We start from the raw sequence: 57,406 nt of genomic DNA, 5'->3' as shown, positions 1-57,406 counted from the left end.
GATCGGCCAGCCCCGCCAGCAGGTCGGTGACCATCAGCCGGTTCTGGAACACCCCGCCCCCGAGGCACACCGTGCGGACGCCGGTGCTGCGCGCGGCCCGCTCCACCATCGCCAGCGTCGCCTCGGCGACGGCGCGGTGGAATCGGGCGGCGACCGGGCCGACCGGGCTGTCCTGGGCGGAGGTCAACAAGGCCCGCAGCGTGGGCGCGGTGTCGAAGACGGTGAGCCCGTCGCGTTCAGCGAGTCGCCAGGGCAGGGCGGCGAGGCCGTGGTGGGGACGGGCCGCGGCCTCCAGCAGGACCGCGGCCTCGCCTTCGTAGCTGGCGTCGTCGCACAGCCCGAGGAACGCGGCCGCGGCGTCGAAAAGCCTGCCCACGCTGGAGGCACGTGGACAGTTCAGCCCGACCTTGACCATGCGGCGGATCACGGCGACCTCGTGCGCGGGCATCCGTTCCAGCAGAGGGCCCGCGAGCGCGGTGTCGATGCCGCCACCCGCGCCGAGGGTCTCCGCCCCGAACAGGTACCCCAGCGCGGTGCGGGCGGGGCGCCGGATCGCTGATGCCCCACCCGGTAGCGGCGCCAGCGCGATCCGCCCCAACCGCGAAAAGCCCTGGTAGTCCGCCAGCAGCAGCTCACCGCCCCAGAACGTGCCGTCCTCGCCCATGCCGAGCCCGTCGTAGGCCAGTCCCAGGAAGGGCTCGTCCACACCGTGCTCGGCGGCGGTCGCCGCGACGTGCGCGTGGTGGTGCTGCACGGCCATCCTGGCGCGCTCCGGAAACCGCATGGCGTACTGGCTGGACAGGTAACCCGGATGCAGGTCGTACGCGTAGAGCGCCGGTTCGACGTCGGCCCAACGGCACAGCTGCCCGATGGTGTCCTCGAACGCGGTCAGGGTGTCGTGGTCGGAGAGGTCACCGGTGTGCGGTCCGATGACGGCGTGCCCGCCGACGGCCAAGGTCGTGGTGTGCTTGAGCTGTGCGCCGACCGCGAGCACCGGCAGGGGCGCCGCGTGCGGCAGCGGCAGCGGGGCCGGCGCGTACCCCCTGGCGCGGCGGATCGTCGTCGAGCGGCCCGCGACGACCCGCAACACCGAGTCGTCGTAGCGGGACCGGATCGGGCGGTCGTGCGCCAGCAGGCCGTCCGTGAGGGGGCCGAGCACGCGCAGGGCCGTGGCGTCGTCGATGATGATCGGCTCGCCCGCGCGGTTGCCGCTGGTGACCACGAGCGGGCGGTCCAGCTCGGCGAGCAGCAGGTGGTGCAGTGGGCTGTAGGGCAGGAACAGGCCCAGCTCGGCGACCTCCGGGGCGACTCCGGGCGCCAGGACGCCCGCGTCGGTCCGGCCGAGCAGCACGATCGGTCCCGCGGCCGAGGTCAGCAGGCGTTCCGCCGCATCGCCCACATCGTCCACATCGGACAGAGAACGCGCCGCGCCCAGGTCGTTGACCATCACCGCTAGCGGCTTGCTCGGCCGGTGCTTGCCCACCCGCACCCGCCGCACGGCGTCCTCGACCGTGGCGTCGCAGATCAGCTGGTAGCCACCGATGCCCTTGACCGCGACGACTCCGCCGTCCGCGATGGTCAGCACCGCTTGCCGAAGCGCGTCCTCGGCCACCGCGGTGGCGTGTGGAGATCCACGCGCGTGCCAGCTCAGGCGCGGACCGCAGACCGGACAGGCGATCGGTTCGGCGTGGAAGCGACGGTTCGCCGGGTCGAGGTACTCCGCCCGGCACTCCGGGCACAGCGGGAACCTGCGCATCACCGTGCGCTCGCGGTCATACGGGAGGTCCTCGACGATCGTGGCGCGGGGGCCGCACGCGGTGCAGTTGAGGAACGGGTACCTGTACCGGCGATCCTCAGGATCGAACAGCTCGCGCACGCAAGCGGGGCAGGTGGCGAGATCCGGCGGGAGCTCCCGGGGAGCGTGCTGACCGCTCTCCGAGGTGCTTCGGGTGACGGTGAAGCCGGTGCTCACCCCGACAGGGCCAGTCGGTTCGGTCACCACGATCCGCTCGATCCGGGCGTGCGGCGGAGCGTGCTCGGCCAGGTGCCGCAGGAAGTCCTGCACGGTGTTCTTGCGACTCTGGGCGTGGATCACCACGTGCCCGCCGACGTTGCTGACGTCTCCGCGTACGCCGAGCGCGGTGGCCAGCCGGTACACGAACGGCCGGAACCCGACGCCCTGCACGGTGCCGTGGACCTCGATGCGGGCCGTGTGCTGCTCTGTCGCCGGTGCCATCGCGAGAACCCCCCTGCTCGAATCGGGTCGTGTCCAGGGGCACGCCTGGGATCAGTGTCTCCGGAGTCGGCGGAGGTCCCCAGGGACGAAGTTCAGCTCGGGACCGGGACTTTCGGCGGTGCCCGGGGGCAGCCGCACCGGCGGGGGAGGGCAGGACAGCCTCGATATGAAGGACCTCATTCCCTGGCAGGGCTCACAACCGACCGCGACGCTCGGGGCAGGCACCGCCGGTCGCCGGTGTCGCCGGCAGGAGGTTGTCGTGACAGTGAGCGGAACCGTGGAGAGCGCCGATCCCCGGGGACCCGTGGCAACCCTGTTGAGAGACCTGCGCTCCGGCGCGGAGGGCCTGTCCGTCAGGGAGGCGCAGCGGCGGCTGCACGTGCACGGTCCGAACGAGCTGCCGCGGCGCGGCACCCGGCGTTGGTGGAAAGAGCTGGTCCGCCAGTTCACCCACCCGTTGGCGTTGTTGCTGTGGGCCGCCGCCGTGCTCGCGGTGGTCTCCGGTGCCACGCCGCTCTCCATCGCGATCCTGGTGGTGATCGTGCTCAACGCCGTACTGGCCTTCGTGCAGGAACGGCACGCCGAGCACGCGGTCGAGGCGCTCGGGCAGTACCTGCCGCAACGGGCATGGGTGATCCGCGGCGGCCACCGGCACCAGGTCCCGGCCAGGGAGCTGGTCCGCGGCGACGTGCTGCTGATCGACGAAGGGGATCGGATCTCGGCCGACGCGCGACTGCTGAGCGGGAGCATCGAGGTCGACATGTCCGCGCTGACGGGCGAGTCCGTGTCGGTCCCGCGCGGCGCTGACTTCGTGGACGACGCCAGCCGTGCGCTCGACTCGCCCGTGCTGGTGTTCAGCGGCACGGTGTGCACAGCCGGGTCGGCGCGGGCGGTTGTGCACTCCACGGGAGCGCGCACGGAGATCGGGCGCATCGCGGCACTTTCCGAGCGGGTCCACGTCGACGAGAGTCCGCTGGAACGCCAGGTCCGCCGGGTCGCATGGCTGATCGCGGCGGTGGCTGTGGCCGCAGGTGTTGCGTTCCTGCCGCTGGGACTGGTCGCCGGGCTCACACTCTCCACGGCGTTCGTGTTCGCCATCGGTCTGCTGGTGGCCAACGTGCCCGAGGGGCTGCTGCCCACGATCACCCTCGCGCTCGCCGTCGGGGTCCGCTCGATGGCCAAGCGCGGCGCGGTGGTCAAACGCCTGTCGGCGGTGGAGACCCTCGGAGCGACAACGGTGATCTGCACGGACAAGACCGGCACGCTGACGGCGAACTCCATGCGCGTCGTGACCGTCCGGTCCGGTCTGGGGCTGTGCAGTACCGAGTCCCCGGCAGAGCATGCGTTGGTCGCCGCGGTGGTGCGGTGCAGCACCGCGGACCTCGCCGGGGAGGCTGTGGGGGACCCGACCGAGCTGGCGCTGCTCGCCCACGCGCGAAACGCCGGAACCGACCTCGACACCGAGACGCGGGACCGGGAACGCCTTGCGCTCTACCGCTTCGACCCCCGGCTGAAAAGGATGTCCACAGTGGACTCCGTGGGTGGAGTGGTCCGCGTGCACGTCAAGGGCGCGCCCGAGGAGGTGCTGCCCAGGTGCGTGACCACCCTGGACGAGGCGGGCACCGAAGTGCCTCTGAGCGAGCACGAGCGTGCCTCGGCGGAGCGCGTGGTCGAGGAGATGACCGCGCGCGGGCTCCGCGTGCTGGCGGTTGCCCACCGGGTGTGGACCCGCGGCACCCCGCAGGACCGGGAGCAGGCGGAACGCGACTTGTGCCTGCTCGGTGTGGTCGGCCTGCTCGATCCGCCACGCCCCGAGGTGGCGGCCGCGGTCAAGGCGTGCCACGAGGCCGGTGTCACGGTGCACGTGGTGACCGGCGACAACGGGCGCACGGCCGCGGAGATCGCGAGGCAGGTGGGCATTCGCGTCGCCCGGGTGATCGACGGCGAGGAGCTGGACGCGCTGCCGGACCGGGAGCTCGACCGGTTGCTGGGCGGGGACGCGGAGATCGTGTTCTCGCGGGCCGCCCCGGAAGCCAAGCTGCGCATCGCGGACGCCTTGCGCCACAACGGTGAAGTCGTGGCGATGACCGGAGACGGGGTCAACGACGCCCCGGCGCTGAGACGAGCCGACATCGGTGTCGCCATGGGCGTCAGCGGCACGGACGTCGCAAGGGAAGCGGCAACGGTGGTGCTCACCGACGACAACTTCGCCACCATCGTCGCCGGGGTGCGGGAAGGCCGCCGGGTCTTCGACAACGTGCGCAAGTTCGTGCTCTACATCTTCGCCCACGCTGTGCCCGAGGTCGTTCCGTTCCTGCTGTTCGCGCTGTCCGGCGGTGTGATCCCGTTGCCGCTGACCGTGTTGCAGATCCTGGCCATCGACCTGGGGACCGAGACCCTGCCCGCCCTCGCACTGGGCAGAGAGCCGGCCGAGCCGGGACTGATGACACGGTCACCGCGCTCGCGAACCGAAGGGGTGATCACCAAAAGACTGCTGTGGCGGGCCTGGGCCGTGATGGGCGGGGTCTCGGCCCTGCTCGTGCTGGTGCCCTTCTTCGCGGTGCTGCTGAACGCGGGATGGCGGCCCGGCGCGCCGGTGGGGGAGGGCAGCGAGCTGCACCACGCCTACCTGCAAGCCACCACCGCCACGTTCGTGGGCATCGTGGTCTGCCAGCTGGGCACCGCCTTCGCCGCGCGCACCGAACGCGCTTCGCTCTGGTCGGTGGGTCTGACAAGCAACCGGCTGCTGCTGGCCGGGATCGCGTTCGAAGTGGCGTTCACCGCCGCACTCGTCTACCTCCCGCCCCTGCAGCAGGTGTTCGGGACCGCGGCGCTCCCGTTGTGGGTCCTGCTCCTCATGGTGCCCTTCCCCCTCATCGTGTGGGGCGTGGACGAACTGTCGAGATGGCGGTTGCGCCACAAGAGGAACGCCGGACCCTCCTAGCGGCCTGCCCCGCCGCCCCTCGACCCTCGCCTCTCGCCCCGCCCCCTCACCCCGCCCCCTCACCCCGCCCCCTCACCCCGCCCCGAGCTCCGTACCCCCTCACCCCTCACCCCGCCCCCAGCTCCGTACCCCGTACGCGCGTGGGCGCGTGTGCGCGTGGCCTGGCTTGGCGTGGTCGGGGTTTTCGCGTTTTTCCACCTTGATGCGCAAAAGAGCGCTCTCATTTCGCATTTAGGTGGAAAAACGCGAACTGGGGGGCACGCGGGTGAAGGCGTCAGGAGGTGGTGAGGTGGTGGGGTGGTGTTGTCACGTGCGGGACACGGCCTAGCGGCGCGGTGGGTCGCTGGCTGCGGCGCCTTCGCTGAAGCCGGGCGCGGCGGCGTTGAACGTGTGGAAGGCGCGCTCGATCGCTGCCTCGTCGAGGCCGCACGCCCGCAGCTGTGCGGTCAGCGCGGGGATGTTGGGGGTGGCCATGGGGCCGAAGCAGCCGAAGCAGCCACGGTGGTAGGCCGGGCACAGCGCACCGCACCCGGCGTGCGTGACCGGTCCCAGGCACGGGATGCCGTCAGCGACCATCACGCAGGTCAGACCGCGACGTTTGCACTCGGTGCAGACGCTGGTGTCCGGCAGGTCCGGCTTGCGGCCGACGAGGAACGCGGAGAGCACCTCCAGCAGCTGGCGCCGGTCGATCGGGCAGCCCCGCAGCTCGTAGTCCACGGGCACGTGCGCGGAGATCGGTGTCGACGTGGCCAGGGACTCGACGTGCCCCGGGCTCGCGTAGACCAGCGAGCGGAACTCCGCCACATCGGCGAAGTTGCGCAGCGCCTGGATGCCCCCGGCCGTGGCGCAGGCGCCGATGACGACCAGGACACGCGACTGCTCGCGGATCCATCGGATGCGGTGTTCCTCCTCGGCGGTGGTGATCGAGCCCTCCACGAGGGACACGTCGTACGGTCCGGGCAGGGTGCGGCTGGAGGCCTCCAGGAAGTGCGCGATCCGGACCTGACCCGCCAGCGCGAGCAGCTCGTCCTCGCAGTCCAGCAGCGTCAGCTGGCATCCGTCGCAGGAGGTGAACTTCCAGACCGCCAGGGTTGGTGGGCGCATCACAACTCCCGGGTGGTGAGCAGGTCGGCTGCGGTCGCGTAGTCGACGATCGGTCCGTCGCGGCAGACCAGCAGCGGCCCGAGCTGACAGTGCCCGCACAGGCCGATGCCGCATTTCATGGTGCGTTCCAGGGATATCCGGATGTGCGCGGCGGGAAGTCCTTGCCGCAGAAGGACGTTCGCGGAGAACCGCATCATCGGTTCGGGGCCGCACAGGAACGCGGTGGTGCGCCGCGGGTCGAGCCGCAGCCCCGCGAGGGGTTCGGTGACGAACCCGACGCGGCCCGTCCAGCCCTCGGCCGGCTGGTCCACGGTGAGCTCGACCTCCAGGTCGTCCCGCGCGCGCCAGGCGCGGAGCTGGTCGCTGAACAGGAACTCCCGCGGAGCGCGGGCACCGGCGACCAGGGTGACCCTCCCGTACCGTCGCCGATGGGCCACTGCTTCCAACAGCACCGGCCGCAGTGGTGCCAGCCCGATGCCGCCGGCGACGACCAGCAGGTCGTGTCCGGCCGAGGACTCCAGGTCCCACGTGGTGCCGAACGGGCCGCGGACCCCGAGCACCGTGCCGGGCCGTGCGTCGTGCAGCGCCCGGCTGACCGCGCCGACATCGCGGATGGTCTGCGTCAGCGAGCCGGTCGCGGAGGAGGGATCGCCGCTGATGGAGATCGGCACCTCCCCGACGCCGTGCGCGTAGAGCATGGTGAACTGGCCAGGGCGGAACCGAGGGAGCGGCTCGCGCACCGCCTCCAGCCGCAGGGACACCGAGTCGTGTGTCTCCACCCGCCGGTCGGCGACCCGGTACGGGGTCGGCAGCATGGGCTCGCGGTCAGGACTCACGGGCGCTCCGGTACAGGTCGAGCAGCCGGGCGCGGGTCGTCTGCAACCGATCCAGCAGGCCCCCGAACAGCCGCAGCGCCAGCGGGTAGCCGAAAGCGGGATCGTTCTCGGCCAGCGCCCGAAGGCGGTCGGTGTCCAGGGCGATCGCCGACGTCGGCGCGGTCGCCGTCGCGCCGAAGTACCAGCGGTACGGCGGAACCAGCCAGGACCAGCCGAGCACGTCGCCCGCCCCAAGGGTCTGCACGAGCACCTCTCCTCTGCCGGGAAAGGTGACATCGAGCGCCACGCACCCGTCCAGCACCAGCCAACACCCGCGCGCGGGCTGCCCCTCCTCGAACAGGCGGTCCCCCGGGGCGAAGTCCACCTCGCTCGCGGTGGTGGCCAGCAGCGCCACCTGAGCCGGGGACATCCCCGACAGCATCGGAAAGTCAGCCAGCCGCGCGGGGAGGGACATCGCCCCTGCTCCCTTCGGCGTCCTCGGCGAGCCGGGCGGCCTCCTCGGTGATGTCGATACCGACCGGACACCAGGCGATGCAGCGGCCACAGCCGACGCAGCCGGAGGTGCCGAACTGGTCGTACCAGGTGCTGAGCTTGTGGCTCATCCACTGCCGGTACCTGCCGGCCCCGGTTCCGCGCACGCTTCCACCGTGGAGCTGGGAGAAGTCCAGCTCGAAGCACGAGGACCAGCGCTGCCACCGCTCGGCGTGCTCGCCGGTGAGGTCGGTGACGTCCTCAGTGGTGGTGCAGAAGCAGGTGGGGCACACCATGGTGCAGTTGGCACAGGTCAGACAGCGACTGGCGACCTCCTCCCAGCGCGGGGACTCGCGGGAGCGCCGCAGCAGGTCTCGGAGGTCGACCTCCGGCATCTGCCGTCCCATGCGCCCCGCGGCCGACTCGACCTCCGCCCGGGCCGCGTCGACCTCCTCCCCGGTGGCCTCACGCCGCTGGACCCGGCTCAGAACGCGCGCCCCCTCCTCGGAGCCGACCTCGACCAGGAAGCGGTGCCCGTCTGGGCCGAGCTGCTCGGTGAGGGCGAGGTCGTAACCCGCTCCGACGGACGGTCCGGTCCCCATGGAGGCGCAGAAGCAGACACCGCCGGGCTCAGTGCAGTTGACAGCCACGACGAACGCGCCACCACGGCGACGGGCGTAGGACGGATCGGGGTGCGCGCCGCCGGTCAGCACGGTGTCGAGGACTCCGATGGCGGCCAGGTCGCAGCCTCGTACGCCCAGGAACGCGTAGCGGGGCCGGGCATCGGCCTCCGCCGAGTACGTGCCGTCCGGCCGGGTCGACCACAGCCGCTGCCGGGACGGGTGCAGGAACTGCTTCCACGACTGGGGGCCGGCGGAATGGGAGAACACCGCGCCGTCCGCACGCGGGCGCAGCCGGTAGCGGCCCGGTGCCACGTCCACACCCCACCCGGCCGGGAGCTGGCCCGGAGAGTCGAGCTCGGCGAGCACGATCGCACTGTCGCGCACGGTCGGGCCCACGACCAGGTAGCCATCGGAGATCAGCGCCCGGACCAAGGAGTCGAGTCCGTCACGTTCGATCACCACGGATGTTCCGGTCATCCCGCACCTCACCCCCGGTCAGTCCGGGAAGTGGCCGAGGACGTCGTCGACGGCTCTGCGGTGGGTGGCGGGAACCGGCTTGTTGCCCACCGGTGCCCACCCGACCCGCAGCACCAGCTGAGGGAACGCGGCGCCGTCCAGAAGCCGGTCGCGGAGGAAGTCCCTGGTACTGCTGACCTCCAGCGGCTGGCTGAGCGGGCACGTCGCGAGCCGGATCTCGGTCGCCGCCAGCAACACCGCGCTGACCGCTTCCCCCGCGCGCAGCCGCGACATCCGATCGTCGGAGGACGTCGCCAGGACCAGCAGCTCGCTGGCGTCCTTCTCCCAGCCCCGTGGTGGCTGCGCGAGCGCTCCCGGGGGGAAGGCGCGCATCGCGATGTCATCGTGCCAGGCTTGCTGGGCGGGGATGTTCCCCGTGGGCACGCCTTCCTCGGAGCTGGAGTCGCGACCGGCCCATGCCGCCAACTCGCTGACATACGCGGGGACGGCGTGCTGCTGCTGCGCCGCCTCGATGATCGCCGAGGTCAGCCGGTACCTGTCGTCCGGGTCGGTGGCCGGGATGAGGATGGCGCCCTGCTCGGCGGCGCGCGCGGCCAAGGCGCACAGCAGGTCGTCCGGCACCTGCCACGAGCTGAACCGCCTGCGGTCGGTGCGGCGGTGCGGAATGGCCGCCGCCAAGGCGATGTCCTCGGGCGTCGCCGCGCGGGGACGGCACTCCACCGCGGCGAGGTGGTTCGCTTCGGCGGGGTTGGGCAACCGGTGCACGTCGGTGGCCCACCCGGCGGCGGCGAAGGCGACGCGCAGGTGGTGCAGTGCGGCACCGCAGCTGACCACCAGGTCGCGGCCATCGGGATCGGTGGCGGGCAGAAGGCGACCGGGGTCGGCGAACAGGTGCACCGAACTGTCGCCGGTCACCCACCGCCAAGGCTGTGAGTTGTGGATCGACGGGGCGCGAACCGCCAGCGCGACCGCGGCGCGGACGGTCTCCTCGTCGGGGAGGCTGTGTCGCATTCCCATCATCTCCTGGTGCCGAGCACGGCCAGCCGACTCCGGTACTCCTCGTTGTCGATCTCACCTCGGGCCAACCGGTCGGCGAGGATCCGCTCCGCGTCGCGTTGCCAGGGCGGAGCGAACCGCGGATGACGCAGCACCAGCAGGACGACGGTGATCAAACCGCCCCAGAACACCACCATCGACACGATCACGAGCAGGAAGTCGACCCAGTTCCACCCGGAGCCGTCCCCGCCGGGTCCGTACCACCAAGGCATCACGGCGCACCTCCACGCATCCCTCGTCGGCGTCTCCCTCCTTCCACCGTCGCGCCGTCTCGATCGGACGCGGAGAGCCGAAAGGCCCTTCCACGGCTGCCAAAGTCCCACTTCTGGCGGTGTGAACCCGCCGGTTGGCCTGATCTTCGTTGGTGGGCAACAGGTTCAGGCGACGGCGAAGGGGGTGAGCGCGACCGGGCAACCGACATGCCCGATGAGCCGTTCTGCCAAGGGCTCGACACCGCGACATGGCGCGGAGCGGTGGACCCGGCCGAGGACGAGTGCCTTCGCTCCCACGCTCGCGCGGGCCAGTGCCTGGCTCGGCGAGCCGTGGAAGACCGCGCGGCGAACCGGGACTGCGGGGTTGGTGTGCTCCCAGTGCTCCAGGACGTGCTTGAGGTCGCCGTATTCCGGCGGGAAGGGCGTGAGCCGCACCTCCAGGGTCCGTTCGTCGATGTAGGAGTCAGGTTCGGCGTTGGCGACGGCGTGCACCGCGGCCACTGGCGACTCGTGCGCCCGGGCCTCGTCGAAACCGAGCCGGAGCACGGCGGTGGTGGCCCGGGACGGGGCGATGCCCAGTACCACGTGTCCGGGAAACGGCCCGTCGCCCGGCGGGGCGGGCGGTGGAACCACCACGACCGTGCTCTCGGCCTGGTTGAGCACCCGGCTGGTTGTCGAGCCCAGCCAGCGCGCGGTGAGGCGGTTCCTGCTGCGGACACCCACCACGAGCATGTCGTCGGGGCCGACGCACTCGGACAGGGCCGCGCCCGGCGGTCCCTCCAGGAGCTCCGCGCGCACCCGGTGGTCCGGCGGCAGCGAATCGGTCGCCCGCCGCAGAGCCGAGGCGGTCACCTGCTCGGCCGCCGCCGACGGCCTCGCGCCGAGGGACACGATCGGCATCACGGTCCCCGACGGCGCTGTCGCCTCGCGCGGAGCCTGCCAGCAGTGCCGGATGTCGAGCACCGCGTTGTGCGTTCGCGCTTCCTCCACGGCAACCGCCAGCGCGCGCCAACCCGAGGGCTGACCGTCCACTCCGACCACCACACGACCGACCACCGCGCCCTCCCATCAGCGAGTGCCCCCACGGTGGTGTCCGCGAGAGCACGACGGAAGCGTCCGGGGACCCGTCGGGACAGGGACTTTCGGCTCGGCGACGGGAGAACTCGGGCTCTCGTGGTCCAAGCCTGATCGGGGTGTCCTTGAAAGGACCCAGCCGTGACTTGAGCGAGGGACAGGGGCTTGATGAGGGCGAACGTGCTCACCAAGTTCTTCACCTGCCGTGGTGAGGGCTTGTGGACCGGGCGGACGGGCCTGTTGAGCACGGGGCTGGATCCCGGTGCGCACACCGTCGAGACGGCAGCGCGAGGAAGACGATGAGCGATCGGCAGCGCCCCGCGCCTCGTCGTGGTCATCCATTGTGGACGGACGAGGTCTCCGTCGTCGGTGTGGGTTCGCCTGCTGGCGTTTCTCACCACCCTTTTCGCGGCCCTGCTCACCCCGGGCCCGCCCTCGGCATGTGGCCGTACGCCGTTCCCGTGCTCGTTCTGCTGCTCGTCACCCTGTGGCGGTCAGCCGAGAAGGAGGAGCCATGAGAGCCCGCGACATCATGACCAGTCCCGTGATCTGCGTGCGGCCGGAGACGCCGGTGCGGGAGGCCGCGTCGGTGCTGACCAAGAACCGTTTCGCGGCCCTGCCGGTTGTCGACGAGGACTCTCGGCTGGTGGGCATCGTCGCCGAGGCCGACCTGATCCGGGACCGCATTCCCACCGATCCCCGAGCGCACATCTGGCGGGCCGATGGCGACAACGTCGAGAAGGAGGCGCCGCCGGGAACGGTCGGTGAGGTGATGACGAAGACGGTGACGGTGATGACGCCGAGCGCCGACGTGGCCGACATCGCCGAGCGCATGGTGGAGCGCCACGTCCGCAGCGTGCCGATCGTCGACGGCCCCCGGCTGGTGGGCATCGTCAGCAGACAGGACGTGCTCCGGACGATGGTGCGCACCAACGACGCGGTGGCTGCCGACGTCCGCCAGCGGTTGTGCGCCTACGCCGGCAGCTGGCGGTCGTGGGAGGTGGAAGCTGCCGACGGTGTGGTGACCGTCCGCGGTGAGCTGCCCGACGACGACGCCAAGCGCGTGGTGGTCGCCTTGGCCCAGTCTGTGCCCGGTGTCAACAGGGTCCACATCCAGGAGAGACCGTGACAGCGACACGGGCGCTGCTGACCGACGGCAGGACCGTGCTGCTGCGCGCGGTGCGCGAAGCCGACCTCCCCGCGATCCGCGCGCTGCACGAGAACCTGCCGGAGCAGGACAGGTACTTCAGGTTCTTCTCGATGGCGCACACGGTCATCGAGCACTACGTGCGGCGCCTCGCCCACGAGGCGGACGCGCGGTTCGGCGCTCTGGGGGCCTGGCTGGACGAGGAGGTCATCGGGGTGGCCAGCTACCAGACGCTCGCCGATCCCGAGCACGCCGACATCGCGGTGGTCGTCGCGCACTCCGAGCAGGCGCACGGCGTCGGGACACTGCTGCTGGAGCACCTGGGCTCGCTGGCCAGGCGGCGCGGTGTGCGCTATCTGCACGCCGATCTGCTCACGGTGAACGCCCGGATGGTGCGCGTGCTCACCGACTGCGGGCTGCCGGCGGAGATGGTGCGGGACGGGAGCACGATGACGGTGACCCTGCGCCTGGCTCCGGACGAGTCCTACCAGGAGGCGGTGCGCGTCCGCGAGATGGTCGCTGACCGGGCGAGCCTGCGCTCGGTGCTGGAGCCGACGTCGGTGGCGGTCGTCGGCGCGGGTCGCTCACCGGGCTCGGTCGGACACGCGGTTCTGCGCAACCTGGTCGAAGGCGGGTTCCGTGGCACGGTGTGGCCGGTCAACCCCAAGGCGGACACCGTCGCCGGTCTGCGGTGTTACCCGGACGTCGGGGTGTTGCCGGAGGTTCCGGAGCTGGCGGTGGTCTGCGTGCCCGCCGCGGCGGTCCCGGCCGTCGCCGAGGAGTGCGGGCGTCGCGGGGTCAGGGCGCTGGTCGTGGTGACCGCGGGCATCACCGAGCAGCCGGAGCTGGCCGATGCCCTCCGCACGGCGGTGGTGCGGCACGGTATGCGGCTGGTCGGTCCGAACTGCCTCGGCGTGGTCAACACCGACCCCGCCGTCGGGTTGCACGCCGGGTTCGCCCGGCCGCCGGACCCGGCCGGCGACATCGGTGTGGTGACCCAGTCCGGTGGAGTCGGGATCGCGCTGCTGGACCGCCTGCGACAGCTGGGGCTCGGGGTGTCGACGATGGTCTCCACCGGCGACAAGTACGACATCAGCGGCAACGACATGCTGATGTGGTGGGGACAGGACGAGCGCACCCGGCTCGCCGTGCTCTACCTGGAGTCCTTCGGCAACCCCCGCAAGTTCTCCCGGCTGGCCCGGCACCTCGCCGCGACCAGACCGGTGCTGGCCGTGCGCGCGGGCACCTCGGAGACCGCCCGCAGGGCCGCCGCGTCGCACACCGCCGCCGCGGCCACCCCCGCCGTGACCCGGGACGCGGTCTTCGCCCAGGCCGGAGTGGTCGCCGTGGACGACCTCGACGAGCTCGTCGAGGTCATGGCGCTGCTCCACGCGCAGCCGGTGCCGTCGGGGCGCGAGGTGGCCGTGGTGAGCAACGCCGGGGGCGTCGGAGTCCTCGCCGCCGACGCCTGCGCCCGGGAGTCCCTCGTCCTGCCGGAGCTGTCCGAGGCCACGACGGCCGGCCTGCGCGCCCTGTTGCCCGCCCACGCGGGGCTGGGCAACCCCGTCGACACCACGGCTGCCCCCGATGCCGCGACGTTCGCCGAGTCCGTTCGCCTCGTGCTGACCGATCCGGCGGTGCACGCGATGGTCGCGATCAGCGTGCCCACCGCGCTCGGTGACACGGGGCAGCGGGTCGGCGACCTGGCGGAGCTGGCAGCCGAACTGGCGAAGCCGCTGGTCCTGGTGCGCCCCGAGCAGCAGGCGCGGGTGGAGCTGGTCACGGTGGGAACCCGCAGGCTGCCCAGCTACTCGGACCCCTCCGCCGCCGCGCGGGCGCTGAGCGCCGCCCTGAGCCACAGGCGGTCGAGCTCCCGCGACGCCGGTGTGGTTCCGGACCTGCCGGGGATCGATGTGGAGGCGGCACGAGCGGTCCTCGCCGCCTACCCGGACGGTGGCTGGCTGACGCCGGAGCACCTCCGCGCGGTTCTGGAGGCGTTCGGGGTGCCGCTCGTGCCCTCGGTGCTCGCCACGACGGCAGAGCAGGTCGTAGCGGCACAACGGTCTTTCGACCAGCCAGTGGCGCTGAAGGCGGTCGCGGAGGGGGTCCTGCACAAGAGCGAGGCCGGGGGTGTGCTCCTGAACGTCTCGCCGTCGGAAGCCCGAGCCTGTGCCGAGCAGCTGTGGCGGCGGTTCGGCGACGCTCTCCGCGCTGTCGAGGTGCAGCCCATGGCCGAACCCGGGACCGAGCTGCTGATCGGTGTGACCTCCGACGAGCGGTTCGGTCCGCTCGTGGCCTGCGGCCTCGGGGGTGTTGTCACGGAAGTGTTGGCGGATAGGGCATTCCGGCTCGTCCCACTGTCCACAACGGACGCGGTGGAGATGGTGGAGTCGCTGCGGGCGGCTCCGCTGCTGCACGGGTACCGGGGAACCCCGCCCGCGGACGTGGCCGCCGTGCACGACGTGCTGCTGCGGGTGGCCCGGCTCGCCGAACTGCTGCCGGAGGTCGCCGAGCTGGACCTCAACCCCGTTCTGGCGGGCCCCAAGGGGTGCGTGGCGGTGGACGCGCGCATCCGGGTGGTGCCCCGGCAGGAAGCCGACCCGTGGCTGCGCCGGTTGCGGCTGTGACTTCCCGCGTCGAGCGGACCCCGCGCACATCACCGGCTGGACCCGGAACGGCCGCAACGGAGAGGAGAGGCCATGAGCCGCAATGAGGTCGTCGTCGGGGTCGACGAGAGCGAGTCGGGCCACAACGCCCTCGTCTGGGCGCTGGAGGAAGCCGTCCTCCGCGGCTCCACGGTGCTGGCGGTCAACGTCTGGAGCCACGAGCCGATGTCGGACTTCGCCTTCACCTCACTCGGCGCGGTCCGCCAGGCCTCGGAGATGCTGCTCGACAAGGCCCTTGCCCGTGCGCGCGAGCAGGTTCCGACCGCGGTCGGCGTGCGGACCTGGAGCGTCTCCGGCTCGCCGTCCACGCGGTTGCTCGAAGCGGCCGAGGACGCGGCGCTGCTGGTGGTCGGCTCGCACCGGGGCGGGCTGCTGCGCGAGATGGTGCTCGGTTCGTGCAGCGCGGCCTGTGTGCGGCACGCGACCGTGCCCGTGGTGGTCATCCCACCGCCCAACCGCGTCCGGCGACACCACTCCGTGGGCTAGCGACCGATCACCCCCACCTACTGAAAGGACCTCGTGATGAGTTCCTGGTCCTACGACGAGACCAAAACCCTGATCCGCGCGGTTCAGCTCGCCCCGTCGGTGCACAACTCGCAACCGTGGTCGCTGGAGCTCAGCAAGCACGACGCCCTGCTGTTCGAACGCCGCGACATCACGTTGCCCTACCACGACCCGACCGGCCGCGACCGGCTGCTCTCCTGCGGCACGGCACTGGCGAACCTGGAGCTCGCCGTGCGGGAGCTCGGTTGGCGGGCGGAGACCTCGCTGTCGGGCGACTCCTCGTTGTCGGACTGGGTCGGCACCGTGACCGCATCCACCCCGCAACCGGCCACCGCTACAGAGCACGCCTGGTACGAGGCGATCCCGCGCCGCAGGTCCTACCGACTGCCTTTCAACCGCGACGGCTTGTCCGCCGACGAGATCAAGGTAGTGATCGCGGCGGCGGAGGTGGACGGTGTCAGCACCCAGTTGGTAGCGGGACAGGACGAGATCCACGCGCTCGCCGGGCTTGTCGAGTACGCCACGAACGTGTACCGACACGACCACGCCTACCAACGGGAACTGGCGGGCTGGATCACCCGCCGCCACAACAGGCGAGTGCGCACCGGCATCCCGCAGGAGCGCCTCGGCCCCGGGCTGCGCTTCGGCGGCCTGGTCCGACCGAACAACCCGGCGCCCGACGCCGAGGTCATCGCGGAGAGCATCTCGCGGGAAACCGTGCTCGTGTTCCTCAGCGAGCGCGACAGCAGACGGGAGCACGTGCTCGCGGGCGCGGCGTTGCAACGCGCCTGGTTGTCGGCGACCGCCTTGGGACTGGCCGCCTCCGTGGTGACCCAGCCGCTGCACCTGTCCGAGGTGCGCGGTCGGCTCGCGGACGCGCTGGAGCTGCCGGGCCGCCCGCACGCCCTGCTCCGCGTCGGCAGGCCCACCTGGCCGATCCCCGCCGCTCCGCGCAGATCCGCCCAGGAGATCGCCGAACCCCGTTACCTGGAGGGACTCTCGTGACCAAGCCGATCATCGTGGGGGTCGACGGATCGACCTCCGCGACCAACGCCGTCCGCTGGGCCGCCCGCGAGGCCACCTCCCGCCGAGTCCCGCTCTGGCTGGTGCACTCCTACCTCCAGATCAGCACCGACGCCCAGGCCTTCCTGCCCCGTTCCGTCGACGAGGCACTGCGGGAACAGGGCCAGGACTACCTCGACACGGCCGCCGCGGTGGCCCGGGAGGCCGCTCCCGGCACCGCGGTCAGCACCCAGTTCGTCGTCGGTGCTGCCGCCCAGGCCCTGACCGCGTTGTCCGAGCGCGCCTGCCTGGTCGTGGTCGGCTCGCGCGGCCTCGGCGGATTCACCTCGCTGATCGTCGGTTCGGTTGCCATCACGCTGGCCGCGCACGGGCACTGCCCCGTCGTGGCGGTTCGCGGGGCCACTGTGGACGCCGAGCCGCCCGCAGCCGGACCGGTCGTGACCGGTGTCAACGGATCGGTGGCCGACGAAGCGGTTCTGGAGTTCGCCTTCGACCAGGCGTCCCGGTCCCGCACCTCGCTGGTGGTCGTGCACGCGTGGAACGACCACATCGCCGAGAGCGTGTGGGCGAAGGTGCCGTTCGTGATGCTGGGCTGGGCAGCCATCGAGAGGGATGCGCGTCTGTTGCTCGCCGAGAGCATCGCTGGCTGGCAGGAGAAGTACCCCGAGGTGACCGTGCAGCGCGTGGTCGTGAAGGGTTCCGCGCCGCGTGCCCTGCTCGCACAGGCACCGAACGCCCGGCTGCTTGTTGTCGGCTCACGGGGCAGGGGTGCCCTGCGGGGCGCGGTGCTCGGCTCAACCAGCCAGGCGCTGCTGCACCACGCGCCCTGCCCGGTCGCGGTTGTCCGCCCCACCACCGGTTCCTGACTCCCGGCGACCCGAGCCCCCGTCGTCGGCCGACGGTCATCGCAGGGCCGCCCGGAGCACCAGCCGTCGTTCGGCGGAACCGATGATCATCCGTGCGTGCCGCACGACGTCCGGGTTCACCGACACCGAGGTGATCCCGGCGCGCACCAGGTGCTCGGCGAACTCCGGCCGGTTGGACGGGGCCTGGCCGCACAGCGACGAGGTGATCCCGGCGTCGTCGCAGGCGTGAACGATCCGGGCGATGATGTCGAGCACGGCCGGGTCGGACTCGTCGAACAGCTCCGCGCACGCCGTCGAGTCCCGGTCAACGCCCAGGACCAGCTGGGTGAGGTCGTTGCTGCCGATGGACACACCGTCGATTCCCATGGCCGCGTACTCCGGGATCCGGTACACCACAGACGGAACCTCGGCCATCACCCACCGCAGCAGTCCGCGCTGCCTGCCGAGCGGGCTGGTGTCGATCATCTCCAGGCAGGCGGACAGCTCCCAGCGGGTCCGCACGAACGGGATCATCAGGTGCAGGTTCGGCGTCTGCTCCCTGACCCGGGCCAGCGCCTGGAGCTCCAAGGCGAACAGCTCCGGTTCCCGGACGTACCGGAAGCAGCCGCGGTAGCCGATCATCGGGTTGTTCTCGACCAGCTCGAAGTCCTCGCCCCCGATCAGGCCGCGGAACTCGTTGCTGCGGAAATCCGTGGCCCGGTAGATCACCGGCCGTGGCGCGAACGGACGGGTGATCCGCAGCAGCGAGGCGGTCATCGCCGCCACGAACCGCTCCGGTCCTTCCTGCGCCAGGAAACGACGCGGGTGCGTACCGGAGAGGGCGTCGGTGAGCATGAACTCCGCGCGCAGCAGCCCGACTCCGTCCACCGGCAGCGCGGCGGCGGCTTCGGCGTGTTCTGGCATGGCCAGGTTGACGTAGAGCTTGGTGGCCAACGGCTCGAAGGCGGGCATCGGCTGCGCGACGGGCTCGGTCCGCACCGCGTGGACGGATCCGGAGGACACAGTCCCCTGGTCACCGTCCACAGTGACCTGCTGGCCTTCGCGGAGCGTGCTGGTCGCGGTCCTGGTGCCCACCACGCAGGGGACGCCGAGCTCGCGCGCCACGATCGCCGCGTGGCAGGTCATGCCGCCCTCGTCGGTGACGACCGCACTCGCCCGTCGCATGCTGGGCACCCAGTCCGGGTTGGTCATGCTCGCGACGAGAACGTCCCCGTCACGAAGGCAGTCCCCTTCGTCCGGCGAGGCCAGCACCCGCACCTGCCCGCTGGCAGTGCCCGGTGCGGCTGCCAGACCGGTCAGCAGCACGCCCTTGTCCTGATCGAGGGTGGTGATCGGCCGCGCCTGTACCAGCCACGTGTGCCCATCGGCGATCGCCCACTCGATGTCCTGCGGCACGCCGTAGTGCGCCTCGACACGGGCCCCCAGCCTGGCGAGCGCCACGACCTCGTCATCGGCCAGCACGCGCCGGGTGGACTCCGCGGCGTCGAGTGGGACCTTGACGTCACCACCGTCAGGGCCACGGGCGATCTTGTACTTCTTGTTCCCGACCCGCGAGCTCAGCACCGTGAAGTCCTTTGTGGACACCACATGGGTGTCCGGCTCCACCGCGCCGCTGACGACGACCTCGCCCAGACCGAACGCGGCCTCCACGACGACACGGTCCCGTTCCCCGGTCGACGGATCGGCGGTGAACAACACCCCGGAGCGCTCGGAGGGCACCATCGTCTGCACCACCACGGCGATCGCGGGCTCCTCTAACAGCCGGTGCTCGGCGCGGTAGGCGAGTGAGCGCTGTCCGAACAACGACGCCCAGCAGTCGACGACGCGCTCAAGGACGGCCTCGGTGCCGATGACGTTGGTGAACGTCTCGTTCATCCCGGCGAAAGACGCCCCGGCGGTGTCCTCGGACGTCGCCGAGGACCGCACCGCCACGGCTTCCGCGTCGCCGAGCAGCTCATACGCCTCGCTCACGGCGGCGCGGACCTCCGTGGTCACGCCGGCTTGCCGGACCAGACCCCGAAGCCGCTCGCTGGCGCTGGCGAGTGCGGCGGGATCGTCGGTGCGGGCCAGCTCGGTGTGCACGATCTTGTCGATCTCCGCGCGGACACCCCCCGCTGCCATCGAGGACAGATAGGACTCGGCGGCGACGACGAACCCCGGCGGCACGGGCAGCCCCGCCGAGACGAGCTCGCCGAGGTTGGCGCCCTTGCCACCGGCCAGGGCGGTGTCGCCCTTGCCGAGCTCGTCGAAGCTGAGCACGTACGCGGTCATCTCATCACCCTCGCTCACTGTCGTGGTCCAAGCGGTTCGGTGATCTCGGATGCGGCCCGCCGAGGACTCGCGGGCAACGGTTCGGCAGTGACGTGCGCCCAGCCCACCCGCAGCACCAACTGCGGGAACAAGGCGCCACCAAGTACCCGTTGCTGGACCAGGGCTCGGGTGCGCGGGGTTTCCAGCGGCTGCGAGAGCAGGCAACTCGCAAGCTGGAAACTGGTGGCACGCAACAACACCGCGCTCGCGGCCTCACCGGCTCGCAACCGAGCGGTCATGTCATCCTTCGCCGTACCGATGACGAGTAGGACACCTTTGTCAGGATCGGCGTACGCACCCTCCGGTTCGCCGAGAGTCGGATCGGCGAACTGGCGCAACCGCACGTCCCCGGGCCGTGGGTGGACGGTCGTGCTCACCTCGGACAGAACTCCGTCGCGCGAGCCGGAGCGGCGCCCGCTCCACTGCGCGAGCTCGTCGCGGTACCGGGGATCGTCCCGTTGCTCCCGGTCGGCGTCGGCGATCGCGGTGAGCAGGTCCTCCCGCGGCACGGGATCGGCAACAACGCGGAGAGCGCAACCCTGCGCGGCGGCGAACCTCGCAAGCTTGTCCAGCAACTGCTCCGGTACAGGCCAGGAGCTGTATAGCCGACGGTCGCTACGACGCGCGGGAATCGTGGACAGAAGTGCGATGTCGTCCGCTCTCGGCCGCCTTGCGAACAACCGGACGGACGCCAGGTGTTTCGGATCGTCGGGGTCGGGCAAGCGACGGACGGTACCGCCCCACCCGAGAGCGGCCAACGCCACGCGGAGGTGGTGCAGCGCTGCCCCGCAGCTGACCACGAGATCCCGGCCGTCCCTGTCGGTCACGGGAACATGGCGGCTCCAGTCAGCGTAGAGGTGCAACGCGGTTTCGCCGACCCGCCACCGCCACGGTTGTGAGTTGTGCACGGACGGAGCCCGGCCAGCCAGCGTGATCGCTTCCAGCACCGTGTCGTCGTCGAGGAGACCGATTCGCACAGAGCACCTCCAGGCCCGACTGCCGTACCGGGACAACGCTTGCACGGTTGCCCGGTGCTCCGCTGGAGACGGAAGTCCCTGCTGCGCGGCCGATTGGCCTTGATTGGCGGGAACTCCGTACCTGGTTCCCGGTGCGTGATCGGAGCGCCGTTCACGCACGCTTGCGCCGTGTCACCGCCCTGCGGGGCGTGGACGGGTTCGCTGTGCAGGCGCCGGTAGCCGGTGAGACACGTCCTTATGGACGTTCGGGAGAAGCCTGCGGCGTCATGTGCGGCCGGTGGCGTTGAGGCTGTGGTGGCGTTTACGGCCGGGCTGCCGCCCCGACTCCGTCGGGTTGCCCCCGGATAATTCTCCGGGACTCCGGCGCGCATTTCCTTGACCACCCACCACCGCTAGCCCGCTCACCTCTAGTGGTGGCGGGCTAGCCGGGGCCGGGTTTTAAAACGGGGGAGCAGGATCCGCTATCGGCTCAGGTTCCCGCACATACGTTCGTCCCATCGGCGTCGTCCAGATATGGATACCGCCGGGCAGCTGGGTTCGTTTCCACCGCGTGTGGTGTTTCATCACATGATGTCGTCGGCACTTCGCACCCAGATCATCCGCGACCGTGTTCGTGCCATCGAAGGGTTCGCAATGATCCAGATCGCACCGGTGCGCGGGTTGCCGACAGCCAATGGCCACACAGGTGACATCCCTGGCCCGGACCAGGTCGGCGAGGGCGGCTGACGGCCGGTAGTTCGTCCGCCCCACATCCATCGCCACCCCGGTCACCGGGTCGGTGAGAATCCGCTTCCACGTACCCCCGGCGGCGATGTCCCTCGCCACATCTGCCGGGATCGGCCCGTACCCGGCCAGCATCCCGGGCTCCTGGTCCATGCCCATCAACGTCGTCGCGGGAAGGGTGACCAGGACTTTCACCTCCCCCTGCGGGGCACCCGTCTCCTTACCCATCAGCAGGTCAAACGCGACATCCGCCCGCCGCTGGTCCATGGTGCGCTCATCATCGCCCAACCCTCGGGCGATGCGGTCGATCCGATCCCACACCAGGGCCCCTTGGACGGCGGTGAACTGGAACCGCAACGCACACATCGCGTCATCGAGGTTGAGCTTCTCCACCTGCCGGGTCCGCTTCTTCTCCTCATGCCGCCGCGCCGCCGCCTCCGGATCCACCTTCGCGATCAGGCGCTGGGCATGCTGCCGGATCCGGCTGTAGTGATGGGTACGGGCGTACTCGATCAACACCGCTTCCACGATCTCCGCCTGCACAGCCGTCAACGGCTCCAACTGATCCACGATCAACAGGGCCTTGCCCTGATCGATCCGCCCCTCCTCCAGAGCCGCGAGAACGGCCGGGCGGGAGGCGAGGTTCTCGGCGTGACAGATCAGCGTGCTGGCCTTGCGCGAGGAAATCGACAACAGAGCGCCGACCTCATCCCCGAGATACGGGTATTCGGCGAAATCCGTACTGACCACCAAATCGGCGAGACAGCGCGCCAGGACCGCGTGCGCGCGATTCACCGCACGGTAGGCGTCCTCGATGGCATCGAGGGTCTCGTCCGGGGTCATATTCCTATTCTATCTCGCCAAAAATGGTGATCATGGCTCTGTGGGGTGAAATGGCGTGCTGATTCTTTCGCTGTCGGCGAACGTGGCAATTTCGCCAGAAGTCGGGCGCCCAAGGCGTGTCTCGCGGGGAACAGGGTGTGTGGCGGGGGATCGCGGTGGCCGGGGTTTCCGGCGCGAGGTGGTTGTTGAGGGGGCCACGGAAACCCTGGCCATCGGGGCGGGGAGGCCAGGGCGTGCCCGGTCGGGTTCGGTCCGGAACACCCCTCTTGTCGCACGGACGGCCGCCGCCCGGGGCTGGTCGACCAACCCCTGCGAGCCGAGGTCACCCAGGCCGAGCGGTGAACCACCGGTGCGCGGTGGGCATCGCGACCCCGAACGACGGCGGGCACCCACTGGTCACCACGAACACGACCGCCGCCCATAGCTCGTCGGGCACAAGCCTTCGCGGCTCATCAACGCCCGAAGAGCACGCCCGAGGACCACCACGTCACGCTCCTAACGAGATGTGCACTTAACGCGCAAAAGAGCGCTCCCAAATCGCATTAAGGTGACAAAACGCGAAAACCCCGACCACGCCAGCCAGCCGACGCGCACACCGGGGCACGGGGGCTGCGCGAGGTCGTCGCCCCGTTTCGCAGGGACGACGCCTCCTCGGGTGCGGACGGACAGCGGTTCGGGCCCCACCGGTCAGTCATGGCTCTCGTCGTGGGTCAACGGGTGAGGGTGAGGGCGTAGAGCTCCACGCGCGGGTCGTTGGGCAGAGTCAGCGAACGGACCGTCTTCGACGCGGTGAGGGAGTGGTCGGTGGCGAACAGCTTCACTGGGGGGCCGTCCACTCCGGAGCCCGCCTTGATGCGGTGGGGCATCGACAGGGCCACCGTGGCCCCGGACGGCGTGGAACCCGCCCAGTCGCCCACCGTGACCGGGACCTCGGCGCTGCTGCCGTCCGTGTAGTGCACCGTGAGCGCAGTCGACACCGGGCCGTTGTGCGCCGCCGCCACCACGTGGAGTCGGCCGTAGCCGCCCGTGGGCAGCAGGAGCGCCTGGCCGCGGGCTTCCACGAAGTTGGCGGCCGTGCCGGTGGCGTCAGGCGCCGCGTAGGTCACGCCGTTCCACGTCACCGGGCCCGCTTTCGGGAGCAGGTCGCCGTCGTAGGTCCAGCCGCCGCCGTCGAAGTTCCCCTGCGCCGACTGGGCTGCCGTTGCCGTGCCGTCGTGGTTGCGGTCACGGCTCAGGTCCACCGCACAGTCCACTGTGGACAGGCAGGTCGGGGCCGGGCGGAGATCGATCGTCGCCGTGCGGGTCACCGTGTTCGCGCCGGGGGCGGAGACCTTGACCTGCAAGGGATAAGTGCCCTCCTTCGCTCCTTGGGGCACGGTCACCCGCAGGGGCAGCGTCTGCTGGGTGGGCAGGGAGAAGGAGCGGATGATCAGCGGGGGCTGCGTGGCGACCTTCCAGCCCGCCGGAACCGTTGGCTGGACGAACACCGGGAGCACGGCCGGGGCCTGGCCGAGGACGTCCAGGTTGATGGTGATGTCCGTCGAACCGGTCGGCGCGACGACCGCGCTCTGGCGCAGCGACGCGTCGATGTGCCAGCGGGAGTCCCGCTGAGCGCGGTTCACCGATGGCGGCTCAGCGCTCGGATCGGTGCCCCATGAGGACGGCTTGGTGTCCAGCGTGTGCGCCAGATTCCCGCCGTGTGCGACAGCGTCCCAGTCCAGCCAGGTCTGCCGGACGTCACGGCCGTTGAGCGAGACGCTGCGCACGTAGCGCTTCGTGTCGCTCGCGCCCGGGGCGGTGATGGTCAGCGTTCCGCCTTGGCGCTGGCCGAACTGTCCGATTCGGACGGTTGCGGACTCGAACTGCGGACTGGACATCGCCAGGAAGTTCGCGCCGTTCATCGTCGGGTACAGGCCGAGCGAGGAGAACACGTACCACGCCGACATCGTGCCCAGGTCGTCGTTTCCGGTCATACCGTCCGGACCCGTGGTGAACAACGTCATCGCCGCGCGCACCACGGTCGCGGTCTTCGCCGGTGCGCCCGCCCACAGGTACATGTAGGGCGCGTGCAGGTCGGGCTCGTTGTTCGGGTTGTAGGTCGGCTTGCCGTAGTAGTCGTAGGGCTGGGTGATCCAGTCCTTGCGCACCGTGCCAGCAGGATCGGCCAGCAGCTTGTCGTAGGCGAAGAACCCGTCGAGCCGCTTCTCCGTGGCCTTGCGCCCGCCCATCAGGTCCACCAGCCCGGCCGGGTCCTGCGGTACGAGCCACTGGTACTGGTGCGCACCGCCCTCGTGGAACTGGTGTCCCGCGTCCACCGGGTTGTACGGCGTGACCCACGTTCCGTCCACCGTGCGCGGGCGGAACTGGCTGATCGAGGAGTCCCACAGGTTGCGGTACCACTGGCCGCGCTCGGCGAACATGCGCGCGTCAGCGCGGTGTCCGAGCTTCTCCGCCATCAGCGCGAGCGAAGCGTCCGCCGCCGCGTACTCCATGGTCGCCGACGCCGGGTGCACGCAGTCGTTGTCGCCGCCCTTGTGCGCGCAGTCCGTGCCCAGCTTCAGACCGGACGGGATGTAGCCGCGCTGCTTGTAGTACTCGACGCCCGAGCGCCCGTTGTACTGCGAGTCCGCGGGCGGTGTGCTGGTGGCGTTGGTCTTCATCAGTGAGTACGCCTCGGCCTCGTGCCCGGCCAGCAGTCCCTTTGACCACGCCTCCACCAAGAACGGAACCACCGGGTCGCCGGTCATGATGTTGGTCTCGCTGCCCGCGAGCGCCCACCGCGGCAGCCAGCCGCCGTCGCGGCCGATCGCGAGAACGGACAGCGCGACGTCGCGTGCCACTTGAGGTTCGATCATCTGCAGCAACTGGTTCTGCGGCCTATAGGTGTCCCAGAGCGAGAAGTTCTGGTAGGGCGTGTACCCGCTCGCCGTGTGCACCTTGTTGTCGAAGCCGATGTATCGGCCGTCCACGTCACCGGCGAGGTTCGGGTGCATCTGCGCGTGGTAGAGCGAGGTGTAGAACGCGCGCAACCGGTCGGTGGGACCACCGCTGACTTTGATCGCGCCGAGCTTGTCCACCCACGACTGCCGCAGTTTCGCGCGGGTCGCGTCGAAGTCGTGCGAGTCACCGGTCTCCGCGGCGAGGTTCTTCCGCGCGCCCTCAATGCCGGTGTAGGACAGGCCGACCTTCACGACGACGTCGCGGTCGGTGCTCGCGTCGAAGCTCACCCAGCCACCGTTGCCGCCGCTGCCCGCCGCGTCCCGGCTGCCCGGTGTGATCGTTGAGCCGCGCCAGGTGCCGTAGGAGCTGAACGGGCGGTCGAAGGTCGCGGTGAAGTGCACGGTGTGCCTATCGCGGCCCGCGCAGAACCCACCGGCCTGGACACGGCCCTCGATGGTGCGGTCACCGACGACGTGGATCTCCGAGTCGTAGACCGTCTGGTTCGCCTTGCCCGTGTTGAACAGGACGTTGGCCGAACCCGTCGCGGGGAACGTGTAGCGCTGCCAGCCGGTGCGCGGCGTCGCGGTCAGTTCGGCGTTGATGCCGTACTTGGACAGGCCCACGCGGTAGTAGCCGGGTGTGGCTTCCTCGTCGTCGTGCGAGTACTTCGACTTGTAGGCGTTGTGGTCCACGGTGGTGACTCCACCGGTCGTCGGCATGATCGGCACTTCGCCCATGACGCCGCAGCCCACGCCGGACAGGTGCGTCTGGCTGAAGCCGTAGATCGAGTCCTGCTGGTAGTCGTACCCGCCCTGCCCGCCGGTGTCCGGGCTGACCTGCACCATGCCGAAGGGCGCGCTCGCGCCGGGGAAGGTGTTGCCGAAGTTCTGGGTGCCCACGAACGGGTTCACCAGTGCCACCCCGTCAACCGGGGGAGGAGCGGCCTGTGCCGTCCCGGTCAGCAGCCCGGCGAACAGCAGTCCCGCCGCCGTTCCGGCCACGAATCGCCTGTTGGAAGGCCACATGTGGGCGTACCCCCTCGATGACAACGTTGTCCGAAGACGTGCTCGGACTACATCAAGGGAAGCTTTTCGCTGTCAATCGTTCCGCAGAACCTGTCTCGTCCTTGTCCGATGAGTTCTCCGCGTCCGGGAGGTCTACTCAGTCATGAGGAAACTGATCTACTCGTTCGGCGTGTCCCTGGACGGCTACGTCAACGACCGCGACGGCAGCATCGACTGGACGGACCCGGACGAGGAGCTGCACCAGTTCCACAACGACAGGTACCGCGAGATCGAGGTCTCGCTGCACGGTCGTCGCCTGTACGAGCTGATGGCCGACTACTGGCCGCACGTGCCCGAGGACGCGTCGGGCATCGAGCGCGAGTTCGGTCGGCTCTGGACGGACAAACCCAAGGTCGTCTTCTCCAGGACGCTCACCGAAGTCCACTGGAACAGCACCCTGATCAGCGAGAACGCGGTCGAAGAGGTCCGCAGGCTGAAGGCCGAGGGCGACGGCCTCATGGAGGTCGGCGGCGCGGGGATCGCGTCCGCGCTGCTGCCGCACGGGCTGATCGACGAGTACTGGCTGTTCCTCTCCCCGGTGGTCCTCGGCGGAGGCACGCCGCTCTTCCCGTTGCTGGACAAGCGAATCCAGCTCCGGCTGGCCGAGACGAGGCACTTCAACAAGGTGGTGATGCTGCGCTACGTGACCGACTAGCGCCGTTTCAACCGCAGCAGCCCGCGTTCAAGCGCGACCGTCACCGCGGCGGTGCGGTCGTCGACGTCGAGCTTGGTGAACGCGTGCACCAGGTGCGTCTTGACGGTCGCCTCGGAGATCGCCAGCTCGCGGCCGATCGCGCGGTTGGTCAGGCCCCTGGCCACCAGGCCGAGGACCTCCACCTCGCGATCGGTCAGCGACTCCGGTCTCGGACCCCGCAAGCGGCCGAGCAGCTTGGCGGTCAGCTTCGGCGCGAGCACGGGTTCCCCGCGCGCCGCCGAGCGCACCGCGTCGAACAGGACGTCCCTCGGCGCGTCCTTGAGCAGGCAGCCGGTCGCCCCGGCCTCCACGGCGCGGATGATCTCGTGGTCCTCGTCGTAGGTGGTGAGCACCAGAACGCGGATCGCGGGACAGGTCGCGCTGAGCCGCTCGATCGCGCCGACCCCGTCGAGCACCGGCATCCGGAGGTCCATCAGCACGACGTCGGGCGACTCCCGCGCGACCACGTCCAGCGCGACGCGGCCGTTCTCCGCCTCGCCGACGACGACCAGGTCCGGTTGCCCGTCGAGCATCCCGCGCAGCCCGTCCCGGACCACGGGGTGGTCGTCGACGACCACGATCCTGATCATGACGGCACCGACACGGCGATCGTGGTGCCCTGGCCGGGCTCGCTCTCGACGCTCAGCTCACCGCCGACGCCCGCGATCCGCTCCCGCATCCCGACCAACCCGAACCCACCCTCTCCTCGCGGCCCCGGCGCGGCGGTGATGCCCGCGCCGTCGTCGTCCACGTCCAAGGTGACCGTGTCACCGAGGTAGGACAGTGACACGATCACCCGGTTCGCGCCCGCGTGCCGCGCCACGTTGGCCAACGCCTCCTGGGTGATGCGCAGCAACGCGGTCTCGGTCTCCGGGTGCAGCGAGATGACGTCGCCGGTGGTGCGCAGCTCGGCGTGCACTCCGGACGTCGCGGACCAGCGCAGCAGCGTGCGTTCGAGTGCTTGCGGCAAAGAGGCTTCCTCCAACAGATCGGGCCGCAGCGCCCGCACGGACCTGCGGACCTCGTCGAGTCCATCGCGAGCCGTGCTGCGCGCGGTGACGACGTGCTCGCGGGCGTCCGCGGCTCGGCCGTCGAAGGCTTGGTCGGCTGCTTCGAGCTGGGTGACGATGCTGGTGAAGCTCTGCGCGACGGTGTCGTGGAGCTCGCGCGCCAGTCGCTCGCGTTCTTCAAGGACTCCCGCGTGCCGCGCGGTCTCGGCCAGCTCAGCTCGCGTTTCTCGCAGCTGTTCGTGCTGCCGCATCAGCGCGTGGACGAACAGCGCGATCAGCAGCGCGACCGCGGTGGAGCTGAGCACGCTCAGCAGCACTCCGCGCGGCGCCTCCGGACCCGCCAACAGCCAGCTGACCACGCCGGTGACCCCAGCGACGGGCACCAGCGCCCACCAGTCCAGCGTCACGAACATCAACGGGTACAGGGCGTAGAGCATGATCGAGTGGTGCGGGTGCAGCATCACCAGGCCCACCACCAGCCCGGTCATCACCGTCCAGTACACGGTCATGGGCAGCGCCCGCAGCCACCACTCGGGGCGGCGGGCCATCATCAGCCAGTGCCACAGCAGCAGGGTGACGGCCAGGGCGAGCACGAGCACCTGGTCCGTGCCGGACAGCCGCGCGTCCGACAACGCGATTCCGGTGGCCACGACCACCATCGCGACCAACAGTGCGTGCCACACCCAGAGCCGGTCCCACGCGTGCTCGTCCACCGAGTGTCCCCACTACCGTGATTCCCAGCGGAAGGCGCGGAGCGCGACGGTCACCGCGACTACCGCCGTCACCACCAGCACGACCAGCGCGGTCCCGTCAAGGACCCCGTGCGCCCACGCCTTCCTGATCGCCTGTACAGCGTAGGTGACCGGGAGGACGTCGCTGATCCGTTGTGCGAGCTCCGGCAGGCTCTCGCGCGGGAACAGCGCGCCGGAGATGAAGATCGACGGGAAGTACAGCGCGGACGTGACCGCCTGGGTCATCCGAACCGTGGGCAGCATGGCACCGAGCAGGAACCCCAGCGCGAGCACGCAACACGCGGTCGCGGCCAGCGCCAGCAGCACCAAGGGGATCGACACGGGCCGGGACAACCCGAAGAACGAGCCCGCGACGGCGACCAGCAGCACCGCGCCCAGCACGCTCACAGCCAGGTTCATCAGCGCGTGCGAACCGAGGATCTGCCACGGCCGCAACGGGCTGACCCGCATCCGGCGCAGGATTCCCTTGTCGCGGTAGTCGGCCAGGGTCTCCGCCATCCCCATGACCCCCGAGGTGGTCATGACGTACACCAGGTACCCGGCCATCAGCACGTCGATGTACCCGGCCCCGGCGAGGAGGTCGCTCGGCCGGTTCCCGTTGGCGCCGTTGAGGGACAGCAGCACCAGCGGCAGCGCGAAGGTGAACAGCACCGAGGCGGGCTCGCGCAGGAACAGCGCGCACTCCACCCGCGTGAGCACGAAGAGCGGACGCATCACGCCACCTCCCCGGTCAGCGCCAGGTAGGCCGACTCCAGACTGGTGTGCGCACCCCGCAACATCGCGGGGGTCCCCGCAGCGGCCCCCCGTCCAGCGGCGACCACCACGAGCCGGTCGCACAGCTGCTCCGCCTCGTCCATCGCGTGCGTCACCAGCAGCACGGACACCCCCTTCGCCAGCAGCGCCCTGACCAGTGACCACGTGTCCCGCCGCGCGGCCGGGTCCAACCCGGTGGTGAGCTCGTCCAGCACCACCACCTCCGGTTCCCCGAGCAGCGCCAGCGCGATGAACAACCGCTGCCGCTGGCCGCCGGAGAGCGCGGCGAACGCGGTGCCGTGCTGCTCGGCCAGCCCCCACTCGGCCAGCAGCGCGTCCGGGTCGGCGTGCCGGGGGTAGGCGGAGGCGAAGATCCGCACGGCCTCGCGCACCTTCATCCGGTTCGGCAGCACGGCGTGCTGGAGCTGCACCCCGACCCGGTACCGCACGGCGGGGTCGGCCACCGGGTCCAGCCCGAGCACCCGCACGGTGCCGCCGTCGGGCCGCCGCAGCCCGGCCGCGCACTCGACGGTGGTGGTCTTCCCGGCGCCGTTCGGCCCGAGCACCCCGAAGACCTCGCCGCGCCGGACCTCCAGGGAGATCCCGTCCACGGCGACCTTCGCCCCGTAGGTCTTGCGCAGGTCCCTGACCGAGACCACGACTTCGTTCTCCATGGGGTCCAGGCTCGCGGCAGGCCCGGGTCGCGGGCATCGTGCGCCCGCTCGGTCCGGCATCCATCGTTCGATGGAGGTTGTCAGGACAGTCCTGACGTGTCAGGCTAGCCCTGACAAGGGCTGGAGGTGGTCATGTCCGTCCGGTGTTCGTTCTGCGCCAAGGACGAGAGCGCGGTCGCCAAGGTGATCGCGGGCCCCGGGGTCTTCATCTGCGACCAGTGCGTCGGCATGTGCGTCGAGATCCTCGCCGGCGTGCCCGAGCCCCAGGCGGAGTGGCCGAACTGGGCCGAGATGTCCGACGAGGAGATGCTTGCCTTCCTCCCGCGCATCGCCGGGGTGGAGAAGCAGGTGGACGCGGGACTGCGCCTGTGGGTCTCGCGCCTGCGCGAGCGCGGTGTGGCGTGGGGCCGCATCGGCGAGGCGCTCGGCGTGACCCGCCAGTCGGCGTGGGGACGGTTCTCCGGTGAGGCTTAGGCCATGTCCCGAGCGGTCCTGGAGGGCTTACAAAGCAGGCGCCGAGCCGTATCCCGAGTGGCCCTGGAGGGCTTGCAAGGCAGGCGCCAGGCCGTATCCCGCACGGAGGCACCACCTCACCACCCGCCCTCGCTCCACCCGCCCCCCGCACTCGCACTCGCCCCGCGCACTCGCACTCGCCACCCGGATCCGCACTCACCACCCGCCCTCGCACTCACCACCCGCCCCCCCATCACCCGGATCCCCACCACACGTGCCTCTCGTTCGCGTTTTGTAGGCATAATGCGAAATGGGAGCGCTCTCAATCGCATCATGCCTACAAAACGCGAAACCCCGACCACGCCAGCCAACCGCGAACGCACCCGCAGCGCCGGGGCGCATCGGGCGAAGTGCAGAACCGGAACGAGGGAGTGCGATGAGCAACACCGAACACGATCCGGACGCGGTGGAGTGTCGGCACCGGGCGGCCACCGGTCCGAAGGTGGAGATCCTGACCGCGCGGGACGTTCCGCTCGGCGGCCCGCGTGCGATGACCGTGCGCCGCACGCTGCCGCAGCGCAGCCGGTCCCTGATCGGTGCGTGGTGCTTCGTCGACCACTACGGCCCGGCCGACATCACGCACGGCGGGGGCATGGACGTGGCGCCGCATCCCCACACCGGCCTGCAAACCGTCAGCTGGTTGTTCAGCGGTGAGGTCGAACACCGCGACAGCCTCGGCAGCCACGCCATGATCCGGCCCGGCGAGGTCAACCTGATGACCGGTGGCAACGGCATCTGCCACTCCGAGGTCGCGACGCCGCGCACCACGACGCTGCACGGCGTCCAGCTCTGGGTGGCGCTGCCCGACGAACACCGCCGCACGGGTCGCGCGTTCGTCAACCACGTGCCCGAGCCGGTCGTGCTCTCCGGCGCGACCCTGCGCGTCTTCCTCGGCAGCCTCGCCGGGGAGACCTCACCGGTCGCCACGTTCTCCCCGCTCGTCGGCGCGGAGATCACCCTCGCCCCGCACTCCCGCGTCGAGCTGCCGGTGAACCCGGACTTCGAACACGGCGTGCTGCTCGACACCGGCCAGGTGTCGGTGGCGGGCACGGAGCTCCAGCCCAGCGACCTCGGCTACCTCGGCACCGGGGCGGCCGGCTTGGAGCTGGTGAACCATTCGGCGGAACCCGCTCGCCTGCTGCTGCTCGGTGGTGCGCCGTTCGAGGAGCAGATCCTCATGTGGTGGAACTTCGTCGGCCGCACCCATGACGAGATCGTCGCCTTCCGAGAGGCGTGGGAACAGGAGTCCGACCAGTTCGGCCGCGTCGAGGGCTATGAAGGGCCCGTCCAGCGGCTGCCCGCGCCCGCCCTTCCCGCAGTGACCATCAAACCGCGTCCCGCAGCCCGTTGAGGAGTGCCACGTGTCCGAGCTGACCGCCGAACTCATCGTCGACGGTTCCCGACCGATGAACTCGGCGGTCTCGCCGGACGGTCGCTGGGTGGTGTACGAGGTGGTGCCGCTCAGCGACGCCGACAAGCACCCGGTCAGCGCGATCTGGGTGGCGACGACCGACGGGAGCACGCCGCCGCTCCGACTGACCGCGGGCACGGCCAGGGACACCGCGCCGAAGTGGTCGCCCGACTCCGCGTCGGTCTACTTCCTCTCCGACCGCGCCGAGCGGGGCAAGGCGCAGCTGCACCGCATCCGGCTCGACGGCGGTGAGGCCGAGGCGCTGACCACGTGGAAGGGCGGGATCTCCCAGCACCTGCCGCTGGCAGGGGGCGACCTGGTCGCGCTGACGGCGGTGGAGGAGCCGACCGAGGAGGACGAGCGGCGCGAGCGCGAACGGGACGACGCCAAGGTCTTCGGCCAGCGGGTCCGCAATGCCCGGCTGCGCCTGCTTCAGCTGCCGGACAAGGAGATCACCACTCCGGACGGCTCGCAGGACCGGCACGTCGTCGCCCTGGTCCAGCGGCCGGACGGCGGTCCGGTCGCGCTGCTGAGCTGGCCGACCCCGGAGCTGGACCCCGGCATGGTGGACAACGAGATCCACCTGTTCGACCCGGCGACCGGGCGGACCCGGGACCTCGGCAGGGCCGCGTCGTCGGCGTCCTCGCTCGCCTGGTGGCTGGCCGGGACCGAGTGGCGCCTGGCCTACCGCGCGACCACGCCGCCCGCCGTGGTGGGCGGCAAGGCCGTCCTGGACCTCGCGGTGGACCACGCGGGAGAGCACCGCAACCTGACCGCCGGGATGCCGATGTGCCCCACGACGCTCGCGCAGACCGGGGAAGGTCACCTGCTGGCGCTGTTCGCCGATGGGCTCGACACCGCGATCCACCGGCTCGACCCGGAGCGCGCCCGGTTCGTCGAACTGTCCCGTGTGGACGGTCATGTCGGCGCGCTGACCGCGAGCCGGGACGGTGAGGTGATCGCGGTCGACGCGAGCACCTCCTACGAGCCGCTGGACATCCACGCCGGAGCCCCCGGCGGCCCCTTGAAGCGGCTCAGTGACGTCCGGCCGGAGCTGCGGGACGTCCGGTGGGGGAGCCAGGAACGCCTGTCCTACAAGGCATCCGACGGCGTCGACCTGGACGGGCTGCTGATCCTGCCACCCGGGACGACCCGCGAGGCCGGCCCGTTCCCGCTCGTCACACTGGTCCACGGCGGCCCGTACTACCGCTACGCCGACGAGCTGATGCTGAGCTGGGCCCTGTCCGGGCAGTGGCTGGCGACGGCGGGCTACGCGGTCTTCCTCGCCAACCCGCGCGGCGGTAGCGGCCACGGCCACGAGTTCGCGGCGAGCGTCGCGGGCGCGGTCGGCGTCGACGACTGGACCGACATCGTCGCCGGGATCGACCTGCTGGTCGACGAAGGCGTCGCGGACCCGGACCGTCTCGGCATCGCCGGGTGGAGCCAGGGCGGCTTCATGTCGGCGTGGGCGGTCGGTCAGACCGACCGGTTCCGCGCGGCGGTGATGGGCGCGGGCATCAGCGACTGGGGCCAGATGGTGGCCGCGGGCGAGATCGCCTTCTACGACGCCCGCCTCGGCGGCAGCACCGGGTGGGAGGGAACCGGCCCGCACCCGCACGACCGGCTCAGCCCGATCTCCTTCGCCGCCAAGGTGACCACCCCGGTCCTGATCCTGCACGGCGAACGGGACCCGAACGTGCCACTGGCGCAAGGGGAGTACTTCCACCGGGCGCTGCGTCACTTCGGCGTGGAGCACGAGTACGTGGTCTACCCGCGGGAAGGCCATGGCATCTCCGAACGGGCGCACCAACTCGACGTGCTGCGCCGCACCCGCGCCTGGTTCGCCCGCTGGCTCTGACACCCGTCAAACCGCGTCCCGCAACCCTTTGAGGAGTGCCACGTGCCTGAACTGACAGCGGACCTCATCGTCGACGGCAAGGTGCCGAGGAACCCGGTGATCTCTCCGGACGGCCGCTGGGTGGTCTACTCCGCGCACCCGCTGAGCAAGGCGGGGGAGCACCCGGTCAGCGCGCTGTGGATCGCGGCGACGGACGGCAGCGCGCCGCCGCGCCAGCTGACCGCCGGCACCGCGTCCGACACCGCGCCGAAGTGGTCGCCGGACTCGCGGACCGTCTACTTCCTCTCCGACCGCGCCGAGTGGGGAAAGCGGCAGCTGCACCGAATCCGGCTCGACGGCGGTGAGGCCGAGGCGCTGACCACGTGGAAGGGCGGGATCAGCGACCACCTGCCACTGGCGGACTCCGCCACGGTCGCGCTGACGGCGGTGGACGAGCCGACCGAGGAGGACGAGCGGCGCGAACGCGAGCGCGACGACGCCCGCGTGTACGGGGAGCGCGTCCGCAACGCCCGGCTTCGGCTGCTGTCCTTGGCGGACAAGGAGGTCAGCACTCCGGTCGGCCTGCCGGACCGGCACGTCACCGAGCTGGCGCAGCGCCACGACGGCGGAGCGCTCGCGCTGCTGAGTCAGGTCGACCCGGAGGTCGCCTCCGGACTCAGAGACGCCCGTCTGCACCTGTTCGATCTTGTGACCGGGCAGGCGCGGGAGCTGGGCGGCACTCCGGCCGAGCCATCAGGGCTGACTTGGTGGCGTGCCGGGGACGACTGGCGGATCGCTCTGCTCGCCACCACTCCACCCACCCTCGTCGGCGGCCAGGCCGTGCTGTCCTTCGACGAGTCCGGCGAGATGCGCAACCTCACCGCCGGGATGCCGGTGTGCCCGGTCTCCCTCGCCGCGCCCGCGACCGGCGGACTGCTCGCGCTGTTCGCGGACGGGCTCGACACCGCGCTGTACCGGCTCTCCGGTGACGAGTTCACCGGAGTGTCCACTGTGGATGGATCCGCGAAGTCGCTGACGGCGAGTTCCTCCGGCGAGGTCGTCGCGGCGGTGATGAGCACGAGCTACCAGCCGGTCGAGGTCCACGCGGGACCGCAGGCCGGGCCCTACGCCCGCCTCACCGACATGCGGCCGGAGCTGGCGGGGATCACCTGGGGACGTCAGGAACGGTTGGCGTACAAGGCATCCGACGGACTGGCCCTGGACGGCCTGCTCGTCCTCCCGCCGGGCAAGACCCGCGCCGACGGGCCGTTCCCGCTGGTCACCGTCGTGCACGGCGGCCCGTACGACCGCCAGGCCGACGAGCTGACCCTGCACTGGGTGCCGTCCGGGCAGTGGCTCGCGGCGGCCGGCTTCGCGGTGTTCATGGCCAACCCGCGCGGAGGTTCCGGGCACGGGCACGAGTTCGCCGCGAGTGTGGTGGGCGCGGTAGGGACCGACGACTGGACCGACATCCTCGCCGGGATCGACCTGCTGGTGGCGGAAGGCGTCGCCGACCCCGACCGGCTCGGCATCGGAGGGGGGAGCCAGGGCGGCTTCATGTCTGCGTGGGCGGTGGGCCAGACCGACCGGTTCCGCGCGGCGGTGATGGTCGCGGGCATCAGCGATTGGGGCCAGATGATCGGTGCCGGGGAGCTGGCCGAGTACGACGGAACGCTCGGCGGCAGCACTGGCTGGGAAGGCGTCGGCCCGCACCCGCACGACGCGCGGAGCCCGATCTCCTACGCTTCGAAAGTGACGACGCCCGTGCTGATCCTGCACGGCGAGCTGGACTCGAATGTTCCACTGGCGCAAGGGGAGTACTTCCACCGGGCGCTGCGCCACTTCGGCGTGGAGCACGAGTACGTGGTCTACCCGCGGGAAGGCCACAGCATCGCCGAACGGGCGCACCAGCTCGACGTCCTGCGGCGCAGTCGCGGGTGGTTCACCCAGTGGTTGCAGTGACCGCAAACGATCTGACATCGGTCGGATAACACAGGGTGAATCGATCGATTCACCCTGTGACTTCGCGCGTATGTTCGAAGTGGATCGTGAGAGGGGGTGCGTCATGTCCGCCTACGAGGAGTTGCGCGAACACCGCCGGTTCGGGCCGTTGTGCCTCGCACTGACCTTCCGGTTGCTCGGTGAGGAGGTGCGCAGGTTCCCGGCGCTCACCCCGGAGCAGGGCTGGCAGCCCGCCGAGCTGGAGGACCTGCTCGGCGAGTTCCTGGTCGACCGGATCAAGCCCGTCACCGCCAACCTGCTGGCGCTGGCGACCGACGACGACTCGCTCGGCAAGCTGCTGCGCACCTCCATCCGGAGGTGGCTGGTCGACCGCGCCCGCACCACCGCCGTCGGCGCACTGCGCCGGGCGCTGGAGAAGGTGCTCACCACGAACCCCGTCTTCGAGCAGGTGCCCGCGACCGAGCCGGGTGCGGGGCGGTGGCGGCTCGCCGGGACCTCGGGGCCGCCGTGGGGCGGCAAGTTCGAGCACCTGGTCGAGGCCGCGCGCGGGGTGCGCAACGTCAAGATCCCCAAGTGGTCCAGCGAGACGCGGCGCGCCCCGGTCGCCGACGCCGCCTCGATCGCCGCCGTCGCCAAGGCGGTGCTCGCCGCCGCCGGGGGCAGCCTGGAGCTGGGGCAGATCGTCGTGGTGTTCCTCGCCCGGTTCCCGGTGGTGCTCGACCCCGTCGTGGTCTCACTCGACTCCGACACCGAGACCGAGGTGGACCTCGGCGACGAGCTCACCCCGGAGGAGCAGGTGATCGCCGCCGAGCAGGAGCTGGAAGCCGCGGTGGTGGCCGCCGAGATCGTCGGCATGCTCGCGCCGCGCGAGCGCAAGATCGTGCCCTACCTGGACAACCCCAGGGCGATCCAGGCGCTGCTCGGCATCGGCCGCAGCCAGGCGTACCAGCGGGCGAAGCGGCTGAAGGAGAAGCTGGCGCAGCTCATCGGCGACAGCGGGGACGCGAGCGCCGTGGCCCGCGAGGTGATCTGGCTGTGCAAGAACGGCCGGTGAACGCCGGACGAATCGCGCGTTATGCCGTCAGGCAGGGGTGGAAGACCTCAGTGGCCGACCAGGACGGGAGTACACCATGAGTGAACCCGGAATGCCGCAGCGCTTCCTCGCCCTGCTGGAGCAGGCGCAAGGACCGGACGAGCGGTTCGGCGACGTCGCCGACGCCGTGATCGAGCCCGGTCAGCTGTGGCGGGCCAGATGGGACGAGGACCGGGCCCTCGTCCTGGTGCTGAGCGTGGAGGACCGGGACGTCATCGCCGCCCCGGTGACGCTCGACCCCCCGGCGGAGGACGACCTCTGCCTGGTCGTCGACGGCGCCCGCACGGTGTTCGGGGTGCCAGCGACGCTGTGGGCCGGTCTCACCGGCCCGATCCCGATCCGGGTGCTCGACCGCCCGGTCGACGCGTGGGAACAGGACGTCGTGCACTGGGCCGCGACGGCCGTCCCCACACCCTCCGACGTCGTTCCGCCGGGCACCCGCCGGGGCACGGCGGTGACCTCGGCGCTGGAACCCGCCGCCGACGTCCGCGCGGAGCTGGAGGACACCCTGGAGCGGTTGCGGCTCGCGCCCGCGCTCCCGGTGGTCAAGCCCGGCGACGCGCCCATCACCCTGGCCTCGCTGCTCGGCAAGGGCCCCAAGATCGAGCTGCTGCGCTCGGCACTGGGGCTGCCGCAGCACGAGGTCATGAAGCTGCTCAGCGGGACGCGGCCGCTCACCCCGGACCTGGCCGCCGTCGTCGCCGCGGAGACCGGGCTGTCCACGGAGGACGTCACCAAGGCGGTGCTGGCGCTGCCGCACGAGCTGGTCGCCGAGGTCGAGCACCCGCGCTGGCGGCCGACCTGGACCGAACTGGCCGAACGCGACGGGACCGACGAGGCCACCGCCCGGCTGACCGCGAGCTACGGCACCTTCGCACTGGCGGGCAGGCAGACCGGCGGCGCCACCCCGGACTGGCACAGGCGGCTGCGGCAGTTCCTCCAGCGGCCCGCCGATCCGGAACCACCGCGGGAGGGCTGATGCGCGGCCGCTACCCCGAAGCGGCCCAGGAACAGGCGCGGGCGATGCTCGCGGTACTCGAACGCGACCACCCCGGCGCGGCGGAGCGGCTGCGGCCGCACCCGATCATCGAGCTGGCGTCCTGGACCGACCTGCGGGTGCTCCTCGTCGAAGAGCACTCCGACGGCCAGGGCTGCTCGGTCTCCGGGAGCTACCACCCCGAGCTCAGTCCACCGACGCTGCTCGTCGGCAGGTCGCTGTCCCACCGGCGGCGCGCGTTCACGGCCCTGCACGAGCTGGGCCACCACCTCCAGCAGAACGATGTCGGGCTCGGCGAGCGGACCTTCGACGCCGAGGACCCGGTGCGGTTCCAGGAGGAGGCGTGCGACGCCTTCGCGGCGCAGGTGCTGCTGCCCGACGACCAGATCAGGCAACGGATCGGACCGGCGGGGCCGACGGCGCGGGACGTCGTCGACCTCTACGAGTCCTCGGCGGCCTCCCGTGAGGCGTGCTGCGTGTGGGCGGCGCGGCACCTCACGGAGGCCGGAGCTGTCGTGCTGCACGACGCCGCGGGCACGGTGCTCTTCGCCGCGCCCCGCGGCTTTGTGCCGCCCGCGCGCCGCTCGGACCAGTCGGACACCCCGCTGGTCCGCGCCGCGCTGCGCGCCAAGGGCCCGGTCGAGCACCACGAGACCTTCGTGCGCTACCGCGACGGCCGCACCAGCTCCCCGCTGTCCGGCCAGGCCGCGTGGTGCGGCGACGATTACGTGATCACCGTGCTGCGATCGCGGGTAGCCTCGGCGGCATGAGCTTGTCGCATGCCGAACGGATCGCTGCCCACGGAACCGTCTCCACCGCGTTGACCCTGCTCAGCGACCAGCGGCTGGGACGGCTCCTGGACGAGGCGAAGGTGCTCGGCACCGGGATCGGCGGCACGGCCTCGCTGGTGGAGATCGACGGCGTCCGGGTCTTCGTCAAACGCGTGCCGCTCACCGACCTGGAGCGGCGGCCGGAGAACGTGCTCTCCACCGCGAACGTGTTCCAGCTCCCCACCTACTTGCAGTACGGCGTCGGCTCGCCGGGGTTCGGCGTCTGGCGTGAGGTCGCCGCCAACGTGATGGCCACGAACTGGGTGCTCGGCGGGGAGTGCGAGAGCTTCCCGCTGACCTACCACTGGCGCGTCCTCGACGGGCCGGAGCGGGTGGGGCTCACCGCCGACCAACTGTCCGAAGTGGACAGCACGGTCGAGTTCTGGCACGGGGCGGAGGCGCTCCGGGAACGCCTGCACGCGAACGCGCGCGCCTCGGCCAGTGTGCTGCTGTTCCAGGAGTACCTGCCGCAGGACCTGCACGACTGGCTCGGCACCCAGGTCGAAGGGGACATCGAGGCCGCGGCGGGCATGGTGGAGCGCGAGCTCCGGGCGGCGACGTCGTTCATGAACTCGCGCGGCCTGTTCCACTTCGACGCGCACTTCCGCAACATCCTCACCGACGGCAAGCGGCTGTACCTCGCCGATCTCGGCCTCGCGACGTCGTCGCGCTTCGAGCTCTCCGAGGCCGAGTCGGAGTTCGTCGAGCGCAACGCCACCCATGACGAGTGCTACGTGGTGATGCACCTGGTGAACTGGCTGGTGACCAACCTCAGCGGCGCGGTTCCGCCGGGCGCGACGATCCCCGTGGAGCGCAACGACTACATCCGCCGCGTCGCGGAGGGGGAGGAGCCGGTGGGCCTTCCGCCGGTGGCCGCCGCGATCGTGCGGCGCTACGCCCCGGTCGTCGTCGTGGTGAACCAGTTCTACTGGAACCTCTTCGGCGAGAGCCGGGCGACGCCGTACCCCGCAGGGGAGATCGAACGTGCTTGTGCGGCAACGGGTTTCGCCGCCGCGCGCTGAGCACGACCCCCGCCGTCCCCTGCAGCGCCGGACAACCCGGGCAACTCGACCCTTCCGGGCGAAGGATTGCCTACGTGGCAACGTCTTTTCGTCCGTAACTTCCGTCGTGTGCACCCCACCGACGCGGACCTCGTGAACGTCGCCCTCCCCGCCATGCGCCTGCATCCCGCCCAAGGGCAGCCGACCGCGCGGCAGAGCCACATCGGTGGCCCGCTGCTGTGGCCGGCTGAGGAACCCTGGCCGGTCCCGGCGTACAGCGCCCTCCAGCTCTACCGCAGGGACTTCCCGAACCTGCCCTACCCCCAGGGCACCGACCTGCTCCAGGTGCTCGTCTGCCCCGGCGGCACCCTCGACGGCCCCGGCGCCAGGGTGGTGTGGCGCAACTCAACCGCCGTGACCACGCCCGCCGCGGAGCCGCCGCCCCGCCCGCTCTACGACGACGAGCACTTCCACGCCAGGCCGTGCGTGCTGGACCCGTGCGAGATCGAGGAGCACCCGCTCTCGGAGTCCTTCGCGCAGGGCTGCAAGGTCGGCGGCTGGACCACCTGGTACGGCGGCGAGCCGCACCACCTGCTGCGCTGCCCGGAGTGCTCCGCCACGCGCAGGGCGCTGCTCGCGCTGGACACCTACGAGTACCCGCACGACTCGTGCGAGTGCCTGCCGAAGTCGGTGAACCCCGTCGGCTGGAAGTTCGGCAGCCTGGGCGCGCTCTACGTGTTCGTGTGCTCGCAGGACCCGCGGCACTCCGCCATGACGTTCGAGGACTGACCCGGAAGCACCGCGCGATCGAACAGCAATCAACAGTGCTCCGTTCGCCGCTCGGCCGTTCGACGGTCGCCCTGTTCAAAGCTGATGAAAGCTGATCGAAGGTGTTGACACCTGTTCATCCACGAATGTGAAATGGGTCCCGGTCGATGCCCGCCGCCAGCATCCGCCTGTTGTCCTCCTGAGAAGGGTGTTCGACAGTGCTGTCATCCCCACCGAAGCATCCCGCGCGCGCGTTCGCCAGACGGTCGGTGACCACCGTGGTCGCGTTCGCCTCCGCCCTGCTGATGGCCACCTCGGCGGCGACGGCGGCCGTGCCGGAGTGGAAACCGGCCAAGCCGCGCATGGTGACGCCGTGGACCCACGAGGTCGGGCCGAACAACGCCCTGCCCGAGTACCCGCGGCCCCAACTGGTCCGCAAGGACTGGCAGAACCTCAACGGCGTCTGGGAGTTCGCGGGCGCCGCGCCCGGCGAGGCCCCACCGGTCGGCAAGCCGCTGGCCGAGCGCATCCTCGTGCCCTACCCCACGGAGTCGGCGCTGTCCGGCGTCCAGCGGCACGAGGACCACATGTGGTACCGCCGCACGTTCACGGTGCCGCGGAACTGGAAGATCGGCGAGAACCGGCTCAAGCTGCACTTCGGCGCGGTGGACTACAAGGCCACCGTGTGGGTCAACGGCCAGCGGGTCGCCGCGCACCAGGGCGGCTACGGCGCGTTCTCCGCCGACGTCACCGCCGCGCTGCGGCCCTCCGGTGAGCAGGAGGTGATCGTCGGTGTCGAGGACCGCACCGACGCCACCTGGCAGCCGGTCGGCAAGCAGCGCAGGGTGCCGGACCGCGGCATCTTCTACGAGGGCGCTTCCGGCATCTGGCAGACGGTGTGGATGGAGCCGGTCGCGCCCGCCCGCACCGAGACCCTGGACATGGTCGCCGACGTGGACACCGGCACGCTGCGGCTGACCGTGAACTCCGGCGGCACCGCGGCCGGGCACACCGTCGAGGCGGTCGTGCGCGACGGCGGCCGCGTGGTCAGCCGCACCGAGGGCAGGGCCGACCAGCCGCTGACGCTGCCGGTGCCCGGCGCCAAGCTGTGGACGCCGGACACGCCGTTCCTCTACGACCTCGACGTCGTGCTGAAGGACCGCGACCGCCCGGTGGACCGGGTCTCCTCGTACTTCGGCATGCGTGAGATCGGCACCGCCAAGGGCAAGGACGGCAGGCTGCGCCTCACGCTCAACGGGAAGATCCTCTTCCAGATGTCCACTTTGGACCAGGGCTACTGGCCGGACGGCATCTACACCGCGCCGACCGACAAGGCGCTGCGCTTCGACCTCGAACAGCACAAGGTGCTCGGCTTCAACACCGTGCGCAAGCACATCAAGACCGAGCCGGACCGCTGGTACTACCACGCCGACAAGCTCGGCCTGCTGGTGTGGCAGGACATGCCGTCGATGCGCACCGGCGGGCGCCCGCCCGTGGACGCGCAGCAGCAGTTCGAGCGGGAGCTGCACGAGATCGTGGCGCAGAAGAAGAACTGGACCTCGGTGGTCGGCTGGGTGCCGTTCAACGAGGGCTGGGGCGAGTGGAACCGGGAGGCCACCGGCCGCATCGCCGAGGCGGTGCGCGCGCAGGACCCGACCCGCCCGGTGAACGCGCACAGCGGCGTCAACTGCTGTGACTCCCTCGGCGACTCCGGCAAGGGGCAGGTGCTGGACTGGCACGCCTATCCCGGGCCCGCCAAGCCGTTGCCGGACGCCACCCGCGCGGCCATCGACGGCGAGCACGGCGGCTACGGCCTGGAGGTCGACGGCCACATGTGGTTCGGCGAGGGCCACGCCTACGAGATGGTGCAGGACAAGGAGACCCTGACCCGCCGCTACGTGCAGAACCAGCAGGACGTGCTCGCGGCTGCCAGGAGCTGCGCGATCAGCGGCGCCATCTACACCCAGATCACCGACGTGGAACACGAGGTCAACGGCTTCTTCACCTACGACAGGCAGGTGAAGAAGATGGACTTCCCCCGGGTGCGCGCGGTCAACGAGGCGGTCATCCGCGGCGCGGACGGCAGCGGAGGCCAGCCCGACCCCGGCCCGGGAACCCCTGGGCTGCAAGGGGTGCACGCGTACCGGTTCGACGAGGGTTCCGGCAGCACCGCGGCGGACTCGGTGGGCAAGGCCAACGCCACGCTGACCAACGCGCGGTGGACCACCGGTGTGGCGGGCGGCGCGGTGTCCTTCGCGGGTGACGGCCAGGCCGACACGGGTGTCAGCCAGGTGGACACCTCGGGCAGCTACTCGGTGTCGGCGTGGGCGAAGCTGGACGAGGCGGGCGGTGCCTTCCAGACCGTGGTCAGCCAGGACACCGGCCGGGACAGCGCGTTCTTCCTCCAGTACTCCGGGCAGGACCAGCGCTGGGCGATGAGCTTCGTCGGCCTGCGCGCGCTGTCGCCGACCAAGCCGGAGGTGGGGAAGTGGTACCACCTCACCGGTGTCCGGGACGCCAAGGCGGGCACCCTGTCGCTCTACGTGGACGGCGCCAAAGTCGCATCGCAGAGCGCGTGCTCGGCGGTGAAGACCACCGGTAACACGGTGATCGGCCGTGGCCAGTACGGCGGCGGCCAGGTCGACTTCCTGCGCGGCGCCGTGGACGACGTCCGCGTGTTCGACCGCGCGCTGACCGACGGCGAGGTCGCCATCCTCGCCCAGCGCTAGGAGAATCACTCGCGACCAGCGCCGGTGGTGGACTTCCCGCCCCCGGCGCTGTTCGCTGTGCACATGGCCGAAGTCCAGCTGCACGGGATGACCGACGAGGAGTACGTGGCCTTCGAGCGCGAGACGATCGCGTCCTACGCCGCGTTGAGCGTCGAGTCCGGGAAGTGGGCCGAGGAACTGGCCCTGGGCCTGGCGGAGGCGGAGCACGCCAAGCTGCTGCCGGACGGCCCGGCGACGCCCGGCCACCACCTGTACACCGCCCGCGACGGCAACCTCGTCGTGGGCGTGCTCTGGATCGCCGAACGCACCGACAGCTCCGGCCGGAGCGCCTACGTCTACGACATCCGCGTCAAAGAGCCCCTGCGAGGCAAGGGCTACGGCGAGGCGTTGATGCGCGCGGTGGAGGACAAGGCGCACGCGCTGTGCGTGGAGTTCGTGCAACTGCACGTCCACGGCACCAACACGGTCGCACGGTCGCTCTACGGCAAGCTCGGCTACGACGAGACCAGTGTCGTGATGACGAAACGGCTCAGCTGAGCCCCACGCCCCGCCGCGCGGCTATGCCGTTCCCTGCAACCGGCGACACCACCTCTCCGCCCCCGGCGCCCCCCACCTGACGTCCCCCACCTGACGCCCCCACCCGGCGCCCCCCACCTGACGTCCCCACCCGGCGCTCGCCCCCGGCGCCCTCACTCGCGCGCCCCTCTTTTCGCGTTTTGTAGGCTTAATGCGAAATGAGAGCGCTCTCTTGCGCATTAAGCCTACAAAACGCGAGAACCCCGACCACCCCGAAAACCCCGACCACCCCCGACCACCCCCGACCACGCTCGACCACCCCCGACCACGCTCGACCACGTCAGCCCGCGCGCACGGGGGACGGGGACGGGGACGGGGGCACGGGGGACGGGCACGGGGGACGGGGGCGGGGCGGCTCCTCGGGACGACTTGTGGGACAGGCGCCAGTCGACCGGACGGTGCCGTCGATCGTCCTATGTGGACTGTTGGGATTCGCCGCGCGTGTCCTTGACGCTCAACGCGAGCACCGCGACGTCGTCGTCCGGTCCGTCGTCGAACTCGCTGAGCAGCGTGGTCATCGCCTCGATCAGCGCGGGGGCCGACCGCGGAGCCGCATTCGCGGCGAAGGCGAGCAGCGCGTCCTCGCCGTAGCGGTGCCGAGTGGTGCCGATCCGGCCTTCGGTGAGCCCGTCGGTGTAGAGCAGCAGCGCGTCGCCGGGCGCGAGGCGGACGGTCGTCGAGCTGAAGCGCGCGTCGGGGAGCACCCCGACCAGCTGTCCGCCCGGCGTGGCCAGGAACTCGGCGGATCCGTTGGCGCGCAACAGAAGCGCGGGTGGGTGGCCGCCGCTGGCCAGGGTGGCGGAGTAGCCGTCGCCATCCGGGACGAGCAAGCCGAAGATCACCGTGCAGAAGCGGGGGTCGGAGCGGACGTACTCCTGGTTGAGCACGGTGTTGAGGGTGGCCAGCACCGCCGTCGGCTGCTCGGGGTCGTACACGGCGGCCGCGCGCAGCGTGTAGCGGGTCAGCGACGTCAGGGCCGCCGCACCCGCGCCCTTGCCGCACACGTCGCCGACGAAGAAACCCCACCGGTCGCCCGCGAGGGGGAACAGGTCGTAGAAGTCGCCGCCGACCTGGTCCGGTGACGCGATCCGGTAGTGCGCGGCGACCTCCATGCCGGGCACCGGGGACAGCTTCGGCGGGAGCAGGGTCCGTTGCAGCGTCGTGGCCAGCCGCCGCATGCGTTCGTGCTCCAGCTCGGCTTCCTGGCGGGCGCGCAGCAGTTCCCGCTCGTAGGCGTGCCGGTCGCGCGCGTCGAAGACCGTGGTGCGGATGAGCAGCGGTTTGCCGTCCGGTCCGGTCCTGAGCACCGACCGGATCAGCACCGGCAGCCGGGAGCCGCTCGCGGTCGTGAGCTCCAGCGCGATCCCGCCGGCCTCGCCCTGCATCATCAGCAGGGGCGCGAAGTGGGTCTCGTGGTAGAGCCTGCCGCCGACGGTGAGCAGGTCGGCGAACCTGCGCCTGCCGACGAGAGTCTCGCGGTCGTGGCCAAGCAGGTCCAGCAGCGTCTTGTTGACCTTGATGATCCGCCCGTCCGGCAGGGTGGAGAGGTAGCCGCACGGCGCGTTCTCGTACAGGTCCTCCGCGCTCTCCTCCGGCAGGAGGTCGGGGCGCGTCACCGGGCCCCGGCGAGCGCGAAGTCCAGGATCGCGGCCGCGGTCGCCTCCGGGGCGCTCAGCTGCGGGCAGTGCCCGGTGGCGTCGAGGGTGACCAGGGTGCTCCCCGGAACCCGGTCGGCGACGAAGGCGCCGATCCCGCGCGGGGCGATCGCGTCGGCGGCGCACTCCACCACCAGCGTCGGCACGGTGACCTCGGCGAGGTCCTCCCGGTTGTCGGAGAGGAACGTGGTGCGGGCGAAGGCCTTGGCGATCGTGGGATCGGTGCGGCAGAAGCTGTTCGCCAGCTCCTCGCCGAGCTCGGGCCGCTCCGGGGTGCCCATGATCACCGGCGCCAGCGCCGCGGACCAGCCGAGGTAGTTGGCGTCCAGGGACTCCAGCAGCTCGTCGATGTCGGCGCGGCTGAACCCGCCCCGGTAGCCCACGTCGTCGACGTAGCGCGGCGACGGGGTGAGCAGCACCAGCCGGGCGAAGCGCTCCGGCTCCCGCACGGCGGCGAGCACGCCGATCATCGCGCTGACCGAGTGCCCGACGAGGGTGAGCTCGCGCAGGCCCAGCTCCCGGCAGATCTCCAGGACGTCCTCGGCGTAGCCGTCCAGCCTCGCGTGCCGCTCCGGCCGCCACGCCGACCGGTCCGACCGGCCCGCACCCACATGGTCGAACAAGATCACCCGGAAGTGCTCGGCGAGCGCGGGCACGACGAGCCGCCACATGTTCTGGTCGCAGCCGAACCCGTGCGCGAGCATCATCGCTGGTCCGTCCGGATTACCCGTCACGACAACGTGATTCCTGGATCGCACGTCCATGGTCACATTCTCCCATTCCGGCGCCTGAACCGGTGGGACGCCGCCCGGCCGTTGACAACACACCGGATCCGACCCGACCATGAGAGCGCTCTCGCGCGGTGTCCGCCGGCCGTGCCGAGGGGCCGCCTCGTGTGCTCGACCCCGCGTTGCTCGACCGCACTCAACGAGGAGTGAGACTGTGCGAACGAGATTTCTCTCGTGGCTGGCGGCGATCGCGACCGCCTTACCCGTGGTTCTCCTTGGTGTGACGGCAACTCCCGCCCAGGCCGCGCCGAGCCTGCTGCCGCTCACCGTCACCAACAACTCCGGCCGTGCCGACCAGGTGCACCTGTACGTGCTCGGCGTCTACAACGGCCGCCTCGGCCACGTGAACGCCGCTGGTGCGTTCACCCCGTGGTCCGGCGGCGGGAACCCGCCCGTCCCCGCGCCCGACGTGTCCATCCCCGGCCCGGCCCAGGGCGCCTCCAGGACGGTCAACATCCCGATCAACCTCGCGGGCGGCCGGCTGTACATGTCCTTCGGGCAGAAGCTGAAGTTCTTCCTCACCCCGGACGGCCTGGTCCAGCCCGCGCCGTGGAACCCCAGCGACCCCAACCGCGACATCCTCTTCGACTGGAGCGAGTTCACCTACAACGACGGCGGGCTCTGGCTGAACTCCTCGCAGGTGGACATGTTCAGCGTGCCGCACGCGGTCGAGGTCACCGCCGGCACCGGCCAGGTGAAGAAGACCGGTGAGCTGGTCGCCAACGGCCGCAACCGCATCCTCGACGGCCTGCGCAACCAGGGCGGGGACTGGGGCAGGCTGGTCCACACCCGCGCCGACGGCACCCGGCTGCGCGCGCTGGCGCCGCGACTGGGCATCGAGTCCGGCATCTTCGGCGCGAACTACTTCGACAGCTACACGCAGAGCGTCTGGAACACCTACCGCAACACCAACCTGACCGTGGTCCCCTACGAGAACACCCCGGCCAACCGGTTCACCGGCCGCACGGACGCCTCCGGGGTCATGCACTTCACCAACACCGCCGGAGCCAGGGTCGCGTCCTTCCAGCAGCCGAGCTCCAAGGACATCTTCGGCTGCGACGGGCGGCTCGCCGCGCCCAACAACGACATCGGCGCGATCGCCCGCACGTTGTGCGCCGCGCTGCACCGCTCGACGTTGGGTTACCTGCACACCCAGCCGACGCTGAACCCGGCGGAGTTCTACACGCGCTCGATCACCGACCACTACTCCCGCGTGATCCACGCGAACATGGTGGACGGCAAGGCCTACGGCTTCGCCTTCGACGACGTCGGCCACTTCGAATCCCTTGTGCACGACGGCAACCCGCGTTCCGCCCGGATCATCCTCGGGCCGTTCTAGGTCACCCCTGGGGCCCGCTGGCTCACTCCAGCCGCCGCAAGGGGCGGACAGCGGGCCCCTGCACCACGGATCCGTCTATCCCGAAGCGCGACCCGTGGCACGGGCAGTCCCAGGTCCGGTCACCGTCGTTGAAGGCGACCAGACAGCCGAGGTGCGTGCAGCGGGCGGAGAGCTTGTGCAGCTCTCCGCCCTCGGTCCGGTACGCGGCGACCGGGCGCGCGCCCTCGGTGGTGACGATCGAGGTCCCGGGGGCGAGACCGTCGACCTTGCCGTGCACCACCGCGGCGAGGCGGTCGCCCACCAGCCTCGACGCGACATGGGCGTTCGTCTTCACCAGTTCCGGCAGGGACTGCTTGAGAGTGAGCCGGAGCGGGTCGTAGAGCTCGGCGAGAGGGTTGTGCACCCCCGTGATCAGGTCGCGCAGGAGCAGGCCCGCCAGGGTGCCGTTGCTCATTCCCCAGTGCGCGAAGCCCGTCGCCACCCAGACCGACCTCGTCGCCGGGTGGAACCGCCCGATGTACGGCAGGGAGTCGGGGGTGGTCAGGTCGTGCGCCATCCAGTGGTAGTCCGGATCCCCCACGCCGAACCGCGACCGCGCCCATGCGGCCAGCCGCCGGAACCGGTGCGCCACCGTGGCTCCCTCGTCCACCGGGTGCCCTTCACCACCGACGATGAGCAGGTCCTTCCCGTCCTCGTGCGGTGTGGTGCGGACGGAGTGGCCGGTGTCGTCGGCCAGGTACATGCCCGCCGGGCCGGACCCCGCCTCGATCACCGAGGCGACCACCAGGTCCCGCACCGGGCGCAGGCGGGGGAAGAACAGGCCCCGGTCGAAGACAGGGTGGTGCGTCGTGACCACGACGTGGTCGGCGCGGATCTCGCCCGTCTCGGTCGTGACGACGTGCGGTGTGCCCTCCGCCAGAGCCCGCGCCCGGCTTCCGGTGACGACGTGGCTGCCGTCACCGGGGATCTCGCTCGCCAAGCCCAGCAACCATTTTCGCGGGTGGAACTGCGCCTGACCGCTGAGCCGGACCGCGCCAGCCACCCGGTACGGCAGGTCCGTCTCGCTGACGTGGGCGGCGTCCAGGCCGGCGGCGGCAGCGGCCTCGGCTTCCGCCACGAGCTCCCGCGCCCGCGACTCGTCCTCGGCGTAGAGGAAGTTGTCCTGGCGGGACAGAGCGCACTCGACACCGAGGCGCTCGCGCTCCGAGAAGATCCACTCGATCGCGAGCCGCTGGCTCCCGGCGTAGGCGGCGGCGACCGCGGGGGAGTAGGAGGAGCGGAGCCGGTGGTAGATCGCACCGTGCTGCGCCGTGATCTTGGCGGTGGTGTGGCCGCTGACGCCGGCCGCCAGCTCGCCCGCCTCGACGAGTGCGACCGTGAGACCGGCCTGCTTGAGCAGGTGGGCGGTTGTGATACCGGCGATCCCGCCGCCGAGAACCGCGACGTCCACTTCGGACGGTGGGGATCCAGGGAACGACACGGGCGGTTCGGTCATCCAGTAGGACAACGACATGGTGATCCTTAGAGGAGGTCGACTGACTGGAGGATCACCAGCAGCACCAACGCCACCACGCCACCGAGGGTGACGCCGATCCACACCCGGTGCGCGGCGGGCGGGGGCGGCGGTTGCTCCCGGTGGGACAGTCCGGAGACGCCGCCCTCGGCGGGCGGGGTCTCCCCGGGAGGCACCCCGCCGCCCGGCTCCAAGCCGGGCGTGCGGTCGGGCTCCGGGTTCACGAGCGGGCCTTGGCGGTCTCGCGGTCGTTCGCCCGCTTGATCGCCTCGATGAGCTCGTCCTTGGTCATGCGCGACCTGCCGGGCACGTCCAGCTTCTTGGCGACGTCGTAGAGGTGGTGCTTGGTGGCGTTGGCATCGACCCCCGAGGCTGTCCTGCCACGCCGGCCACCCGATTGGCGCGCGGCTTGCTTGTCCGAAGGCCCCTTGCCGTCCTTGGCCTCCCAGTGGTCGCCGACCTTCTCGTGGGTGTGCTTCAGCGCGGCGTAGGCGACGCGGTGCGAACGCTCGCCCTCGCCGTAGGACTCCACAGCGGAGTCGTGGGCCTTCACCCAGGTGCGCTGGGCCTTCTTCGACGAACGTCTGACGGTCGATGGCATGGCTTCCTTACCCGGCATGGCCGTCACCTCCGGACATTCGGGTGCCCCGTCTGCCGGGCGGCAAACAGGACAGGACGTCGTCGACACCGACGCCGAGCAGGGCGGGATCGGGATCGTCGGAGAACGCCTCGCCCCGGCGCAGGTCAGCGGCGGTGAGCACGACGTGCGGCGCGCCTTCGGGAGGGCCCCAGTGCTCCGCGGGGGCGGGGCCGAACAGCACGACCGACGGTGTGCCGAACGCGTAGCTGAGGTGCGCGGTCCCGGTGTCCCCGCAGATCACCAGGGACGCCTCCGCGATGAGCGCGGCGAGCTGGGGAAGTGTCGTCGGGCCCGCGGCGCGCACCCCGTTCCCGGCACGCGTCACGACCTCGTCGACGAGGCGGCCCTCCGACGGCCCGCCGGTGACCACCACCTGCTCGCCCCGGCGCGCCAGCTCTGCCGCCACCTGGGCGAAACGCTCCGGCGGCCAGCGTTTGCTGCCGTAGGCGGCGCCGGGGTGGACGACAACAGCACCCGGAAACCGGCTCGGTGTCCCGGGTGGACGGAGCCGGAGATCGTCCGGATCCGCCGGAACTCCTTGCGCGGCAAGCATAGTGCACCACCGGTCGCGCTCGTGAAGATCATCGTCCCATGCTGGGCCGGGCCATCCGTTGCCGGAATGCCCGATCCGTCGCTTTGGTTGCAGTTCATCCAGAACGCGGTTGCTCTCCGGTCCGGCACCGTGCATGTTGACCGCCACGTCTGGCCGAAAAGCCTTAAGGGGCAAAGGTTTCAGTCCTGGTGTGGGGAGGACCTCGTCGACGCATCCCGCGAGGTCGACGAGGGGCGTCAACCAGCCAGGACACGCGTGGCAGAGCCGCTCCTCCGGCCAGTGCCGCTTGATCGCCCGGAGTGCCGGTACCGCGACGAGGAAGTCCCCGATCTTCAAGGCGCGCAAAGTAATGATCATTCGGATCCCCGTCCCTGAGTTGTGGCACACGGCGACGAAGGGGGCAGAAGTGAGCACGCGGAGTAGTAGTTCCGTCCCATGCGTTTACCCCGGAACTCCCCGGCAACCACCGTCACCATGGAACACGTCGATGCCCGAGCGGTTCTGTTCGACCGCGACGGAACTCTCGTGGAAGACGTTCCGTACAACGGAGATCCGTTGGCGGTGCGTCCCATGGAGGGTGCCGTCGCGGCCGTCGCCGCAGCTCGGGCCCACGGCCTGGCCGTCGGAGTGGTCAGCAACCAGTCCGGTGTCGGGCGCGGCCTGCTGACCCGCGACCAGCTCACCGCGGTCAACGCCAGGGTCGATGAGATCTTCGGTGCCTTCGACACCTGGCAGATCTGCCCGCACACGCCGGACGATGGTTGCCACTGCCGCAAGCCCGAGCCCGGACTCGTGCTGGCCGCGTGCGCCGAGCTCGGCGCCCTGCCGGAGGAGACGGTGGTCGTCGGTGACATCGGCGGCGATGTCGAGGCCGCCGAGCGCGCCGGAGCCCGTTCCGTGCTCGTCCCCACCCCGGCGACCAGAGCCGAGGAGGTGTGGCGCGCGGACAACGTCGCCGACGACCTCCCCACGGCGATGCGGCTCGTGCTCTCATGAGCGCCCGGGTGCTCGTCGCCAGGCTCGACAGCGACGGCGACGTGCTGCTCGCCGGACCGGCGATCCGCGCGGTCGCGGCGGGCGGGAACGCGGTGACGCTGCTGTGCGGGCCGTCCGGCGCACAGGCCGCGGCGCTGTTGCCAGGCGTCTCGGAGACCATCGAGTGGACGTGCCCGTGGATCGTCCCCGACGCACCGGTCTTCGACCCCGCCTCCGTGCACACGCTGCTCGAAAGGATCGCGGCGCGACGGTTCGACGTCGCGGTGGTCCTGACGTCGTTCCACCAGTCGTCGCTGCCGCTCGCGCTGCTGCTCCGACTGGCAGGGGTCCCCCGGACGGTGGCGGCCTCCGTTGACTACGCGGGATCGCTGCTGGACACCAGGCTGCGGCCGGACATCGACTTCCTCGACGACCAGCCGGAGGCGCGGCGCGCGCTGAGCGTGGCCGAGGCAGCGGGCTTCGCGCTCCCGCCCGGCGACGACGGTCGCCTCCGGGTGCTGAGCCCACCGGACACCACGGCACTCACCGGAACCGGCCGCTACGTCGTCCTGCATCCGGGAGCCTCTGCTCCCGCGCGCACCTGGTCGCCACGGCGCTGTGCCGAAACCGTCGCCGCGCTGAGCGAGGCCGGACACCGCGTCGTGGTGACCGGAGGACCCGGTGAGCGCGACCTGACCGCGGTGGTCAGCGGCGTCCACGGCACGGACCTCGGCGGCCGCACGAGCTTCTCCGAGCTTGCCGGTGTGTTGGCCGGAGCGGAGGTCGTCGTGGCGGGCAACACCGGACCGGCGCACCTGGCCGCGTCCGTCGGCACACCGGTGATCTCGTTGTTCGCGCCAGTGGTGTCCGCGCGCCGCTGGGCACCTCACGGCGTGCCGTACCGGTTGCTCGGCGACCAACGGGCCGCGTGCCGTGGAACGCGCGCCCGCGAATGCCCGATCCCGGGCCACCCCTGCCTGAACTCCGTCCATCCGGACGCCGTCGTCGAGGCCGTCCACGAGCTCCAGGCGGTGACAGTGTGAGAGTCCTTGTCTGGCACGTGCACGGTGGTTGGACGACGTCCTTCGTCCAAGGGCCGCACGAGTACCTGCTGCCGAGGCTGCCCGAGGGCGGCCCGTACGGCGCTGGTCGGCTCGGGCGGGACTGGCCGGGTTCCGCACGTGAGGTCGACCCGGCGCTACTCCGCGACACCGATGTGGATGTCGTCGTCCTGCAACGGCCGGAGGAGTCAGAGCTGGCCGAGAGGTGGCTCGGTCGGCGGGTGCCCACCGTGTACGTCGAGCACAACACGCCCAAGGGCGGCCACCGGCACCCGATGGCGGACCGCGACGACCTGGTGCTCGCGCACGTCACCCATTTCAACGACCTGATGTGGGACTGCGGCAGCACGCCGACGACCGTGGTCGAGCACGGTGTCGTCGACCCGGGGGAGCGCTACACCGGTGAGCTGCCACGAGCGGGCGTGGTGATCAACGAGCCGGTGCGGCGGTGGCGGGTGACCGGAACGGACCTGTTGCCGCGCTTCGCCGACGTCGCGCCGCTGGACGTCTTCGGCATGGAGCTGGACGGGATCAACGAGCGACTGCGGATCGGTCGCGACCGGCTCACGCCCGTTGGTGACCTGCCGTCCGGCCTGTTGCACGCCGAGCTGGCCCGGCGCAGGGCCTACGTGCACACGCCGCGCTGGACCTCGCTGGGTCTGTCGCTGATCGAGGCGATGCACCTGGGCATGCCGGTGATCGCGTTGTGCGCCACCGAGGCGGCCAGGGCGGTGCCCGCCGACGCGGGGTTCGTCTCCACCAGCGTCGACGAGCTCGCCGCCGCGCTGGAGCTGGTGACCGAGGATCAGGATCTGGCCGTCCAGCTCGGCCGTGGCGCCAGGAAGTTCGCCCTCGCCCACTACGGGCTCGCTGCGTTCGTCGAGAGCTGGGACCGGTTGTTGTGCCGGGTCGCCAGTGACACCAAGAGGAGGTGACGAGATGAGAGTTGCCATGGTCTCCGAACACGCCAGCCCACTGGCCGCGCTCGGATGTGTCGATGCCGGGGGCCAGAACCTTCATGTCGCGGAGCTGTCCGCGGCGATGACCAGACTCGGCCACGAGGTGACTGTCTTCACCCGCAGGGACGGTCCCGGCCTGCCGGAGGTGGTGACCACCTCGCAGGGGTACCGGGTGGTGCACGTGGCGGCGGGACCGGCGAGGTGCCTGTCGAAGGACGAGCTGCTGCCGCACATGGGCGGTTTCGCCGACGAGTTGCGGCGGAGCTGGTCCCGCGAGCGGCCGGACGTGGTGCACGCCCACTTCTGGATGTCCGGCCTGGCGACCCTGCTGGGCGCCAAGGATCTCGACGTGCCCACGGTGCAGACCTTCCACGCCTTGGGCGTGGTGAAGCGCAGGCACCAGGGCCGGGCCGACACCAGCCCGCCCGCCCGGTTGTCCGTGGAGCGGTTGATCTGCCGCAAGGCCGACCGCATCGCCGCGACGTGCACCGACGAGGTCTTCGAGCTGATCAGGATGGGCGCGGCGCGTGCCCGGGTGTCCGTGGTGCCCAGCGGCGTCGACCTGGAGATGTTCACGCCGACCGGTCCGCGTGCGCCGAGGAAGCACGACAAGCGCATCGTCTCGGTGGGCAGACTGGTCCCGCGCAAGGGGATCGACACCGTGATCTCCGCGCTGCCCGGCCTGCCCGGCACCGAGCTGGTGATCGCCGGCGGCCCGCGCAAGCGGCGGCTCAGCGGCGATCCCGAGGCCAGGCGGTTGCTCGCGCACGCGACCCGGCTCGGCGTCGGAGACCGGGTCTCGTTGCTGGGACAGGTCTCCCGGGAGGACATGCCGTCGCTGCTGCGGTCGGCCGACGCCGTGGTGTGCACGCCGTGGTACGAGCCGTTCGGAATCGTGCCGCTGGAGGCGATGGCCTGTGGCGTCCCGGTGGTCGCCAGCGCCGTGGGCGGCCTCGTCGACACCGTCGTGGACGGCGTGACGGGAAGGCACGTGCCACCTCGTGATCCTCAGGCGCTGGTGAAGGCTCTGCGCGCGTTCATCACCGACCCGCTGCGGTGCTCGGAGTTCGGCGCCGCGGGGCGTGACCGCGCGGAGTGCCGGTACTCGTGGGACCGCGTCGCCGTGGACACCACGCGGATCTACGAACGCGCCCAGGTGAGTCGTGACCTCATCGCCGGCGAGCGGTCTGTGGGTGAGTCGCGATGAGCCGTGTGCTTCCCGATCCGATCGGCCGCGTGCACATCGACGAGTTGACGGCCACGCTGTCGGTGCTGCGCCGGAAGACCGGCACGCTCGGCAGGTGGGGCGAGGTCCTCGCCGAACGGCTCGGCGGCGGGGCGCGGCTGCTCGCGGCGGGCAACGGCGGCTCGGCCGCCGAGGCACAGCACCTCACCGCCGAGCTCGTCGGCCGCTTCCACGACGACCGGCGGCCGTTCTCCGCGATCGCGCTGCACGCCGAGAGCTCCAGCATGACCGCGATCGGCAACGACTACGGCTACGAGCAGGTCTTCGCGCGGCAGGTCACTGCGCACGCGCGCCCCGGGGACCTGGTGCTGCTGCTGTCCACCTCGGGGCGCAGCCCGAACCTGGTGCGCGCGGCCGAGGCCGCCCGATCGGCGGGCGCACGGGTGTGGGCGCTGACCGGGCCCGGACCCAACCCGCTGGCCGACGCGGCCGACGAGGCGGTGGAGCTGCCGGGCTCCACCTGCTCGGTGCAAGAGGCCCAGCTCGTCGCGGTGCACGTGATCTGCGCGGCGTTCGAGGCCGCACTGTCCGAAGTGGACTCCGACAGGAGGGCGTCGTGAACCTCGTCGTCGTCGGTGACACGCTGCTCGACGTGGACCTCGTCGGCACGGTGAGCCGGGTCTGCCCGGAGGCCCCCGCTCCCGTGCTCGACCTGACCAGCCGTCACCACCGCCCGGGTGGCGCGGGCCTGGCCGCACTGCTCGCGGCGCGGGACGGCACCGACGTCACGTTGGTCACCGCGATCGCCGGGGACGAGGCGGGGCACCGCCTGCGCGCCGAGCTTGACCACGTCAATCTGGTCGCCGGACCGGCCGAAGCCGCGACCGCGGTCAAGTCGAGGCTGCGGTGCCACGGCCAGTCGCTCGCCCGCATCGACGAGGGAGCGCCCGGCCCGGCGCCCCGCGCGAGCGAGGCGATGCTGGAGGCGGTGCGCGAGGCGGGAGCCGTGCTCGTCTCCGACTACGGCCGGGGGCTGGCGCGGGACACGCGGTTGCGGGAGCTGCTCGGGCAGCGTGCCAGTCAGGTCCCGGTGGTGTGGGACCCGCATCCCCGCGGCCCCGACCCGGTTCCCGGGGCGGCGATGGTGACCCCGAACGCGGCCGAGGCCGACGTGAGCGGCGGCGGTGTCATAGCGGCCCACCGGGCGGCCGGCCGGCTTCGGCGCCGCTGGTCCGCCGAGGCGGTGGCGGTAACGCTCGGCGAGGGCGGTGCGGTGCTGGACCAGGGCGGCCTCCCGCTGATGGTGCCCGCGCCCGCGGTCACCGTGGCCGATTCGTGTGGAGCGGGTGACCGGTTCGCGGTCACCGTGGCCACCATGCTGCTCGCGGGTGCCACCGCTGCCGGTGCGGTCACCGCCGCGGTCCGGACGGCGGCGCACTTCCTCGCCGACGGCGGGGTGTCCGGTGCCGGGGCCGAGAACGTGTCTGCTGTGGACACAGGTTGTGCGCTCCGGGTGGCCGACCAGGTCCGGGCGCGGGGCGGCACCGTCGTCGCGACTGGCGGGTGCTTCGACCTGTTGCACGCCGGGCACACCAGGACCCTCGCCGCCGCGCGGTCGCTGGGGGACTGCCTCATCGTCTGCATGAACTCCGACGACTCGGCCCGACGGCTCAAAGGCCCCGGACGCCCGATCAACCGCGAGTCGGAGCGTGCCGAGCTGCTGGAGTCCCTGAGCTGTGTCGACGCCGTCGCCGTGTTCGACGAGGACACACCCGAGTCCGTCGTTGGCGCACTGCGGCCAGACATCTGGGTCAAGGGCGAGGACCACCGCGTCGAGGAGCTGCCAGAAGCGGCCCTGCTGAGGTCGTGGGGCGGCTGCGCGGTCACGGTCCCGTACCACCCCGGCCGGTCGACGACCCGGCTGGCCGCCGCACTGGCTGACGCCGGATGAGCGGGGAAGGAGACAGCGCTGTGCGAGGGAGAACCGTTGTGGTGACCGGGGGTTCGTCCGGGCTCGGGGCCGCCGTCGCCGATGCCGTGCGAGCCGGGGGAGGCCGCGCGGTCGTGCTGGACAAGGCAGCCCCGGCCGACACCGCGGACTTCGTCCCGGTCGACCTCTCCGACAGTGCCGCCGCGGAGCGGGCCGTCGCCGAGGCAGCGGCCTTGACCGGGGGCATCGGCGCGGTGGTGACGGCGGCCGGGATCGACAGCTGCGGCCCGCTGGCAGCAGTGTCCACATCGGACTGGGAGCGAGTGGTCCAGGTCAACCTGCTCGGCACGGTCGCGGTGGTGCGCGCCGCGCTGCCGCACCTGGAACGCGCCCGGGGCAGGGTCGTCACGGTCGCCTCCACGCTCGGGCTGCGCGCCCTGCCGGAGGCCAGCGCCTACTGCGCGTCGAAGTTCGGTGTCGTCGGCTTCACCCGCTCCCTTGCCGCCGAGTTGGCAGGGCGGATCGGTGTCACGCTCGTGGTCCCCGGCGGGATGCGCACCAGGTTCTTCGACGAGCGCGAGGAGAAGTACCGCCCGCCGGACGAGAGCAAGCTCAACCCGCCGGAGCACGTGGCGGCGGCGATCCTGCACGCGCTCACCCAGCCCCCGGGCTGCGAGATCCGCGAGCTCGTCGTGTGCCACGAGGACGAACCCTCCTGGCCCTGACACCCACCCCCGCCCCGCGGCGCTCACCCCACACCCGGCCCGCGCTCACCCCACGCCCGGCCCGCGCTCACCCCCGGCAGGCGCTCACCCCACACCCGGCCCGCGCTCACCCCACGCCCAGCAGGCGCTCACCCACACCTGGCCCGCGCCCGGCAGGCGCCAACCCCACGCGCCCACGGGCGCTCACCCCACGCACCCCTCTTTTCGCGTTTTGTAGGCTTGATGCGAAATGGGAGCGCTCTTTCGCGCAACAAGGTGACAAAACGCGAAACCCCCCACGCGAAACCCCCCACGCCAGCCACGCGCCAGCCCACGTGCGACCTGGCGTGCCCTAGGGCCTGTCCTCAAAGCCAGATGAGCAGGGTGGCCAGGTCGATCATGCCTCG

General features: G+C 71.1%; 48 protein-coding genes and 1 pseudogene (1 of these 49 cut by a window edge). 26 read left to right on the top strand and 23 right to left on the bottom strand.

From position 1 onward, the window contains the following. On the bottom strand, window positions 1–2,236 hold the 5' portion of the coding sequence (gene hypF / locus ACFFQA_RS15785; protein WP_377852700.1) for a carbamoyltransferase HypF. It extends 98 nt beyond the left edge of the window; only the first 2,236 of its 2,334 coding nucleotides appear in the window; it begins with the start codon at window positions 2,234–2,236; its stop codon lies off the left edge, out of view. A 259-nt stretch (window positions 2,237–2,495) separates the two neighbouring features. On the opposite strand from hypF, the gene ACFFQA_RS15780 reads away from it, so the two are divergent. Next, the gene (locus ACFFQA_RS15780) at window positions 2,496–5,180 is read left to right on the top strand and encodes a cation-translocating P-type ATPase (protein ID WP_377852699.1); all 2,685 of its coding nucleotides are present in this window, start codon (window positions 2,496–2,498) and stop codon (window positions 5,178–5,180) included. Between the two features lie 324 nt (window positions 5,181–5,504). Here ACFFQA_RS15780 and ACFFQA_RS15775 read toward each other — a convergent pair whose 3' ends face one another. From ACFFQA_RS15775 to ACFFQA_RS15745, 7 genes are all read right to left on the bottom strand, one after another. Continuing rightward, the gene (locus ACFFQA_RS15775) at window positions 5,505–6,284 is read right to left on the bottom strand and encodes an NADH-quinone oxidoreductase subunit B family protein (protein WP_377852698.1); all 780 of its coding nucleotides are present in this window, start codon (window positions 6,282–6,284) and stop codon (window positions 5,505–5,507) included. Beyond that, window positions 6,284–7,120, bottom strand: coding sequence for an FAD/NAD(P)-binding protein (locus ACFFQA_RS15770; protein ID WP_377852697.1), 837 nt, complete (start codon window positions 7,118–7,120; stop codon window positions 6,284–6,286). Before ACFFQA_RS15770 ends, ACFFQA_RS15775 begins: the two co-directional genes overlap by 1 nt. Further along, a complete protein-coding gene (locus ACFFQA_RS15765) occupies window positions 7,110–7,529 on the bottom strand; it encodes a Crp/Fnr family transcriptional regulator (protein ID WP_377852696.1) in 420 nt (139 codons plus the stop codon). Before ACFFQA_RS15765 ends, ACFFQA_RS15770 begins: the two co-directional genes overlap by 11 nt. A gap of 19 nt (window positions 7,530–7,548) precedes the next feature. Continuing rightward, complete coding sequence (locus ACFFQA_RS15760; protein WP_377852695.1) at window positions 7,549–8,691, bottom strand: 4Fe-4S dicluster domain-containing protein; 1,143 nt, start codon at window positions 8,689–8,691, stop codon at window positions 7,549–7,551. A gap of 18 nt (window positions 8,692–8,709) precedes the next feature. Next, window positions 8,710–9,702 (bottom strand): Acg family FMN-binding oxidoreductase, encoded by a 993-nt coding sequence (locus ACFFQA_RS15755; protein WP_377852694.1) that lies wholly within the window; start codon window positions 9,700–9,702, stop codon window positions 8,710–8,712. Between the two features lie 5 nt (window positions 9,703–9,707). Next, window positions 9,708–9,959: an SHOCT domain-containing protein gene (locus ACFFQA_RS15750; protein ID WP_377852693.1), complete on the bottom strand. Its 252-nt coding sequence runs from the start codon at window positions 9,957–9,959 to the stop codon at window positions 9,708–9,710. 165 nt (window positions 9,960–10,124) lie between these two features. Beyond that, window positions 10,125–11,015 (bottom strand): universal stress protein, encoded by an 891-nt coding sequence (locus tag ACFFQA_RS15745; protein ID WP_377852692.1) that lies wholly within the window; start codon window positions 11,013–11,015, stop codon window positions 10,125–10,127. A 532-nt stretch (window positions 11,016–11,547) separates the two neighbouring features. Between ACFFQA_RS15745 and ACFFQA_RS15740 the strand changes: the two genes are divergently transcribed. The 5 genes from ACFFQA_RS15740 (at window position 11,548) to ACFFQA_RS15720 (ending at window position 17,239) form a co-directional block, all read left to right on the top strand. Beyond that, window positions 11,548–12,162 carry a CBS domain-containing protein gene (locus ACFFQA_RS15740; RefSeq protein ID WP_377852691.1) on the top strand — a complete coding sequence of 205 codons (615 nt, stop codon included), beginning with the start codon at window positions 11,548–11,550 and terminating at the stop codon, window positions 12,160–12,162. Further along, the gene (locus ACFFQA_RS15735) at window positions 12,159–14,807 is read left to right on the top strand and encodes a bifunctional acetate--CoA ligase family protein/GNAT family N-acetyltransferase (protein ID WP_377852690.1); all 2,649 of its coding nucleotides are present in this window, start codon (window positions 12,159–12,161) and stop codon (window positions 14,805–14,807) included. Before ACFFQA_RS15740 ends, ACFFQA_RS15735 begins: the two co-directional genes overlap by 4 nt. A gap of 72 nt (window positions 14,808–14,879) precedes the next feature. Further along, window positions 14,880–15,332, top strand: a complete 453-nt coding sequence (locus ACFFQA_RS15730; protein ID WP_377852689.1) for a universal stress protein — start codon at window positions 14,880–14,882, stop codon at window positions 15,330–15,332. A gap of 36 nt (window positions 15,333–15,368) precedes the next feature. Further along, entirely contained in the window at window positions 15,369–16,355 is a 987-nt protein-coding gene (locus tag ACFFQA_RS15725) for an Acg family FMN-binding oxidoreductase (protein ID WP_377852688.1), read from the top strand. Continuing rightward, window positions 16,352–17,239, top strand: a complete 888-nt coding sequence (locus tag ACFFQA_RS15720) for a universal stress protein (protein ID WP_377852687.1) — start codon at window positions 16,352–16,354, stop codon at window positions 17,237–17,239. Before ACFFQA_RS15725 ends, ACFFQA_RS15720 begins: the two co-directional genes overlap by 4 nt. A gap of 36 nt (window positions 17,240–17,275) precedes the next feature. Here the strand turns inward: ACFFQA_RS15720 and ppsA are convergent, their stop codons facing one another. The 5 genes and pseudogenes from ppsA to ACFFQA_RS15695 all read right to left on the bottom strand — a co-directional run bounded on the left by ppsA (window position 17,276) and on the right by ACFFQA_RS15695 (window position 26,033). Then, on the bottom strand, window positions 17,276–19,510 hold the full coding sequence (gene ppsA / locus ACFFQA_RS15715) for a phosphoenolpyruvate synthase (RefSeq protein WP_377852686.1): 2,235 nt from the start codon (window positions 19,508–19,510) through the stop codon (window positions 17,276–17,278). A gap of 14 nt (window positions 19,511–19,524) precedes the next feature. Continuing rightward, the gene (locus tag ACFFQA_RS15710) at window positions 19,525–20,526 is read right to left on the bottom strand and encodes an Acg family FMN-binding oxidoreductase (protein ID WP_377852685.1); all 1,002 of its coding nucleotides are present in this window, start codon (window positions 20,524–20,526) and stop codon (window positions 19,525–19,527) included. A gap of 438 nt (window positions 20,527–20,964) precedes the next feature. Continuing rightward, a complete protein-coding gene (locus ACFFQA_RS15705; RefSeq protein WP_377852684.1) occupies window positions 20,965–22,092 on the bottom strand; it encodes an HNH endonuclease signature motif containing protein in 1,128 nt (375 codons plus the stop codon). Window positions 22,093–22,317: 225 nt separating this feature from the next. Next, window positions 22,318–22,528: pseudogene (locus ACFFQA_RS15700) on the bottom strand (IS5/IS1182 family transposase); the annotation flags it as partial. Between the two features lie 274 nt (window positions 22,529–22,802). Further along, window positions 22,803–26,033 (bottom strand): GH92 family glycosyl hydrolase, encoded by a 3,231-nt coding sequence (locus ACFFQA_RS15695; RefSeq protein WP_512699657.1) that lies wholly within the window; start codon window positions 26,031–26,033, stop codon window positions 22,803–22,805. A 166-nt stretch (window positions 26,034–26,199) separates the two neighbouring features. On the opposite strand from ACFFQA_RS15695, the gene ACFFQA_RS15690 reads away from it, so the two are divergent. Continuing rightward, a complete protein-coding gene (locus tag ACFFQA_RS15690) occupies window positions 26,200–26,751 on the top strand; it encodes a dihydrofolate reductase family protein (RefSeq protein ID WP_377852682.1) in 552 nt (183 codons plus the stop codon). Here ACFFQA_RS15690 and ACFFQA_RS15685 read toward each other — a convergent pair. From ACFFQA_RS15685 to ACFFQA_RS15670, 4 genes are read right to left on the bottom strand one after another with little or no spacing between them, the layout of a single operon-like run. Then, entirely contained in the window at window positions 26,748–27,380 is a 633-nt protein-coding gene (locus ACFFQA_RS15685; RefSeq protein WP_377852681.1) for a response regulator, read from the bottom strand. The genes ACFFQA_RS15690 and ACFFQA_RS15685 overlap by 4 nt on opposite strands. Further along, entirely contained in the window at window positions 27,377–28,513 is a 1,137-nt protein-coding gene (locus ACFFQA_RS15680; protein WP_377852680.1) for a sensor histidine kinase, read from the bottom strand. Before ACFFQA_RS15680 ends, ACFFQA_RS15685 begins: the two co-directional genes overlap by 4 nt. Window positions 28,514–28,525: 12 nt before the next feature. Then, entirely contained in the window at window positions 28,526–29,266 is a 741-nt protein-coding gene (locus tag ACFFQA_RS15675; protein WP_377852679.1) for an ABC transporter permease, read from the bottom strand. Continuing rightward, the gene (locus ACFFQA_RS15670; RefSeq protein WP_377852678.1) at window positions 29,266–29,979 is read right to left on the bottom strand and encodes an ABC transporter ATP-binding protein; all 714 of its coding nucleotides are present in this window, start codon (window positions 29,977–29,979) and stop codon (window positions 29,266–29,268) included. Before ACFFQA_RS15670 ends, ACFFQA_RS15675 begins: the two co-directional genes overlap by 1 nt. Before the next feature lie 132 nt (window positions 29,980–30,111). Between ACFFQA_RS15670 and ACFFQA_RS15665 the strand changes: the two genes are divergently transcribed. The 11 genes from ACFFQA_RS15665 to ACFFQA_RS15615 all read left to right on the top strand — a co-directional run bounded on the left by ACFFQA_RS15665 (window position 30,112) and on the right by ACFFQA_RS15615 (window position 43,657). Further along, window positions 30,112–30,453, top strand: coding sequence for a ClpX C4-type zinc finger protein (locus tag ACFFQA_RS15665; RefSeq protein ID WP_377852677.1), 342 nt, complete (start codon window positions 30,112–30,114; stop codon window positions 30,451–30,453). A gap of 415 nt (window positions 30,454–30,868) precedes the next feature. Further along, a complete protein-coding gene (locus tag ACFFQA_RS15660; RefSeq protein WP_377852676.1) occupies window positions 30,869–31,843 on the top strand; it encodes a pirin family protein in 975 nt (324 codons plus the stop codon). A gap of 10 nt (window positions 31,844–31,853) precedes the next feature. Next, window positions 31,854–33,761, top strand: coding sequence for a S9 family peptidase (locus ACFFQA_RS15655; RefSeq protein ID WP_377852675.1), 1,908 nt, complete (start codon window positions 31,854–31,856; stop codon window positions 33,759–33,761). A 42-nt stretch (window positions 33,762–33,803) separates the two neighbouring features. Then, window positions 33,804–35,702: a S9 family peptidase gene (locus ACFFQA_RS15650; protein ID WP_377852674.1), complete on the top strand. Its 1,899-nt coding sequence runs from the start codon at window positions 33,804–33,806 to the stop codon at window positions 35,700–35,702. A gap of 103 nt (window positions 35,703–35,805) precedes the next feature. Then, entirely contained in the window at window positions 35,806–36,756 is a 951-nt protein-coding gene (locus tag ACFFQA_RS15645; RefSeq protein WP_377852673.1) for a hypothetical protein, read from the top strand. 76 nt (window positions 36,757–36,832) lie between these two features. Continuing rightward, on the top strand, window positions 36,833–37,774 hold the full coding sequence (locus ACFFQA_RS15640) for a hypothetical protein (RefSeq protein WP_377852672.1): 942 nt from the start codon (window positions 36,833–36,835) through the stop codon (window positions 37,772–37,774). Then, the gene (locus tag ACFFQA_RS15635) at window positions 37,774–38,562 is read left to right on the top strand and encodes an ImmA/IrrE family metallo-endopeptidase (RefSeq protein WP_377852671.1); all 789 of its coding nucleotides are present in this window, start codon (window positions 37,774–37,776) and stop codon (window positions 38,560–38,562) included. The genes ACFFQA_RS15640 and ACFFQA_RS15635 overlap by 1 nt, the downstream gene beginning before the upstream one ends. Beyond that, a complete protein-coding gene (locus ACFFQA_RS15630; RefSeq protein ID WP_377852670.1) occupies window positions 38,559–39,644 on the top strand; it encodes a protein kinase family protein in 1,086 nt (361 codons plus the stop codon). Before ACFFQA_RS15635 ends, ACFFQA_RS15630 begins: the two co-directional genes overlap by 4 nt. 108 nt (window positions 39,645–39,752) lie before the next feature. Further along, complete coding sequence (locus ACFFQA_RS15625) at window positions 39,753–40,412, top strand: YwqG family protein (RefSeq protein WP_377852669.1); 660 nt, start codon at window positions 39,753–39,755, stop codon at window positions 40,410–40,412. A gap of 284 nt (window positions 40,413–40,696) precedes the next feature. Next, the gene (locus ACFFQA_RS15620; RefSeq protein WP_377852804.1) at window positions 40,697–43,120 is read left to right on the top strand and encodes a LamG-like jellyroll fold domain-containing protein; all 2,424 of its coding nucleotides are present in this window, start codon (window positions 40,697–40,699) and stop codon (window positions 43,118–43,120) included. A 63-nt stretch (window positions 43,121–43,183) separates the two neighbouring features. Next, window positions 43,184–43,657: a GNAT family N-acetyltransferase gene (locus ACFFQA_RS15615; RefSeq protein WP_377852668.1), complete on the top strand. Its 474-nt coding sequence runs from the start codon at window positions 43,184–43,186 to the stop codon at window positions 43,655–43,657. A 452-nt stretch (window positions 43,658–44,109) separates the two neighbouring features. Here the strand turns inward: ACFFQA_RS15615 and ACFFQA_RS15610 are convergent, their stop codons facing one another. Both ACFFQA_RS15610 and ACFFQA_RS15605 read right to left on the bottom strand, forming a co-directional pair. Beyond that, a complete protein-coding gene (locus tag ACFFQA_RS15610; protein ID WP_377852667.1) occupies window positions 44,110–45,312 on the bottom strand; it encodes a SpoIIE family protein phosphatase in 1,203 nt (400 codons plus the stop codon). Then, window positions 45,309–46,085, bottom strand: coding sequence for an alpha/beta fold hydrolase (locus ACFFQA_RS15605; RefSeq protein ID WP_377852666.1), 777 nt, complete (start codon window positions 46,083–46,085; stop codon window positions 45,309–45,311). Before ACFFQA_RS15605 ends, ACFFQA_RS15610 begins: the two co-directional genes overlap by 4 nt. A gap of 208 nt (window positions 46,086–46,293) precedes the next feature. On the opposite strand from ACFFQA_RS15605, the gene ACFFQA_RS15600 reads away from it, so the two are divergent. Then, complete coding sequence (locus tag ACFFQA_RS15600; RefSeq protein WP_377852665.1) at window positions 46,294–47,478, top strand: beta-1,3-glucanase family protein; 1,185 nt, start codon at window positions 46,294–46,296, stop codon at window positions 47,476–47,478. A 22-nt stretch (window positions 47,479–47,500) separates the two neighbouring features. Here the strand turns inward: ACFFQA_RS15600 and ACFFQA_RS15595 are convergent, their stop codons facing one another. From ACFFQA_RS15595 to ACFFQA_RS15580, 4 genes are read right to left on the bottom strand one after another with little or no spacing between them, the layout of a single operon-like run. After that, window positions 47,501–48,991 (bottom strand): FAD-dependent oxidoreductase, encoded by a 1,491-nt coding sequence (locus tag ACFFQA_RS15595; protein ID WP_377852664.1) that lies wholly within the window; start codon window positions 48,989–48,991, stop codon window positions 47,501–47,503. Between the two features lie 8 nt (window positions 48,992–48,999). After that, window positions 49,000–49,215 carry a DUF6480 family protein gene (locus tag ACFFQA_RS15590; RefSeq protein WP_377852663.1) on the bottom strand — a complete coding sequence of 72 codons (216 nt, stop codon included), beginning with the start codon at window positions 49,213–49,215 and terminating at the stop codon, window positions 49,000–49,002. After that, window positions 49,212–49,610, bottom strand: a complete 399-nt coding sequence (locus ACFFQA_RS15585) for a ChaB family protein (RefSeq protein WP_377852662.1) — start codon at window positions 49,608–49,610, stop codon at window positions 49,212–49,214. Before ACFFQA_RS15585 ends, ACFFQA_RS15590 begins: the two co-directional genes overlap by 4 nt. After that, window positions 49,600–50,184, bottom strand: coding sequence for a glycosyltransferase family 9 protein (locus ACFFQA_RS15580; protein WP_377852661.1), 585 nt, complete (start codon window positions 50,182–50,184; stop codon window positions 49,600–49,602). The genes ACFFQA_RS15585 and ACFFQA_RS15580 overlap by 11 nt, the downstream gene beginning before the upstream one ends. Before the next feature lie 474 nt (window positions 50,185–50,658). On the opposite strand from ACFFQA_RS15580, the gene ACFFQA_RS15575 reads away from it, so the two are divergent. The 7 genes from ACFFQA_RS15575 to ACFFQA_RS15545 are packed head-to-tail and all read left to right on the top strand — an operon-like array spanning window position 50,659 to window position 57,020. Next, window positions 50,659–51,180, top strand: coding sequence for a D-glycero-alpha-D-manno-heptose-1,7-bisphosphate 7-phosphatase (locus tag ACFFQA_RS15575; RefSeq protein WP_377852660.1), 522 nt, complete (start codon window positions 50,659–50,661; stop codon window positions 51,178–51,180). Beyond that, window positions 51,177–52,202: a glycosyltransferase family 9 protein gene (locus tag ACFFQA_RS15570; protein WP_377852659.1), complete on the top strand. Its 1,026-nt coding sequence runs from the start codon at window positions 51,177–51,179 to the stop codon at window positions 52,200–52,202. The genes ACFFQA_RS15575 and ACFFQA_RS15570 overlap by 4 nt, the downstream gene beginning before the upstream one ends. Then, a complete protein-coding gene (locus ACFFQA_RS15565; protein ID WP_377852658.1) occupies window positions 52,199–53,155 on the top strand; it encodes a glycosyltransferase in 957 nt (318 codons plus the stop codon). Before ACFFQA_RS15570 ends, ACFFQA_RS15565 begins: the two co-directional genes overlap by 4 nt. A gap of 4 nt (window positions 53,156–53,159) precedes the next feature. Beyond that, window positions 53,160–54,386 (top strand): glycosyltransferase, encoded by a 1,227-nt coding sequence (locus ACFFQA_RS15560; RefSeq protein WP_377852657.1) that lies wholly within the window; start codon window positions 53,160–53,162, stop codon window positions 54,384–54,386. Then, window positions 54,383–54,985 (top strand): D-sedoheptulose-7-phosphate isomerase, encoded by a 603-nt coding sequence (locus ACFFQA_RS15555; protein ID WP_377852656.1) that lies wholly within the window; start codon window positions 54,383–54,385, stop codon window positions 54,983–54,985. The genes ACFFQA_RS15560 and ACFFQA_RS15555 overlap by 4 nt, the downstream gene beginning before the upstream one ends. Next, the gene (locus tag ACFFQA_RS15550) at window positions 54,982–56,316 is read left to right on the top strand and encodes a PfkB family carbohydrate kinase (protein WP_377852655.1); all 1,335 of its coding nucleotides are present in this window, start codon (window positions 54,982–54,984) and stop codon (window positions 56,314–56,316) included. The genes ACFFQA_RS15555 and ACFFQA_RS15550 overlap by 4 nt, the downstream gene beginning before the upstream one ends. Beyond that, window positions 56,313–57,020, top strand: coding sequence for an SDR family oxidoreductase (locus tag ACFFQA_RS15545; RefSeq protein ID WP_377852654.1), 708 nt, complete (start codon window positions 56,313–56,315; stop codon window positions 57,018–57,020). The genes ACFFQA_RS15550 and ACFFQA_RS15545 overlap by 4 nt, the downstream gene beginning before the upstream one ends. Window positions 57,021–57,406 lie beyond the last annotated feature (386 nt).

The sequence above is a fragment of the Allokutzneria oryzae genome, assembly GCF_042429765.1.
GTDB lineage: Bacteria > Actinomycetota > Actinomycetes > Mycobacteriales > Pseudonocardiaceae > Allokutzneria > Allokutzneria oryzae.
The sequence above is the reverse complement of the archived record's forward strand: the minus strand, read 5'-3'. Positions and strand labels throughout refer to the sequence as shown.

What these genes read in the sequence shown, in the direction of transcription:
- ACFFQA_RS15585 (WP_377852662.1), bottom strand. Translation starts at nt 49,610, where the DNA reads ATGCCGGGTAAGGAAGCCATGCCATCGACCGTCAGACGTTCGTCGAAG.
- ACFFQA_RS15575 (WP_377852660.1), top strand. Translation starts at nt 50,659, where the DNA reads ATGGAACACGTCGATGCCCGAGCGGTTCTGTTCGACCGCGACGGAACT.
- ACFFQA_RS15635 (WP_377852671.1), top strand. Translation starts at nt 37,774, where the DNA reads ATGCGCGGCCGCTACCCCGAAGCGGCCCAGGAACAGGCGCGGGCGATG.
- ACFFQA_RS15570 (WP_377852659.1), top strand. Translation starts at nt 51,177, where the DNA reads ATGAGCGCCCGGGTGCTCGTCGCCAGGCTCGACAGCGACGGCGACGTG.
- ACFFQA_RS15670 (WP_377852678.1), bottom strand. Translation starts at nt 29,979, where the DNA reads ATGGAGAACGAAGTCGTGGTCTCGGTCAGGGACCTGCGCAAGACCTAC.
- ppsA (WP_377852686.1), bottom strand. Translation starts at nt 19,510, where the DNA reads ATGACCGCGTACGTGCTCAGCTTCGACGAGCTCGGCAAGGGCGACACC.
- ACFFQA_RS15555 (WP_377852656.1), top strand. Translation starts at nt 54,383, where the DNA reads ATGAGCCGTGTGCTTCCCGATCCGATCGGCCGCGTGCACATCGACGAG.
- ACFFQA_RS15765 (WP_377852696.1), bottom strand. Translation starts at nt 7,529, where the DNA reads ATGTCCCCGGCTCAGGTGGCGCTGCTGGCCACCACCGCGAGCGAGGTG.
- ACFFQA_RS15630 (WP_377852670.1), top strand. Translation starts at nt 38,559, where the DNA reads ATGAGCTTGTCGCATGCCGAACGGATCGCTGCCCACGGAACCGTCTCC.
- ACFFQA_RS15560 (WP_377852657.1), top strand. Translation starts at nt 53,160, where the DNA reads ATGAGAGTTGCCATGGTCTCCGAACACGCCAGCCCACTGGCCGCGCTC.
- ACFFQA_RS15620 (WP_377852804.1), top strand. Translation starts at nt 40,697, where the DNA reads ATGGCCACCTCGGCGGCGACGGCGGCCGTGCCGGAGTGGAAACCGGCC.
- ACFFQA_RS15645 (WP_377852673.1), top strand. Translation starts at nt 35,806, where the DNA reads ATGTCCGCCTACGAGGAGTTGCGCGAACACCGCCGGTTCGGGCCGTTG.
- ACFFQA_RS15755 (WP_377852694.1), bottom strand. Translation starts at nt 9,702, where the DNA reads ATGCGACACAGCCTCCCCGACGAGGAGACCGTCCGCGCCGCGGTCGCG.
- ACFFQA_RS15730 (WP_377852689.1), top strand. Translation starts at nt 14,880, where the DNA reads ATGAGCCGCAATGAGGTCGTCGTCGGGGTCGACGAGAGCGAGTCGGGC.
- ACFFQA_RS15760 (WP_377852695.1), bottom strand. Translation starts at nt 8,691, where the DNA reads ATGACCGGAACATCCGTGGTGATCGAACGTGACGGACTCGACTCCTTG.
- ACFFQA_RS15665 (WP_377852677.1), top strand. Translation starts at nt 30,112, where the DNA reads ATGTCCGTCCGGTGTTCGTTCTGCGCCAAGGACGAGAGCGCGGTCGCC.
- ACFFQA_RS15705 (WP_377852684.1), bottom strand. Translation starts at nt 22,092, where the DNA reads ATGACCCCGGACGAGACCCTCGATGCCATCGAGGACGCCTACCGTGCG.
- ACFFQA_RS15545 (WP_377852654.1), top strand. Translation starts at nt 56,313, where the DNA reads ATGAGCGGGGAAGGAGACAGCGCTGTGCGAGGGAGAACCGTTGTGGTG.
- ACFFQA_RS15595 (WP_377852664.1), bottom strand. Translation starts at nt 48,991, where the DNA reads ATGTCGTTGTCCTACTGGATGACCGAACCGCCCGTGTCGTTCCCTGGA.
- ACFFQA_RS15775 (WP_377852698.1), bottom strand. Translation starts at nt 6,284, where the DNA reads ATGCGCCCACCAACCCTGGCGGTCTGGAAGTTCACCTCCTGCGACGGA.
- ACFFQA_RS15750 (WP_377852693.1), bottom strand. Translation starts at nt 9,959, where the DNA reads ATGCCTTGGTGGTACGGACCCGGCGGGGACGGCTCCGGGTGGAACTGG.
- ACFFQA_RS15740 (WP_377852691.1), top strand. Translation starts at nt 11,548, where the DNA reads ATGAGAGCCCGCGACATCATGACCAGTCCCGTGATCTGCGTGCGGCCG.
- ACFFQA_RS15675 (WP_377852679.1), bottom strand. Translation starts at nt 29,266, where the DNA reads ATGCGTCCGCTCTTCGTGCTCACGCGGGTGGAGTGCGCGCTGTTCCTG.
- ACFFQA_RS15640 (WP_377852672.1), top strand. Translation starts at nt 36,833, where the DNA reads ATGAGTGAACCCGGAATGCCGCAGCGCTTCCTCGCCCTGCTGGAGCAG.
- ACFFQA_RS15660 (WP_377852676.1), top strand. Translation starts at nt 30,869, where the DNA reads ATGAGCAACACCGAACACGATCCGGACGCGGTGGAGTGTCGGCACCGG.
- ACFFQA_RS15725 (WP_377852688.1), top strand. Translation starts at nt 15,369, where the DNA reads ATGAGTTCCTGGTCCTACGACGAGACCAAAACCCTGATCCGCGCGGTT.
- ACFFQA_RS15615 (WP_377852668.1), top strand. Translation starts at nt 43,184, where the DNA reads ATGGCCGAAGTCCAGCTGCACGGGATGACCGACGAGGAGTACGTGGCC.
- ACFFQA_RS15690 (WP_377852682.1), top strand. Translation starts at nt 26,200, where the DNA reads ATGAGGAAACTGATCTACTCGTTCGGCGTGTCCCTGGACGGCTACGTC.
- ACFFQA_RS15685 (WP_377852681.1), bottom strand. Translation starts at nt 27,380, where the DNA reads ATGATCAGGATCGTGGTCGTCGACGACCACCCCGTGGTCCGGGACGGG.
- ACFFQA_RS15580 (WP_377852661.1), bottom strand. Translation starts at nt 50,184, where the DNA reads ATGCTTGCCGCGCAAGGAGTTCCGGCGGATCCGGACGATCTCCGGCTC.